This is a genomic window from Lederbergia ruris (genome assembly GCF_018332955.1).
GTDB lineage: Bacteria > Bacillota > Bacilli > Bacillales > Bacillaceae_C > Lederbergia > Lederbergia ruris.
On sequence record NZ_BORB01000005.1, the window covers coordinates 115,344 to 169,376 of the forward strand.

The 54,033-nt window shown below is 37.8% G+C and carries 51 protein-coding genes, 1 riboswitch and 1 other annotated feature (1 of these 53 cut by a window edge); of the genes, 46 read left to right on the plus strand and 5 right to left on the minus strand.

Features of this window, described 5'->3' with window-relative positions; all coding sequences use genetic code 11:
* The 3 genes from KI363_RS04570 to KI363_RS04580 all read left to right on the plus strand — a co-directional run.
* On the plus strand, positions 1-68 hold the final stretch of the coding sequence (locus tag KI363_RS04570) for a DUF421 domain-containing protein (RefSeq protein WP_158321888.1). It extends 763 nt beyond the left edge of the window; 68 of the gene's 831 nt are visible here — the last part of the coding sequence; its start codon lies beyond the left edge, outside the window; the stop codon is at positions 66-68.
* Positions 69-155: 87 nt separating this feature from the next.
* Positions 156-338 (plus strand): cold-shock protein, encoded by a 183-nt coding sequence (locus tag KI363_RS04575; RefSeq protein WP_158321873.1) that lies wholly within the window; start codon positions 156-158, stop codon positions 336-338.
* 165 nt (positions 339-503) lie between these two features.
* Positions 504-2,060: an FAD-dependent oxidoreductase gene (locus KI363_RS04580; RefSeq protein WP_212965624.1), complete on the plus strand. Its 1,557-nt coding sequence runs from the start codon at positions 504-506 to the stop codon at positions 2,058-2,060.
* Positions 2,061-2,114: 54 nt separating this feature from the next.
* Here KI363_RS04580 and msrA read toward each other — a convergent pair whose 3' ends face one another.
* A complete protein-coding gene (gene msrA, locus KI363_RS04585) occupies positions 2,115-2,645 on the minus strand; it encodes a peptide-methionine (S)-S-oxide reductase MsrA (protein WP_212965625.1) in 531 nt (176 codons plus the stop codon).
* A 189-nt stretch (positions 2,646-2,834) separates the two neighbouring features.
* On the opposite strand from msrA, the gene KI363_RS04590 reads away from it, so the two are divergent.
* From KI363_RS04590 to metE, 17 genes are all read left to right on the plus strand, one after another.
* A complete protein-coding gene (locus tag KI363_RS04590; RefSeq protein WP_212965626.1) occupies positions 2,835-4,598 on the plus strand; it encodes an ABC transporter ATP-binding protein in 1,764 nt (587 codons plus the stop codon).
* Complete coding sequence (locus KI363_RS04595) at positions 4,558-6,351, plus strand: ABC transporter ATP-binding protein (protein ID WP_212965627.1); 1,794 nt, start codon at positions 4,558-4,560, stop codon at positions 6,349-6,351. Before KI363_RS04590 ends, KI363_RS04595 begins: the two co-directional genes overlap by 41 nt.
* A gap of 42 nt (positions 6,352-6,393) precedes the next feature.
* Positions 6,394-6,771, plus strand: a complete 378-nt coding sequence (locus KI363_RS04600; protein WP_158321868.1) for a glyoxalase superfamily protein — start codon at positions 6,394-6,396, stop codon at positions 6,769-6,771.
* Between the two features lie 123 nt (positions 6,772-6,894).
* Positions 6,895-7,095: a hypothetical protein gene (locus KI363_RS04605; protein WP_212965628.1), complete on the plus strand. Its 201-nt coding sequence runs from the start codon at positions 6,895-6,897 to the stop codon at positions 7,093-7,095.
* Between the two features lie 314 nt (positions 7,096-7,409).
* Positions 7,410-8,315, plus strand: coding sequence for a homoserine O-acetyltransferase MetA (metA, locus tag KI363_RS04610; RefSeq protein ID WP_158321866.1), 906 nt, complete (start codon positions 7,410-7,412; stop codon positions 8,313-8,315).
* Between the two features lie 175 nt (positions 8,316-8,490).
* The gene (rlmN, locus tag KI363_RS04615) at positions 8,491-9,564 is read left to right on the plus strand and encodes a dual-specificity RNA methyltransferase RlmN (protein ID WP_191967431.1); all 1,074 of its coding nucleotides are present in this window, start codon (positions 8,491-8,493) and stop codon (positions 9,562-9,564) included.
* Positions 9,565-10,048: 484 nt separating this feature from the next.
* A complete protein-coding gene (cysC, locus tag KI363_RS04620; RefSeq protein ID WP_158321864.1) occupies positions 10,049-10,654 on the plus strand; it encodes an adenylyl-sulfate kinase in 606 nt (201 codons plus the stop codon).
* 125 nt (positions 10,655-10,779) lie between these two features.
* A complete protein-coding gene (locus KI363_RS04625) occupies positions 10,780-11,508 on the plus strand; it encodes a phosphoadenylyl-sulfate reductase (protein WP_281414064.1) in 729 nt (242 codons plus the stop codon).
* A gap of 25 nt (positions 11,509-11,533) precedes the next feature.
* Positions 11,534-12,676, plus strand: coding sequence for a sulfate adenylyltransferase (gene sat / locus KI363_RS04630; protein ID WP_158321862.1), 1,143 nt, complete (start codon positions 11,534-11,536; stop codon positions 12,674-12,676).
* A gap of 106 nt (positions 12,677-12,782) precedes the next feature.
* The gene (gene cobA / locus KI363_RS04635; protein WP_158321861.1) at positions 12,783-13,559 is read left to right on the plus strand and encodes a uroporphyrinogen-III C-methyltransferase; all 777 of its coding nucleotides are present in this window, start codon (positions 12,783-12,785) and stop codon (positions 13,557-13,559) included.
* Between the two features lie 16 nt (positions 13,560-13,575).
* Positions 13,576-14,337 (plus strand): sirohydrochlorin chelatase, encoded by a 762-nt coding sequence (locus tag KI363_RS04640; protein WP_306345153.1) that lies wholly within the window; start codon positions 13,576-13,578, stop codon positions 14,335-14,337.
* A gap of 1 nt (position 14,338) precedes the next feature.
* Positions 14,339-14,956, plus strand: a complete 618-nt coding sequence (locus KI363_RS04645) for an NAD(P)-binding protein (RefSeq protein WP_212965629.1) — start codon at positions 14,339-14,341, stop codon at positions 14,954-14,956.
* Positions 14,949-15,095: a YezD family protein gene (locus KI363_RS04650; protein ID WP_158321859.1), complete on the plus strand. Its 147-nt coding sequence runs from the start codon at positions 14,949-14,951 to the stop codon at positions 15,093-15,095. Before KI363_RS04645 ends, KI363_RS04650 begins: the two co-directional genes overlap by 8 nt.
* A gap of 48 nt (positions 15,096-15,143) precedes the next feature.
* Positions 15,144-16,958, plus strand: coding sequence for an assimilatory sulfite reductase (NADPH) flavoprotein subunit (locus KI363_RS04655; RefSeq protein ID WP_212965630.1), 1,815 nt, complete (start codon positions 15,144-15,146; stop codon positions 16,956-16,958).
* Between the two features lie 24 nt (positions 16,959-16,982).
* Positions 16,983-18,707 carry an assimilatory sulfite reductase (NADPH) hemoprotein subunit gene (gene cysI / locus KI363_RS04660; RefSeq protein WP_158321857.1) on the plus strand — a complete coding sequence of 575 codons (1,725 nt, stop codon included), beginning with the start codon at positions 16,983-16,985 and terminating at the stop codon, positions 18,705-18,707.
* 135 nt (positions 18,708-18,842) lie between these two features.
* Positions 18,843-18,950: riboswitch (SAM riboswitch) on the plus strand.
* A 140-nt stretch (positions 18,951-19,090) separates the two neighbouring features.
* A complete protein-coding gene (locus KI363_RS04665; protein WP_212965631.1) occupies positions 19,091-20,926 on the plus strand; it encodes a bifunctional homocysteine S-methyltransferase/methylenetetrahydrofolate reductase in 1,836 nt (611 codons plus the stop codon).
* 239 nt (positions 20,927-21,165) lie between these two features.
* On the plus strand, positions 21,166-23,457 hold the full coding sequence (metE, locus tag KI363_RS04670; protein ID WP_212965632.1) for a 5-methyltetrahydropteroyltriglutamate--homocysteine S-methyltransferase: 2,292 nt from the start codon (positions 21,166-21,168) through the stop codon (positions 23,455-23,457).
* A 91-nt stretch (positions 23,458-23,548) separates the two neighbouring features.
* On the opposite strand, the gene KI363_RS04675 is transcribed toward metE, so the two are convergent.
* Positions 23,549-24,181, minus strand: a complete 633-nt coding sequence (locus KI363_RS04675) for a metal-dependent hydrolase (protein ID WP_158321854.1) — start codon at positions 24,179-24,181, stop codon at positions 23,549-23,551.
* A gap of 213 nt (positions 24,182-24,394) precedes the next feature.
* A complete protein-coding gene (locus KI363_RS04680) occupies positions 24,395-25,495 on the minus strand; it encodes an MGDG synthase family glycosyltransferase (protein WP_158321853.1) in 1,101 nt (366 codons plus the stop codon).
* Positions 25,496-25,569: 74 nt separating this feature from the next.
* On the opposite strand from KI363_RS04680, the gene KI363_RS22345 reads away from it, so the two are divergent.
* The 20 genes from KI363_RS22345 to KI363_RS04775 all read left to right on the plus strand — a co-directional run bounded on the left by KI363_RS22345 (position 25,570) and on the right by KI363_RS04775 (position 45,744).
* Positions 25,570-25,959: a YkoP family protein gene (locus tag KI363_RS22345; RefSeq protein ID WP_373306725.1), complete on the plus strand. Its 390-nt coding sequence runs from the start codon at positions 25,570-25,572 to the stop codon at positions 25,957-25,959.
* Positions 25,960-26,038: 79 nt separating this feature from the next.
* Positions 26,039-26,908, plus strand: a complete 870-nt coding sequence (locus tag KI363_RS04685; protein ID WP_158321852.1) for a metallophosphoesterase — start codon at positions 26,039-26,041, stop codon at positions 26,906-26,908.
* Between the two features lie 98 nt (positions 26,909-27,006).
* Positions 27,007-27,762: an exodeoxyribonuclease III gene (locus KI363_RS04690; RefSeq protein ID WP_212965633.1), complete on the plus strand. Its 756-nt coding sequence runs from the start codon at positions 27,007-27,009 to the stop codon at positions 27,760-27,762.
* Positions 27,762-28,613, plus strand: a complete 852-nt coding sequence (locus KI363_RS04695) for an oxidoreductase (RefSeq protein ID WP_212965634.1) — start codon at positions 27,762-27,764, stop codon at positions 28,611-28,613. Before KI363_RS04690 ends, KI363_RS04695 begins: the two co-directional genes overlap by 1 nt.
* 135 nt (positions 28,614-28,748) lie before the next feature.
* On the plus strand, positions 28,749-29,783 hold the full coding sequence (locus KI363_RS04700; RefSeq protein ID WP_212965635.1) for a hypothetical protein: 1,035 nt from the start codon (positions 28,749-28,751) through the stop codon (positions 29,781-29,783).
* Positions 29,784-30,185: 402 nt separating this feature from the next.
* The gene (locus tag KI363_RS04705) at positions 30,186-30,614 is read left to right on the plus strand and encodes a cell wall hydrolase (RefSeq protein WP_158321848.1); all 429 of its coding nucleotides are present in this window, start codon (positions 30,186-30,188) and stop codon (positions 30,612-30,614) included.
* Between the two features lie 470 nt (positions 30,615-31,084).
* Positions 31,085-31,690, plus strand: coding sequence for a DedA family protein (locus KI363_RS04710; protein ID WP_212965636.1), 606 nt, complete (start codon positions 31,085-31,087; stop codon positions 31,688-31,690).
* A gap of 15 nt (positions 31,691-31,705) precedes the next feature.
* Positions 31,706-31,990 (plus strand): DUF6509 family protein, encoded by a 285-nt coding sequence (locus tag KI363_RS04715; protein ID WP_212965637.1) that lies wholly within the window; start codon positions 31,706-31,708, stop codon positions 31,988-31,990.
* A gap of 354 nt (positions 31,991-32,344) precedes the next feature.
* The gene (proB, locus tag KI363_RS04720; RefSeq protein WP_212965638.1) at positions 32,345-33,436 is read left to right on the plus strand and encodes a glutamate 5-kinase; all 1,092 of its coding nucleotides are present in this window, start codon (positions 32,345-32,347) and stop codon (positions 33,434-33,436) included.
* Between the two features lie 20 nt (positions 33,437-33,456).
* On the plus strand, positions 33,457-34,704 hold the full coding sequence (locus KI363_RS04725) for a glutamate-5-semialdehyde dehydrogenase (RefSeq protein ID WP_158321844.1): 1,248 nt from the start codon (positions 33,457-33,459) through the stop codon (positions 34,702-34,704).
* A 19-nt stretch (positions 34,705-34,723) separates the two neighbouring features.
* On the plus strand, positions 34,724-35,794 hold the full coding sequence (locus KI363_RS04730) for a branched-chain amino acid aminotransferase (RefSeq protein ID WP_212965639.1): 1,071 nt from the start codon (positions 34,724-34,726) through the stop codon (positions 35,792-35,794).
* Positions 35,795-35,944: 150 nt separating this feature from the next.
* The gene (locus tag KI363_RS04735) at positions 35,945-36,796 is read left to right on the plus strand and encodes a dimethylarginine dimethylaminohydrolase family protein (protein WP_158321842.1); all 852 of its coding nucleotides are present in this window, start codon (positions 35,945-35,947) and stop codon (positions 36,794-36,796) included.
* Positions 36,766-37,314, plus strand: coding sequence for a G/U mismatch-specific DNA glycosylase (gene mug / locus KI363_RS04740; protein WP_246516753.1), 549 nt, complete (start codon positions 36,766-36,768; stop codon positions 37,312-37,314). The genes KI363_RS04735 and mug overlap by 31 nt, the downstream gene beginning before the upstream one ends.
* A gap of 63 nt (positions 37,315-37,377) precedes the next feature.
* Positions 37,378-37,586 (plus strand) — a binding site (T-box leader).
* Between the two features lie 48 nt (positions 37,587-37,634).
* A complete protein-coding gene (gene argS / locus KI363_RS04745; protein WP_212965640.1) occupies positions 37,635-39,329 on the plus strand; it encodes an arginine--tRNA ligase in 1,695 nt (564 codons plus the stop codon).
* 175 nt (positions 39,330-39,504) lie between these two features.
* Entirely contained in the window at positions 39,505-40,416 is a 912-nt protein-coding gene (murB, locus tag KI363_RS04750) for a UDP-N-acetylmuramate dehydrogenase (RefSeq protein ID WP_246516760.1), read from the plus strand.
* A 358-nt stretch (positions 40,417-40,774) separates the two neighbouring features.
* Positions 40,775-41,677, plus strand: coding sequence for a hypothetical protein (locus KI363_RS04755; RefSeq protein ID WP_158321839.1), 903 nt, complete (start codon positions 40,775-40,777; stop codon positions 41,675-41,677).
* A gap of 29 nt (positions 41,678-41,706) precedes the next feature.
* Positions 41,707-42,348 carry a DUF4129 domain-containing protein gene (locus KI363_RS04760; RefSeq protein WP_212965641.1) on the plus strand — a complete coding sequence of 214 codons (642 nt, stop codon included), beginning with the start codon at positions 41,707-41,709 and terminating at the stop codon, positions 42,346-42,348.
* Between the two features lie 21 nt (positions 42,349-42,369).
* Positions 42,370-43,509, plus strand: a complete 1,140-nt coding sequence (locus KI363_RS04765; protein ID WP_212965642.1) for a DUF4350 domain-containing protein — start codon at positions 42,370-42,372, stop codon at positions 43,507-43,509.
* Positions 43,506-44,435 carry an AAA family ATPase gene (locus tag KI363_RS04770; RefSeq protein WP_158321836.1) on the plus strand — a complete coding sequence of 310 codons (930 nt, stop codon included), beginning with the start codon at positions 43,506-43,508 and terminating at the stop codon, positions 44,433-44,435. Before KI363_RS04765 ends, KI363_RS04770 begins: the two co-directional genes overlap by 4 nt.
* On the plus strand, positions 44,386-45,744 hold the full coding sequence (locus tag KI363_RS04775; protein WP_212965643.1) for a DUF58 domain-containing protein: 1,359 nt from the start codon (positions 44,386-44,388) through the stop codon (positions 45,742-45,744). The genes KI363_RS04770 and KI363_RS04775 overlap by 50 nt, the downstream gene beginning before the upstream one ends.
* On the opposite strand, the gene KI363_RS04780 is transcribed toward KI363_RS04775, so the two are convergent.
* Complete coding sequence (locus KI363_RS04780) at positions 45,722-46,702, minus strand: stage II sporulation protein M (RefSeq protein ID WP_212965644.1); 981 nt, start codon at positions 46,700-46,702, stop codon at positions 45,722-45,724. The two genes, KI363_RS04775 and KI363_RS04780, sit on opposite strands and share 23 nt — an antisense overlap.
* 111 nt (positions 46,703-46,813) lie before the next feature.
* Here KI363_RS04780 and KI363_RS04785 point away from each other — a divergent pair, with 111 nt between their 5' ends.
* Positions 46,814-47,614, plus strand: a complete 801-nt coding sequence (locus tag KI363_RS04785; protein WP_212965645.1) for an RDD family protein — start codon at positions 46,814-46,816, stop codon at positions 47,612-47,614.
* Positions 47,615-47,865: 251 nt separating this feature from the next.
* The gene (locus KI363_RS04790; protein ID WP_212965646.1) at positions 47,866-49,056 is read left to right on the plus strand and encodes an MFS transporter; all 1,191 of its coding nucleotides are present in this window, start codon (positions 47,866-47,868) and stop codon (positions 49,054-49,056) included.
* A gap of 47 nt (positions 49,057-49,103) precedes the next feature.
* On the opposite strand, the gene KI363_RS04795 is transcribed toward KI363_RS04790, so the two are convergent.
* Positions 49,104-50,009: a DUF4349 domain-containing protein gene (locus tag KI363_RS04795; protein ID WP_212965647.1), complete on the minus strand. Its 906-nt coding sequence runs from the start codon at positions 50,007-50,009 to the stop codon at positions 49,104-49,106.
* 144 nt (positions 50,010-50,153) lie between these two features.
* Between KI363_RS04795 and KI363_RS04800 the strand changes: the two genes are divergently transcribed.
* The 4 genes from KI363_RS04800 to KI363_RS04815 all read left to right on the plus strand — a co-directional run bounded on the left by KI363_RS04800 (position 50,154) and on the right by KI363_RS04815 (position 53,739).
* A complete protein-coding gene (locus tag KI363_RS04800) occupies positions 50,154-50,834 on the plus strand; it encodes a PspA/IM30 family protein (RefSeq protein WP_158321830.1) in 681 nt (226 codons plus the stop codon).
* Positions 50,835-50,899: 65 nt separating this feature from the next.
* Complete coding sequence (locus tag KI363_RS04805) at positions 50,900-51,928, plus strand: TFIIB-type zinc ribbon-containing protein (protein WP_212965648.1); 1,029 nt, start codon at positions 50,900-50,902, stop codon at positions 51,926-51,928.
* Positions 51,925-52,716, plus strand: a complete 792-nt coding sequence (locus KI363_RS04810; protein WP_306345154.1) for a TPM domain-containing protein — start codon at positions 51,925-51,927, stop codon at positions 52,714-52,716. Before KI363_RS04805 ends, KI363_RS04810 begins: the two co-directional genes overlap by 4 nt.
* A 42-nt stretch (positions 52,717-52,758) precedes the next feature.
* On the plus strand, positions 52,759-53,739 hold the full coding sequence (locus KI363_RS04815; protein WP_212965649.1) for an SPFH domain-containing protein: 981 nt from the start codon (positions 52,759-52,761) through the stop codon (positions 53,737-53,739).
* The last annotated feature ends 294 nt before the right edge of the window (positions 53,740-54,033 follow it).

Below are 54,033 nucleotides of genomic sequence, written 5' to 3' on the forward strand. Positions count from 1 at the left end.
AAAATGCGGATAAACTACAATCAATCATAGAGAAGTCAGAATATCTTCTTATCCAAAAATACTCTTAATCCATAGGAGGCCTGATCATGGGGTGATTTGGTTTATTGATCTTAATGGCGTATAATAAAATTATTAATGTGAAAGGGGATCTTGCCATGGCTTACAGAAGGGGACCTAAGGAACCAATCCCGGAGAAAGAAACAGTTGTTTGGTCATGTACGAATGAAGAATGCTCATGTTGGATGAGGGATGCCTTTTCTAATGATGAAAAAACGATTTGCCCTATTTGTAAATCAGTAATGGAAAAAGAAATAAGAGTATTACCTGTTATCAGTTAATGTAAAAAAAGGGGATTGTCTTTCTAAAAAGGACAGTCCTTTTCTCTTTTTTTACCATAATGAAGAGGCTTTTTTTATTTAAGTTTGTAGAATGTCTAATCCTTTTACATAAAATGTGATTTTGGGGGAATATCAATTAGTAGGAAATCGAAGGAGGAATAATTGATGAAGCAAAGTAATAACAGCAATAGAGCATTTCCGACATCTCCAGAATCATGGTGGATTCGTTCCACAGAAGTGCATAAATTCCCAGCCCTTGAGGAGGATTTAAAGGTAGAAACAGCTATAATCGGCGGCGGAATTACAGGAATAACCACAGCTTATTTGTTAGCGAAAGAGGGGCTGCAAGTTGCTTTATTTGAAGCAGATTCCTTATTTAATGGAACAACGGGGCATACGACAGCAAAGATTACGGCTCAACATGGTTTAATTTATAATGAATTGATCCAGCACTTTGGTGAAGATAAAGCAAGATTGTATTATCAAGCTAACCAAAATGCGAAAGAGCATATGGAAGAATGGATAAAGGAACATAATATTGAATGCGATTTTCAAAAGGAAGATGCCTTTATATATACCAATGCGGACGACTATATTGGCAAAATAAAGAAAGAAGCAGCTGCCTATGAAAAACTAGGGATTGAAGGCGGATTAACAGAGCAAATTCCAATCGATTTACCACATAAAAGCGCGATCGTTATGAAAAGTCAGGCTCATTTTCATCCCCTTCATTACTTAGCTAAGATGGTCGAGCAATTGGAAAAGCTTGGTGTACAAATATATGAAAACTCGGTTGCTTCTCAAATGGAGGAGGGGACTCCACCAACCATCCGTTTTAAAAATGGAAAACGAGTTGAAGCAGACTATGTTATTTCCGCTTCTCACTTTCCTTTCCACGATAATCGCGGATATTTTTCGCGCCTTTACCCAGAGCGTTCCTACGTGATTGCAGCAAAACCGGTAAAGCCAGTTATTAAAGGGATGTATATTAATGCTGAACAGCCGACCCGTTCGATTCGCCCCGTTACAATAGAAGGGGAACAAATGTTATTGTTTGGTGGAGACGGCCATAAAGCTGGACAAGGTGGAAAAGAATTAGAACATTATCAGGCATTAGAGAAATTTGCACAGGAGCATTTCAACATTGGGGAAATCGCCTACAGATGGTCCACACAAGACCTCGTCACCCCAGATAAAGTTCCGTATATTGGTGAACTATCTGAAGGGAGTAAGGTTTTTGTTGCAACTGGTTTTCGTAAATGGGGAATGACAAACAGTCATGTTGCAGCACAATTAATCAGGGATTTGATTATTGATAAGAGAAATCCTTATAAAGAATTATATACACCTGCAAGATTTAAGGCGGATCCAGGCATAAAGAAATTTGTCAAAGAAAATTTGAATGTGGCCTCCCACCTAATTGGTGGTAAGCTAGAAACTCCCGATAAAGAAATAAAAGATATAAAAGAAGGGGAAGGAGCAGCGATTTCCATCAAAGGGAAGCGAGCAGGTGCCTATAAAAATGAAAAAGGGCAACTTTTTGTTGTGGATACAACCTGCACACATATGGGCTGTGAAGTGAATTGGAATAGCGGTGACCGAACATGGGATTGTCCATGCCATGGTTCACGCTTCACTTATAAAGGAGAAGTATTAGAAGGACCGGCCGAAACGCCTTTAAAGTTACTCAATGATGATCAAATTGATTACACGACTTCTTAAAAGGCCAGTCCCTTACTGCATGCTGTCAGCACGGTAAGGGACTGTCCATAAATCTTATTTTATTCCCCAATGTTTTTGTATAAATTCGTCTCGACCTGATTTTTCTCTATCTGCTAAATAGTCTGCTTCGTTTTTTTTATAAAAATCTTGGTGGTAGTCTTCGGCGGGATAAAATGTTGCTGCTGGCTTAATCTCGGTGATGATCGGTTTATTGAATTTGCCACTAGTAGCCAATTTCTCTTTTGATTTTTCAGCAGCTATTCTTTGTGACTCGCTATGGTAAAATATGACTGTACGATAGGAATCTCCACGGTCATGAAATTGTCCAGCTGCATCTGTTGGATCAATTTGTTGCCAATAAATTTCAAGTAATTTCTCATACGACATTATTTGTGGATCAAAAGTAATTTGCACAACCTCATAATGACCGGATTTGCCCGTTTTAACATCCTCGTAAGTTGGATTAACGAGTGTTCCTCCTGAATAGCCAGAAACAATACGTTCTACCCCGTCCCACTGATCGAAAGGTTTAACCATGCACCAAAAACATCCACCTGCAAATGTTGCTTTTTCAAATTTTTCCATTGTATAAATCCCTTCAAAATAAAGTTCATTATTTTTATTTAATCATATTTCTTGAAAATCTTCTACCAACATCCCATATTTTATTAAAATTTTGAAAAGTCAGCTTAAGCAGATGACATTTATTTGAATTTAATTTAAGATAGGTAGTGAAAATATATTTAGGTATGCGAATGATCTGGGGGAATCCAAATGGAGAAAGTGATTTCATATTTAAAGCCTTATCGTTGGGCTATGCTCATGGCGTGGGCGCTGATGCTTGTGGAATTAGCTGTAGAACTATGGCATCCCATGTTTATGGCCAATATTATTGATGAAGGGATATTAAAACAAGATCTAAATGCTGTCATGAAATGGGGAGGAATTATGATTGGCATGTCCTTGCTTGGGTTTATTGCGGGGATCACGAATTCCTTTTTTTCCGCTCATGCAAGCCAAGGGGTTGGCTTTGATGTCCGTGCCGCCGTATTTAAAAAGGTGCAATCGTTTTCATTTAATAATTTAGCTCAATTTCAAACATCTTCCCTTATCACCCGTCTCACAAATGATATTACACAAATCCAGAATACATTGTTTATGAGTTTACGGGTTGCCTTGCGAACTCCTTTGCTTATCATAGGTGGGGTCACAATGGCATTTTTTGTTAATATCAAGTTAGCACTTATTTTAATTGTTCCCATTCCTGTTCTTGTGGCCTTACTTTTTTGGATGATGAGAAAAACAGGTAAGTTATTTCGCTTAGTACAAGATAAGTTGGATAGAGTAAATAATGTGATGCAAGAAAATTTAACGTCCATGCGTTTGATCAAAGCGTTTATTAGAAAAGATTTTGAAGAAAAACGTTTTGGTACTGCTAATGAAGATTTAAGAAAGCACACGGTCAAAACATTGAGACTTGTGGAATTGCTTGGACCGCTTCTGTTATTGATTATGAATCTAGCTATTTTATTTATATTATGGTTTGCAGCAGCAGATGTCCATCAAGCAAGAATCAATGTGGGGGAAGTTGTCGCAATCGTCAATTACGGTTTTCGAATTACGATGGCTCTATCGATGTTATCGTGGATCATTATGGCTTTTTCCCGTGGAAAAGCATCTTCGGGGCGGATTAATGAGATCCTTCAGACTTCAGTAGATTTGGAAGATAATGCATCAGCTTTATCTGATAAAAGGATCCGGGCTGGAAAAGTAAAATTCCAGAATGTAAGCTTTAAGTACCCTGGAACAGACAATTTCGTACTTCGTAATATATCTTTCACAGCAAATCCTGGTGAAACCATTGCTGTAATGGGAGCAACAGGAGCAGGAAAATCAGCTCTATTCCAACTAATACCCAGACTTTATGATGTGAATGAAGGATTTATAGAGATTGATGATTTTGATATAAGGAATATGACCTTAACCTCACTTAGAAAACAAATTGGTTTTGTGCCACAAGAATCTATATTATTTACGGGCTCTGTTGAAAGTAATATTGCTTGGGGGAAAGAAGATGCATCGCACGAAGAAATGATAAAAAGTACAAAGGATGCGCAAATACACGAAACGATTCAAAGATTACCTAAAGGATATCAAACGAAAGTGGGACAGAAGGGGGTTAATTTATCCGGGGGACAAAAACAAAGACTTTCCATTGCTAGAGCTCTTGTTCGCACTCCCAAACTATTATTTTTAGATGATAGTACGAGTGCGCTCGATATGAAAACAGAGGCAAAGCTATTGGAAGCATTGGAAAAATACGATTCTACCATTTTCATTATTACACAAAAAATCACAACAGCGATGAAAACGGACCAAATTCTTTTATTAGATGAAGGGGAATTAGTAGCGTGTGGGACCCATGAGGAATTAATGAAGAGTTCCGCCCTTTATCAAAAGATCTATACATCCCAATTTACTAAAGGGGGGTTGGCAGATGTCCAAAAAAAGAAGAATGGGGCAGCCGCTGGAGGTTGAAAAAGCGAAGAATTGGAGAAAAACGTTAATTCGGATTTGGCAATACCTCGATGTGTATCGGGGCCAATTATTTCTTGTATTGTTCACCGTTTTAGCAAGTTCTGGTCTTGGCCTATTAGGACCTTATTTAATTGGCAAAACCATCGATAAATATATTGCCGAAAATAACGGAAATACTTTCATCTTTATACTTGTTATGATTGCTTGCGTCTATTTTTTCTTTTCCCTCACTAGCTTTATGCAAAGCTATTGGATGATTGGAATTGGTCAAAAAACAGTTTTTACGATGAGGAAACAGCTTTTTAATCAATTACACAAACTACCGATTAAGTTTTTTGATAAACGTCAACATGGAGAATTAATGAGCAGATTGACGAATGATATTGACAATGTTAGTCAAACGTTAAATACGTCCGTTATTCAGCTTTCCTCTAGTGTCATGACTCTCGTAGGAACCATTACAGTCATGTTGATCTTAAGTCCTTTACTTACTCTTATTACAATGTTTGTTGTTCCGATCATGTATTTTGGAATGAAATGGATCACTAATCGTACAGGAAGGCTTTTTAAGGAACAGCAGAAGCATCTTGGCGATTTAAATGGATTTATTCAAGAAACCATTGCTGGGCAAACGATCGTGAAAACTTTTTCTCAAGAGGAAAAAATCATAGCTGATTTTACGGAAAAAAATGAACGGTTAAGAGATGCTGGCTATTGGGCTCAAGTATATTCTGGATTTATTCCAAAGCTAATGAATATGCTGAATAATTTAAACTTTGCAGTGATTGCTGGTGCAGGTGGGATCTTGGCTCTTAAAGGCTATGTAAGTATCGGTACGATCGTTGTCTTTACAGAGTACTCTCGTCAGTTCACACGGCCATTGAACGAACTAGCTAATCAATTCAATACATTGCTTTCGGCTGTAGCTGGTGCGGAAAGAGTGTTTGAAATATTAGATGAACAAGAAGAAAAGGACAGCGAATCTAGTCGCAAAATTGATTATATTGAGGGAGAGATAGAATTTACAGATGTGTCCTTCTCTTATGACCAAGAGGGGCAAGAACAAACCATTAAACATATAAGTTTTCGGGTTAAACCGGGTGAAACGCTTGCCCTTGTAGGACCAACAGGAGCGGGGAAAACAACGATTATTAATCTGCTCGCCCGTTTTTATGAAACGAGTAGTGGAGAAATATTGATCGATGGGATGGATATTCAAACAATCCAAAGAAATAATTTACGAAGTCATATGGGATTTGTTTTACAAGATGCCTATCTTTTCCAAGGTACTATCCGGGAAAATATTCGCTATGGAAAACTTGATGCATCCGATAAGGAAGTGGAAGAGGCAGCAAAAATTGCGAATGCCCATTCTTTTATAATGAAATTACCAAACCAATATGATACGCTTCTCAAACAAGATGGTAGTGGCATTAGCCAAGGACAAAGACAACTTTTATCGATTGCAAGAGCGATGCTTTCTAATCCTTCTTTACTTATTTTAGATGAAGCGACAAGTAATATTGATACGATTACAGAAATGAAAATCCAAGAAGCACTTTTTCGGTTGATGGAAGGAAGAACGAGTGTTGTCATTGCACATCGACTGAATACAATCCAAAATGCTGATCAAATTTTAGTTCTAGATCAAGGGAAATTAATTGAAAAAGGAACACATACTTCACTGCTTGAACAACGTGGCTTCTATTATGACTTATTTCATAGTCAGATCCACGAAGGAGTTGGGTCGTAAAAAAAGAGATAGTTCTCGAAAAAGAAGGGTGGATTTACTGAAATGGAAGCAGGAATTTCATTTACAAATGACATAATTCCTATATTAAGAGTTTTTGATGTTCAAAAGCTAAAGGAGTTTTATGTAGACTTTTTAGGTTTCAATGTAGATTGGCAGCACCAATTTGAAGAAAATTCTCCTTTGTACATGCAAGTATCTCAACAGAACTGCATCCTTCATTTGTCTGAACACCATGGGGATGCCTCACCAGGATCTACTATCAGGATAAAGGTACAACAGATCCTTACATTACATCAAAATCTTTTAGCTAAAAACTATAAATATGCACGCCCTGGATTAGAAGAAACACCATGGGGGACAACAGAAATCACCGTCCATGATCCCTTTGGAAATAAACTTATCTTTTATGAAGGAAACTAATCCCTGGAACCAGATCCCTTGTTAGCCGTGCAGGAGTTTGAAGAGGAATGGTAATGCCACCGTATATGCGGTTAGCGAAGGACTTGGACATATTGTTGTATATATTATAATGGGTATAAAAATATGAATGAAGGAGAGCAATATTTACTCTTCTTGTCACCGGAACAGGACGGCTTATACGCGATTCGAGGTGTTACCCAGGGAAAAGTTCCCGTAAAAGATGGGGAAGTTCAAGTCTATCAAGAGAATGATACCGATGATTCAGAAGAGTTTCTAAGTGAAATATTCCAAGAGGCACGGGCGAAATATATCCATGGAAATTAAAAGGGATTCCTTTCACGTGTAGACAAAGCGGATTTCACTTTGTCTACATTTTTTTACTTCTGACAAATCTACGGGCGTTTGAGAATATGGGTTAACGATATTCAAGGTTTACATAAATAACTCTTAAATAAAGAATATAAATATGCTCGGCCTGGATTAATCTACTCCTGAGAATGATGGAAATCACAATCTGGAAATAAAGTCATTTTTCATGAAAAATTTAATCTATGCCATTTCTTCATAGCACTTGCCGAAACAGCTAGTGAACCCTATAATAATCCATATTAGGGTTTTAAATAAGGGGGGAATATAAATTGCCTATAAATATACCAAGGAAAATGCCAGCTAGGGAAATATTAGAGGAAGAAAAAATATTTATTATGGATGAAGACAGAGCCGTTACGCAAGATATCCGTCCATTAAATATTTTAATATTGAATTTGATGCCAGAAAAACAAAAAACCGAAGTTCAGCTATTACGCTTATTAGGAAATACTCCTTTACAAGTCAATGTATCTTTTTTACATATGGCTACGCATCAATCGAAAACGGTGAGCAAAACACATTTAGACGAATTTTATACAACATTCTCTGAAGTGGAAAACAAATATTTCGATGGAATGATTATTACAGGGGCTCCTGTTGAGCATTTGCCTTTTCAAGAAGTGACATATTGGGAAGAGTTAAAAGAGATCATGGAGTGGACCAAAAGTCGCGTTACGTCCACTATGCATATTTGTTGGGGGGCACAAGCAGCCTTATATTACCATTATGGCATCGACAAATACGAATTAAAGGAAAAATGTTCAGGGATTTATGAACATGAATTGCTGTATCCCAAATTAAAATTGGTACGGGGATTTGATGACGTATTTCTAGCGCCACACTCGCGCAATACAAGTGTAAGCCAGTTAGAAATTGAAGAACATCCGGAATTATTACTTGTTTCAAACGGGGAAGCGGGCCCCTTTATGATCATGTCGAAAGACGAGAAAAATATTATGCTAACAGGGCATTTAGAATACGATGCTACAACATTAGCCGAAGAATATGAAAGGGATTTAAATAAAGGAATTTCAATCCAACCACCAGAAAACTATTTCCCAAATAACGATCATACAAAAAAGCCTCTTCACGCATGGCGTTCACATAGCTATTTGCTTTTTTCAAATTGGCTAAACTACTATGTTTATCAGGAAACTCCATATGAATGGAAATGATCATACGGGTGTCTTTCACAGAAGAGACATCCGTATGATCTATATAAAAGGGAATGGGATGGTAGAGGAGTTCATACTAACAAAATAACCATGTTTAAACTTTGTAGAAAGGTTGTTTCCTTTTCTGAACCTTAGTATTATAATAACTACATGTAATTTTTGAAAAGAGGTATTGATAGTGAAACAATCGATTTACGGTTTAACGATCGATCAACTAACGGAATGGTTACTGGAACAAGGACAGAAAAAGTATCGTGCTGAACAAATATGGGATTGGTTATATCGAAAAAGAGTGACGAACTTTTCCGATATGAAAAATATTAATAAAGAATGCTTACAATTATTGGAAGAGCATTTTACCATACAAACGTTGAAGCAATCGGTTAAACAGGAATCTGCAGATGGGACAATTAAGTTTTTGTTTGAGATGCAAGATGGAAATTTAATCGAAACAGTTTTAATGAGTTTTCCTTATGGGCTGTCTGTTTGTGTCACAACACAGGTTGGATGTAATATTGGCTGTAGCTTCTGTGCTAGCGGGTTGCTTCGGAAAAATAGGGATTTAAACAGCGGCGAAATTGTTGAACAAATCATGAAAGTGCAACAGCATCTTGATGAAAAAGGAAACGATGAACGAGTTAGCCATATTGTTGTGATGGGAATTGGAGAACCATTCGATAATTATCATAATCTTATGAGCTTCCTACGCGTGGTCAATCATCCAAAAGGACTAGCCATTGGCGCGAGACATATTACGGTCTCAACAAGTGGTCTCGCCCATAAAATCCGTGACTTCGCTGATGAAAACTTACAGGTGAATTTAGCTTTATCGCTTCATGCGCCAAATGATGAGTTAAGAACGCAAATTATGAAGATCAACAAAGCATTCCCGATTGAAAAATTAATGGCTGCTTTAGACTACTATTTGGAACGAAATAATCGTAGGGTGACAATTGAATATATTTTATTAAAGGATGTAAATGATCATGTCGAAGAAGCTAAGCAACTTGCAAAATTACTTCAAGACAAACGTCATTTAACCTATGTAAATCTTATTCCTTATAATCCAGTCAATGAACATATTCAATATGAAAGAAGCGAGCATAAAGACATTATGGCCTTCTATGATACATTAAAGAAAAATGGCATTCAATGCGGCGTTCGGCATGAGCAAGGGGCTGATATCGACGCGGCTTGTGGTCAGTTAAGAAGTAAACAAATAAAGAAAAACCAAGCCCGTGCAATTTAATTGGTAATACGTTATTGCCATCCATCGCTACTCTCCAAAAGATTGTAAAATCGAATAAGCAGCATAGATTGTGTGTTTAACACGCTCATTACATCAAGCAAGTGGAAATCGTTCACTTGCTTTTTATTTTCTCTATAGCAATAAATGATTGCTCTTACATTTACAGCAACTGGCACATTTACTGTTGAATTTTCATAGCATGTGAATTAAAACAGAAGCGGATAACCCACGTTACATTATTCCCTTATTTATACCATGTTATTTCCATAAAACCAAGTAAAATGATAAGTTTAAAAATAAATTCAAAAAATTATTGACAATCACTCTTTCACCCTGTAATATGAATGACAACTTTAATATTTAAAAATAATTATGCTGATTAGTCAACTAAAGGCATCTTTATAAATTGGTCTCGATCAGTTTGTAAAGATGCCTTTTTTAAAATGACTAATTCTATGAGTACTAGCTTTGGGAGAGTGTAACAATGAATATAATCTGGCATGAATCAGAAGTGTCAAAGGAAAATCGGCAACAATTAAAACATCATAAAAGTGCGATCATTTGGTTTACTGGACTATCAGGAGCAGGCAAATCAACGATTTCATCAGCTTTGGAAAAGGAATTATTTAAAAAGAGCATCCACACTTATCGGTTAGATGGCGATAATATTCGGCATGGATTAAACAAAGATCTAGGATTTAAGCAGGAAGATCGAAAGGAAAATATTAGGAGAATTGGTGAAGTATCGAAATTACTAGTCGATGCTGGATTGCTCACTTTAACGGCTTTTATTTCTCCTTATCGAGCAGATCGTGATCAAGTTCGGGAAATGGTTGAAGCGGATGAAATGATAGAAGTCTATGTAAAAGCAACTTTAGAAACATGTGAAGCAAGGGATCCAAAAGGATTATATCAGAAAGCTCGAAACGGGGAAATTAAAGATTTTACCGGTATAGATGCTCCGTATGAAGAACCAATAAACCCGGAAATTATTCTCGATACGAATCAATTAGATATTACAGAATCAGTTACTCTCATTATGGAATATTTAGAAAACAAAGGATATATAGGATGTGAGAGTGAAAGGTAAAGCTTTGTGATTAATTCACACTTAACCTATAGGAAAAATGATATAGTTGCTACTTGCTGACTATGAAAATAGAGGCAATGATTTCAAATATCACTTTCTATTTAAAATTTAATGGAGGTGAGATTGTGACAAAATTATTGACTTACGAAACGTGGGCAGAGCCAACAGATGAGTTTGTTGTGGACGCTCAATATAAAGGAGCACTCAATGTCTTAAACTGGGCCTATGAGATGTATGATGAACAACTTATTTACTCTTGCAGTTTCGGAATTGAAGGAATTGTTCTAATTGATCTGATTTCAAAGGTTAACCCGACAGCTAAAATTGTATTTTTGGATACGGAGCTCCATTTTCCAGAAACGTATGAGCTAATTAAAACGGTAAAACAAAAGTATCCTGGTCTCCGGATCGAAATGATTAAACCAGACCTATCTGTAGAAGAGCAGGCAGAACAATTTGGAGATGAACTATGGAAAAGACAACCTGATCGTTGTTGTTATATGCGAAAAGTTCTTCCACTAAGGAAAACATTATCAAAATCGACCGCTTGGTTATCTGGACTAAGGAGGGAACAATCACCAACTAGGAAAAATACAAATTTTATCAATAAGGATGAAACTTTCCAATCGATAAAAATTTGTCCGCTTATTCATTGGTCATGGAAAGATATTTGGAATTATGTGAAAGAACATCAATTACAGTATAATCCACTTCATGATCAAGGATATCCAAGTATTGGTTGCTGGCCATGCACAATACAAGGGGATATGGAAACAGGTTCAAGATCAGGGCGTTGGGCGAATCAAGGGAAAACTGAGTGTGGTTTACATCTGGGAAATAATAAGACCATATAAATCTATGTTGCAGGAGGATATCAAAATGAGTTTAAGTCAACCACATGGTGGAAAATTGATCGATCGTTGGGAGCCATCATACGATTTTTCTAACATTGAACAATCAATTGAATTAGATGATACAGCTTTAAGTGATTTGGAGTTAATAGGTGTGGGAGCCTATAGTCCTCTAAGTGGTTTTCTAAATGAGCAGGACTATCATTCTGTCTTAACGGACATGAGGTTATTAACAGGAGAACCATGGTCCATTCCGATTACACTACCAACAACAGAACATAACGCCCAAGACATTCACATCGGTCAGTTCGTAAAGCTTGAGAAAGACAATATTGTTTATGGGGTTATTCAAGTAGCAGATATCTATCAACCAGATAAAGAGAAAGAAGCTGAGCTTGTCTATCAAACCGTTGATCATGAACATCCTGGCGTAAAGAAACTTTTTGAACGAGATGCCATTTATATAGGTGGAGAAATCACGCTTATTAAGCGAAGTGAAAAGGGCATATTCTCCGATTATCTTTATGATCCAGCAGAAACACGTCAGAAATTTCGTGAACTAGGTTGGAACACCGTAGTCGGTTTTCAAACAAGAAATCCTGTTCATCGTGCACATGAATATATTCAGAAGACAGCCTTAGAAATTGTTGATGGGCTCTTTTTACAACCACTTGTTGGGCAAACGAAACAGGATGATATCCCAGCAGATGTTCGTTTGGAAAGTTATCAAGTATTACTAGATCAGTATTATTCAAAAGATCATGTGTTTTTGGGTGTATTTTCTGCAGCCATGAGATATGCAGGACCTCGGGAAGCTGTGTTCCATGCGATGGTAAGGAAAAATTTTGGCTGTACACATTTTATTGTTGGCCGTGATCATGCCGGAGTTGGCAATTATTATGGTACTTATGATGCGCAAAAAATATTTAGTCGTTTTTCAAAAGAGGAATTAGGCATTACTTTATTATTTTTTGAACACAGCTTTTTCTGTAATAAATGTGGAAGCATGGCAACTTCCAAAACATGTCCACATGATGCAAGTTTTCATGAAATCCTTTCTGGAACAAAAGTAAGAGAAAAACTAAGAAATGGAGAATCACTTCCACCCACATTTAGCCGTCCGGAAGTTGTTGATATCTTAATTTCTGGTCTCCGAGAAAAAGTGGGTTAAACAAGTGAATGTAAGAGAAGGTGGATAGCATGTATTTTCATCCCCATCTTATAGTTCAGCTTGACAAAAGGTCTTTCTGAAAAGGGAAAAGGAGGTTCAGTCTATTATGGGGAAGGTTTTTATTGTCGGAGCAGGTCCGGGAGATCTAGACCTGATCACCGTCAAAGGACTCAATTGTATCAAGTGCGCAGATGTTATTTTGTATGATCGCCTAATCAATAAAGAACTTCTTCTGCACGCAAAAAAAGGTGCTGAACTGATTTTTGTAGGTAAAATTCCCGGATTTCATCAAAATAAACAAGAAATAATCAATCAACAACTTGTTGAATATGCAAAAAGAGGGAAAATTGTCACTCGCTTAAAAGGAGGAGATCCTTTTATTTTTGGTCGAGGGGCGGAAGAAGCACAAACTTTGGCTGAACACGGAATCCCATTTGAAATTGTTCCAGGAATCACTTCTGGAATCGCGGCCCCCGCTTATGCAGGAATCCCTGTCACCCATCGTGATTTTAGCTCTAGTTTTGCCATTATCACTGGTCATACAAAGCCAGGTAATGATGATACGATACAATGGAAAAATCTAGCCCTTGGAGTAGATACACTCGTTATTTATATGGGCGTTCGCCAATTACCTAATATTAGTAATCAATTAATCAAGGCTGGGCGCTCTCCTCATACACCAGTAGCGATGATTTATTGGGGTACAACCAATGTACAAAAAACAATAACTGGAACACTTGAGACAATAGAGGATATAGCAGCTAGTGAAAAAATGAAGAATCCAAGTATGATTATTATCGGCGAAGTAGTTCGTTTACGTGAAAATATTCAATGGTTCGAACAAACTCTAGAACCTTATGATCCATTACCAGTCATTGGGTGAAAAGGAGGAGGATTGGATGTCGATGCAAGCTGTCCTCTATATTGGCCACGGCAGTCGTTCAAGAGAAGGGGTAGAGGAAGCTATCCAGTTTATCGACCAATGCCGTAGAAATATAAATTTGAAGATCCAAGAACTTTGTTTCCTAGAACTTGCAAAACCTAGTATAACGGAAGGAATTGAAAGCTGTGTCAAAAAAGGGGCAACCCGTATTGCAGTTGTTCCTATCCTTCTTTTAACAGCTGTTCATGCAAAAAAGGATATCCCATATGAATTGGAACAAGCAAAAAGTAAATACCCTCAAATTGAATTCATTTATGGGTCTCCCATAGGTATTCATCCAAAATTAATAGATTGCCTATTTGATCGATTAACAGAACGAGCAAGTGAGAATTTTGAAGATGCAAAGATCCTCGTGGTTGGGAGAGGAAGCAGCGACCCAGATGTCAAACGCGATCTCACTGAAATTGCACGTCAATTTGAAAAAAAGTACGCATTACCTAAAGTTCATATTTGTTTTCTTTATGGGGCAAGTCCGACTTTTGATGAGGCACTATGGGATCTAATAAAGGGAGAAAAGAAACAAATATATATCCTACCTTATTTATTATTTAGTGGATTATTAATGAATGGGATAAAACGGAAAATCGAAGAAGCAAACGATGGATCGAAACAAATCATTCTATGTGAAACATTAGGACATCATTCAGCTGTACCTAAAATTCTCTCAGAGCGTATCGATGAATTGCTTCACTATAAAGAGAAGCAGTGGGTGATTTAGTATGCCTCCCTATCCGATCATGCTTCAGTTGTCAGGTAAGCAAGCTGTTGTCATTGGCGGTGGTGCTGTTGCCTTGCGGAAAGTGATTCATTTGCTAGAAGCGAATGCTAAAGTAACAGTCGTCAGCCCTGCTCTTGATCCCAAGCTCTATACCTATTATCAAGTAGGGAAAATCCATTGGATTAAGCGGGAATTTCAGCCCTTAGATTTAGCGAATGCCTTTATCGTGATCGCGGCCACTAATCAAAAGGAAGTGAATCAAAGAGTCAGCAAGTGTGTGTCCGAAGGGCAATTACTGAATGTCGTCGATCAACAAGACTTGGGGAATTTCCATGTGCCGGCAAAATTATCAAGAGGAGATTTGACGATTACTGTATCGACAAATGGCACCAGTCCTTATCTTGCTAAAACGATCCGCAATGAGATCGGTAAAATGTATGGCCAGTCAATGGAAGAATATCTTGATTTCCTGTCACGTGCTCGGCAAACAGTAAAAGATCATGTAACAGATATAGAGCAACGAAAAAAGTTATTAAAAGAAATCACACACAAAGATTATCGAAACTCGGCGGAAAAGCAAAAAGATTTTTTAGAGAAAGTGAGTGAATCCAATGAGTAAACAAAAGGAAAATTTTGAAAAGGCGATTGAGGTTGTGAAAGAATATCTCAATACGATGAAGTATGGATCTATAACATTAGTTGTACAAGATCAACATGTGGTTCAAATTGAAAAAAATGAAAAAGTTCGCTTGAAATAATTGGCGGCTGATTAAACATTTGATTTTTAAAGTGTGAGGTGGATGTTTTTGCAACTTCAAGCAATCAATAGTCCTTTTAGTCAAGAGCAAATTGAGGTGCTGAATCAAATTCTCCCGACCTTAACAGAAGGGCAGCAATTATGGTTAAGTGGATATTTAACGGCATATTATGGAAATACGGCGTTAGATATGAAGCCGGGGGCAGCAACTCAGAATCAAACTAACACCAAAGAAGTGACTATCCTTTATGGTTCCCAAACAGGAAATTGTCAAAGATTGGCAGAAGAGCTATCGGAAACATTGGGCAGCCAAGGATATAAAGTCACCCTTTCTTCCATGAACGAATTTAAATCAACCCAGTTAAAAAAGCTCTCCTATTTATTTCTTATTATCAGTACCCATGGGGAAGGGGATCCCCCGGACAATGCCATCGCTTTTTACGAGTATTTATTTAGTCGAAGAGCACCAAAATTAAATGATTTATCCTTTTCAGTCCTTTCGCTTGGAGATAGCTCATACGAGTTTTTCTGTGAAACAGGCAAAAAAATCGATCAACGATTGGAAGAATTAGGTGCGAAAAGAGTAACAGCAAGGGTCGATTGTGATTTAGATTTTGATGACCCAGCAGCTGAGTGGCTAGGTACAGTTGTAAAATATTTAAATGAAACAGGAGAGGGAACATCAGGTTCATCCCAGTCCCTAAGCTCTATATCCGTTTTGCCTAACAGTGGATCAACCTATTCACGTCGGAACCCTTTCAAGGCAGAAGTATTAGAAAATATCAACCTAAATGGCCGGGGATCGAATAAAGAAACACGGCATCTTGAATTATCGATCGAAGGATCTGGTTTTACTTTTAAACCGGGAGATAGCTTAGGGATATTCCCAGAAAATAACCCCGAACTGGTGGGCCTTATTATAAACGAGATGGGATGGGACCAGGATGAACTAGTTCCATTCAACAAACAAGGAGAGACATGTTCTCTTCATGAAGCATTAAAACACCATTATGAATTGACCGTCTTAACGAAACCGTTACTTGAGAAATTATCGCAAATTCATCCTAACGAAAGATTAACTGAACTACTACAATCGGAAAATAAACAGGAGCTTCAAACGTATATGGAAGGGCGAGATCTCGTTGATGTCATTCGCGATTTTGCGCCATGGGATCTGCAAGCTGCCCAATTTATTGCCATTCTAAGAAAATTACCAGCCCGTTTATACTCCATTGCTAGTAGTTACGAAGCCAATCCAGAGGAAGTACATCTTACGATTGGAGCAGTTCGATATGAAGCACATGAGCGAACTCGCCATGGAGTTTGTTCGATCCAGTGTGCGGAACGTGTCCTTCCTGGTGATTATTTGCCTGTCTATGTTCATGAAAACCCTAATTTCCATTTACCTGAAGATCCGAGTGCTCCGATTATCATGATTGGTCCTGGGACAGGGATCGCCCCTTTTAGATCGTTTTTGGAGGAAAGAGAAGCAGTTGAAGCTCCAGGAAAAAGTTGGTTATTCTTTGGAGATCAGCATTACGTGACAGATTTTCTCTATCAAATCGATTGGCAAAGATGGCTAAAAATGGGGGTTCTTACTAGGATGGATATCGCTTTTTCTCGTGATACGGAAGAAAAAGTCTATGTGCAGCATCGCATGCTGGAAAAAAAGCAAGAACTATATAAATGGCTAAGAGAAGGAGCTTATCTATATATTTGTGGAGACGAGAAACATATGGCTCACGATGTTCATACGACACTTCTGATGATTTTAGAGGAGGAAGGTGGGATGACTTCTGAAGAAGCAAATGAATATCTCACCCAATTGCTAAGGGAAAAACGATATCAGCGAGATGTATATTAAAAATCTGAAGGGAGAGAGGATCACTTGACTAAGAAGCATTTCCCATCTACACAAGATGGACCACCTAGTGATGTGGAACGGATAAAAATCGAAAGTAATTATTTACGAGGATCACTTGCTGAAACGCTAAAAGATGAGATGAGTGCAGGAATTCCTGATGATGATAATCGTTTAATGAAATTTCATGGAAGTTACTTACAAGATGACCGAGATCTTCGAATTGAACGACAGAAACAAAAATTAGAGCCAGCTTATCAATTTATGGTTCGAGTTAGGGCTGCTGGAGGAGTCGTATCAGCCCAACAATGGCTTGTAATGGATGAATTAGCAAATAAATATGCCAATGGCAGTCTGAAACTAACGACAAGACAATCCTTTCAAATGCATGGGATCTTAAAGTGGAATATGAAAAAGGCTTTTAAAGAAATTAATGAAGCGTTATTAGAAACTCTTGCCGCTTGTGGAGATGTCAATCGAAATGTCATGTGTAGTCCAAATCCATATGCCTCAGAAGTTCATATGAAAGTATACGAATGGGCAAAAAAATTAAGTCAATATCTTTCACCGCAAACAAAGGCTTATCATGAAATATGGCTGGATAATGAAAAAGTCGTCGATACTTCAAAGGATTCTGATGAAGTTGAACCGATATATGGTCCTACGTATTTACCACGAAAGTTTAAAATTGGCATTGCTGTTCCGCCATCTAATGATGTTGACGTCTACTCGCAAGACCTTGGATTTATTGCTATTGTAGAGAACAAGCAACTTCAAGGTTTTAATGTGAGTGTTGGTGGAGGAATGGGCTCCACCCACGGGGATAAAGAAACTTATCCGCAAATAGGGAGAATAATTGGCTTCTGTAAGCCAGATCAAGTGATTGATGTAGCAGAAAAAATTGTCACCATTCAGCGAGATTACGGGAATCGATCTGTTCGGAAAAATGCACGGTTCAAATACACAATTGATAAACGAGGAATCCCTTGGCTTTTAGAGGAGCTGCATTCACGACTTGGCTGGGAGTTGCAACCAGCAAGATTCTTTCAGTTTGATCATAACCGGGATCGTTATGGCTGGGTAAAAGGACTGAATGACCAATGGCATTTTACTTTCTTTATCCAAAATGGAAGAATTAAAGACTGGGAACATTATAAACTAATGACAGGCTTAAGGGAAATAGCGAAAGTTCATCCAGGAGATTTTCGTTTGACTCCTAATCAAAACTTAATCATTGGAAATATACCAGAAACTTTAAAACCACAAATAGAAGCATTGATTCAACAATATGGTTTGACCGACGGCGAGCAATATACCGGTTTACGCAGAAACTCAATGGCTTGTGTTGCTTTTCCAACCTGCGGCCTTGCAATGGCCGAATCAGAACGTTATTTACCTTCCTTACTTGATAAAATTGATTTGATATTAGATGAGGCAGGTCTTCGCGAGGAAGAAATCGTCATTCGCATGTCCGGCTGCCCTAACGGTTGTTCGAGGCCAGCATTAGCGGAAATTGGCTTTGTAGGAAAAGCCCCCGGAAAATATAATGTTTATTTAGGCGGCGGTTTTACCGGAGATCGTTTAAATAAACTTTATCGTGAAAATATTGGAGAGAAAGAAATATTAAGCGAATTAGAGCCGATTATCCATCATTTTGCGAAAGAACGAAAAGAACAGGAACGATTTGGCGACTTCGTCATTCGTTCAGGATATGTAAAAGAGGTTCATTCAGGCTTGGATTTTCATGATTAATAAATAGCTAAATAAAAATTTTAAAAATAAATTAAATTCCCTCTTGTTTTTTAACCTAATTAAGCCTATAATATTAGTATAGTTAATTTTTAATCCTTAACGAATTGTGAAACAAAAAATTGAATAATGATTTCATTCTTATCAAGAGAGGTCGAGGGAATGGCCCGTAGACGCCTCAGCAACCACCATTTTTATGGAAAGGTGCTAAATCCAGCAAGTTGGAGACAACTTGAAAGATAAGAAGAATCCTTTTCATTAAAAGGGCCTTCTTCTTGTCGGAGTAGGCTCTTTTTGTATGGAGAATAGCCCAAGAAGATGTGGCTATGCGATAAAAGAGCCTCACTCCAAAAAATTTTAAATAATAGTTTGAGGAGGGTCGTTTATTGGGATTATTAGAACGTCTCAAAACGGATATTTTAATTGGGGATGGCGCCGCAGGGACTCTTTTATATTCGTATGGCATTGATCGTTGTTTTGATCAATTAAACCTTACACATCCTGATGAAGTATTGCGGATACATAATGCCTATGTTGAAGCTGGAGCTGATGTGATTCAAACGAATACATATGGCGCCAATTATTTGAAACTATCGAGATATGGATTGGAAGAGGAAGTGAGCAAAATTAACAGAGCTGCCGTCCGTCTTGCGAAAAAGGCAGCAGGGGAAGTGGCCTTTGTACTAGGAACAATTGGCGGCATTCATGGGGCAGGTCTTCACGCTAGTGTAACAGAGGAAATAAAACGCGGTTTTCGAGAACAGTTATATGCATTGCTACTCGAAGGAGTAGATGGACTTATTTTAGAGACGTATTATGATTTAGAAGAATTAACGACCGTCTTAAAAATGGCTCGTGATGAGACGAATTTACCGATCATAGCCAATGTCACGATGCATGAACCTGGCGTGCTTCAGAATGGTACACCACTTGAAGAAGCTTTAAAACAGCTCGATACTTTAGGGGCTGATGTCGTTGGCATCAATTGCCGTCTCGGTCCTTATCATATGGTGCGAGCCTTAGAGTCTGTTCCACTTTCGAAGACAGCTTTTTTAGCGGCCTATCCAAATGCAAGTTTGCCAGAATATGAAGATGGTAAATTTACGTACAAAACCGAGCCGAATTACTTCATAGAATTTGTTCGACGTTTCCGCGATCAGGGAGTGCGTTTAATCGGAGGCTGTTGTGGAACAACCCCAGAGCATATCCAAGCATTGGTAAAAGGACGCCAATATCTAGTACCGATTGAAGAGAAGCAGATCATCAAACAAAAGCCGATTTTTATTAGAGAGCGACATCTTGAAAAGGAGCCATCTCTTTTCGAGAAAATTCAGGTCGATCGCTCTATTATTGTAGAATTAGATACACCTAAACACCTGGATACAGATCCCTTTTTCAAGGGAGCACAAGCCTTAAAAGAAGCTGGAGTAGATGGATTAACTTTAGCAGATAACTCCCTTGCTTCACCAAGAATATGTAATGCGACAATGGCATCTCTTGTTAAAAAGAAGGTTGGATTAAGCTCACTGGTTCATATTACTTGTCGGGATCGAAATTTAATCGGATTACAATCACATCTCATGGGTCTGCATACGGCTGGAATTCGTGATATATTGGCTATCACAGGTGATCCGACTAAAATTGGAGATTTCCCTGGCGCAACATCTGTCTATGATGCAACATCTTTTGAATTGATCAAACTGATCAAACAATTTAATGAGGGGATTTCCTTTTCCGGGAAGTCTTTAAAGCAGAGAACCCAATTCCATGTTGCGGCGGCGTTTAATCCGAATGTTCGTAATCTTGGGAAATCAGTTGAGCGCATGGAGAAAAAAGTAAAGTATGGAGCCGATTATTTTTTAACCCAACCGATATTTTCTAAGGAAAAAATCTTGGAAGTTGGAGAGGCAACCAAACAGATAACTGCTCCGATTTATGTCGGCATTATGCCGCTCGTATCAGCAAGAAATGCAGAATTTTTGCACAACGAAGTCCCAGGCATCAAACTTCCGGATGATATAAGAGAAAGAATGGCCAAAACAGAAGGGGATCCTATGCAAGCTAAGCAAGAAGGACTCGCTATTGCCAAAGAATTAATCGACGTCGCATTTGATTATTTTAAAGGTTTCTACTTAATTACACCCTTTATCCAATATGAATTATCGGTTGAATTATCGACTTATATTCAAGAAAAAAGAACAAAGGCGCAAGCGCCCGTTTAGCGACGTACAAACTTTTTAGGGGCCTGACGAGATAAAGGAAACACAGTGAGCCTGAAAGGCGAGCTGATGTTGACTTATCGTAGGAAGGCACCGAAAGTTTGCTAGTCGCTGGGCGTTGGAGCTGGATGTCAACCGCGACATAAGCAACTTATCCACAAGCTAGGATTTTATAAATTCCTAAGCAACGAAAAGCAATCAAAAGAAACAAATACTACAATGAAAAACGGGAGGAATATCACATGACACAAGTAACTTCATCTAATATTGGTTATCCAAGAATCGGGGAACAGCGTGAATGGAAAAAGGCATTAGAAAAGTATTGGAATGGGAGTCTTTCTCAACAAGAATTATTAGCGACCACGAAAGAAGTCCGTTTGAATGGTTTGAGAAAACAGAAGGAATTGGGGATCGATTTAATTCCCGTAGGAGATTTTTCCCTTTATGATCATGTGTTGGATACAGCGCTTATGTTCGGGATTGTTCCAGAACGTTTTCAAAATAATGGTTTATCCGCCTCTTCATTAGACACATACTTTGCGATTGCTAGAGGAACAAAGGAAGCATATGCTTCTGAAATGACAAAATGGTTTAATACGAATTATCACTATATCGTACCTGAATTTGATCATGCGAAACCGATATTAGTAGAAAATCGTCCACTCACTTTTTATAGAGAAGCAAAAGAGGAATTAGGGATTGAAGGGAAACCTGTCATACTAGGACCAATCTCCTTTTTGAAACTTGGAAAAGGATATAAAGAAACTGAATTCACATCCCTATTAGAAAAGTTTCTTCCACTATATATTCAAATTTTAAAAGAGTTAGAATCGGACGGGGTAGAATGGGTGCAAATAGATGAACCGATTTTAGTGACAGAACTTTCAGGTGAAGAGATCCCTATCATCAAACAAACCTATCAAACGATTGCAGAGGCAGTGCCAAGCCTAAAGCTTGTATTACAAACATATTTTGAGTCGATCCATCATTATGAAGAGTTGATTCATCTCCCTGTTGCAGGTTTTGGACTTGATTTTGTCCACGGGGATGCATTGGAAGTCATACGCCAATTTGGTTTTCCGCAGGATAAAGTGTTATTTGCTGGTATCATTGATGGAAGGAATGTTTGGCGAAAAGATTTAGAACAAACATGGGGCATATTAGAAATCATTCAGCAAATTGTCGAACAAGACCGGATCATAATTCAGCCATCATGCTCGTTGCTACATGTTCCTATAACGAAAGAGCTAGAACACACATTAGATCCTATTATTAAGGCTGGTTTGTCGTTTGCAGATGAAAAATTAAAAGAAATTGCCATACTGGCAGACGGATTAACATTCGGAAAAACTAAAATCAGTAAAGAAGTAAACGAAAGTACAGAAGCAATTCAAAGATTAAATCAGTCTAATTATCGTCGGAAATCGGAGAATGGTGTTGACTTGCAAGAAGTTCAAGCGGAACGGCAATCTCCATTCTCACAAAGAATTTTGGAACAACAGGAAGCACTACAACTTCCTTTATTACCAACAACTACAATCGGCAGCTTACCACAAACAGCCGAGGTTCGGAAACAAAGATTACGCTGGAGAAAAGGCGACTTATCTACTCAAGAGTACGAGCAATTTATTAACAAAGAAATAAAAAAATGGATTGAGATTCAAGAAGAGATTGGTCTTGATGTTTTGGTACATGGGGAATTTGAACGTACAGACATGGTAGAATATTTTGGCGAAAAGTTAAATGGTTTTCAAGTGACAAAATATGGTTGGGTGCAGTCCTATGGATCACGTTGTGTCAAACCTCCATTAATTTTCGGAGATGTTTCCTTCGATCATCCAATGACTGTCAAAGAAAGCGTCTATGCACAATCATTGACAGATAAGCATGTAAAAGGAATGCTAACAGGTCCTGTTACGATTTTGAATTGGTCATTTGTGCGTGATGATATTTCTGAATTTGATGTGCTAAATCAGATTGCTATTGCCCTGCGTAAGGAAATTGAGGAACTGGAAGCGAATAATATTACAATCATTCAGGTGGATGAACCAGCCTTGCGTGAGGGACTCCCATTAAAGAGAATAAATTGGGAAGCTTACCTAAACCACGCTGTTCATGCTTTTAAACTAGCGACAACAACAGTGAAGAACAGTACGCAAATTCATACCCATATGTGCTACTCTAGTTTTGGCGATATCTATGATGCTATCAATCGCCTAGACGCAGACGTGATTTCGATTGAAACATCAAGGAGCCACGGGGAATTGATTTCGACATTTGAAGAAAATACGTATAATAAGGAAATTGGCTTGGGAGTTTACGATATTCATAGTCCACGTGTACCTGCTAAAGAAGAATTAAAAGAAAATATTTATCGAGCACTCGCCACTATTCCAGTGAAACAATTTTGGATTAACCCTGACTGTGGGTTAAAAACAAGAAAAGAAGAAGAAACGATTGCCGCTCTAAAAGTCATGGTTGAGGTTGCACAGGAAATAAGAGAGGAACAGCTTCAAACAGTAAAAAATAACTAAATTGGAAAAAAACTTCACTTAAATTAAAACCCGAGAATGTCATTTCATTCTTGGGTTTTATTTTTGCGGGATTTTACAAAGATTAAAGGTCTTATAACTCTATTTTCGAAAAAGGCAAAAGCAGTTTCACACCTCGTCGATTTTTCGGAAGCCACTTCATATCTAAAAGAAGATGACTGGCATAAGCTCCTGCACAAACAAACATCAATCCATCCACCAAGATTTCCTTTTCCATATAATAGCCAAGAATTGAAAAATAGCAAAGACCTAAAAGTGAATGGGTCAGGGAACGATGGGATAAAAATGAGGCAACCCCTATGTAGATCCCCAACATCATCATCCATATACTTTCATGATAAAGGCTCAGAACTCCAACAAGTGCACCTGTTATGATTAACATCCTTTTTTGTTTAATTATTTGAGAGGGAAGGATAAGCAGGGCACTCCCCAATAATATCCCTTGCCATTTAGACCAATATGTTTGTGGACCAATGGAACTGGACAAAATAAAATATAAACCTATTATACTTAGAACAGTGATGACCCATTTTTTATTAAGGGAAATTTTTTTAGCTAAAACGCCTTTTACATCTAAATCAGGCACTAGTCCGACAAAGCCTCCCAATAAGGTAAAAGAAGCCGTTGTAACCCAATCTACATTTGTATATTGAGCAACCCCAAAACCGGTCAGACAACCTGCGATAAAATGTGTTTTTCCATCCATTTCTTAGATCCTTTCCATTGATGTCTTCCTAATTATAGCAAAAACGATCACTTGTTTGTTAGAAAGAATGTTTAAAAAGTAGGAGCAAATGGATGAGCAAAGGATAAACGGTTAAGCTTTGGATCAAAGGCTAAATACGCGCCGTCCTGGCGCAACGCCTTTGTGCCTGCGTCTGGCGGCCTCTGATAATGAGTTCCTTTTTCGCAAAATTTCTTAAGGGGTGAGAAGTTGCTGAATTAATCTAGAGGAGTCCACTTTTTCAATTTGTTCAAGATATGCTTTAATATGCTTTTGGTTTTTAGCAACTTCGTTTTGTAAAATGTTTACGATTTGTGCCTCCACATCCAAAGTATGCCAATTCTCCAAATGGAAAATTAATCCTTCCGTCTTCAAAAATTGTAAGTTCATCTCTTCTTGTCCAGGCAATGCATCATAAACGAAAATAGGTAGATTTTTATTTAAACTCTCACTAATTGTTACACCACCTGGTTTTGTGATAATCCCATCTGCCTCATCATACAATCGATTCATTTCTGCTTTTGTAGAAATAAAGGGCAAGGGTTGGATCAGTGGATGTGCTAATCGTTCAATGGATTGAAAAAGCTTTTCGTTTTTGCCACATAAAACTTTATAAAGAATGGAACCATTAGGTTGCAAGCGATCCAGCAGCTGATGCAGGGAGCCAGCCCCCATATTTCCTCCGCTTAATAAAAGAGTTTGCCTTATTTTACTCCTTTTTTTCATACTTTCCGCTTGGAATAAAGGATGGATTGGGATTCCCGTAACAAAGATTTGCTCTGACTTTACTCCCCTTTGTAATAGCTCTTTTTTGATTTGCATACTTGGTACGAAATGAAAATCAATTTGTTTAATCCCCCATAGATCATTCACAAAATAATCAGTGTAAACATTCATCACTTTACCTGACCAAATATTTCTTTCTTTCAAACGTGCAAGTAAGTAGGAGGGAAGGGCGTGAGTACAAATAACTAAATCCGGTCTTGTTTCTTCTATTAATTCCTCCAGCTTTTTCATAAAAAGCCATTCATACGTATAATAATGCTTATGAATGGTTCTTCCTCTCACTGCCACATGCCGATAAATTTGGCTATATATGGAAGGAAATGTATGAATCCATTGTATATAAAAAGCTGAAATTAGTTGTTCAATCTTCCCGTAGCTATAGGATAAAATATCCACCTTATCACAATGAAAAATTCCGGGGTCTTGCTCCAATTGAACCTTAATACTGTCTGCGACATGATGATGGCCTGAAGGTATTTGCAAAAAAGGCAAAAATAAAATACGAGCCATGAACAAATCAACTCCTTCAAGCCATAGTTTGTCAAAATAAATTTATTTCATTCCAAGTCCTAAAATTTCCATTCATAAAAAATGATGTACTTGTAAAAATTCATTTGCACAATGTTCAATTGCTGAAGCAAATCCAAAGATATGATAGTGAGGTGAAAAAAGCGTTCATGATTTATAAAAGCGTAGAGGAATCATTGCCATTTATTACTCACTATATTCTTAAGCATCATCAGAATGAAAATATTAAAGGGTTAATTGGCATTACCACACTTTATAAAGGGTGTAAAAAGCTAGGATTTGAAGCACATTCCATTAAGAATCCATTTTATAAATGTTTCAAACGACTAGCTCTTTTTCCTATTTATTTTCTGTCCTCAAAAAACTCAATAAAAAAAGAAATTCCAACTCCCATGTATTTATTCATGTCGAAAGAGATATTAAAAAATAAGTACGGACACGATTAATCCGGAGACTTCCATAAATTACAGGTAAAAATACCCCTTTCGTCGCTGTATAATTAGTGAAGGAAAGGGGTAATAAATCATGTTAATCATTATTGCCATTACTGTTATGCTATTAAGTTATTTTGTATATAGAGGCTATAAAAATACACAGTCTGTTGTCATTAATCATATAGAAATCGATAAAAATCTTAATGGGACGAAAGCAACTCCTCTACGAATCTTGCATATTTCTGATATGCATCTTGAAAAAATTTCTATATCACCGGAGCATTTGTACAAGCACCTAAAAATGCAACCAATCGATCTTATTGCATTGACTGGTGATTTCCTAGATCGAAAACGAACCATCTCTAAGCTCATTCCGTATTTGAATGAATTAAATAAATTACAGCCCCGTTACGGTGCATATGCTGTTTTTGGTAATCATGATTATGTATTGCGCCAACCATTTTTCAACCAATTAAAAGACTTGTTGAATGAATACGGTTTTAAAACACTCCAAAATGAATATGATACAATTGAAATAAACGGTAGGCCATTTAATATTATTGGTATTGATGATTTTGGCACGAATCACAGCGATTTAGCTAAATCTTATGATGGATTGGAAAGAGGATATAATATTGTTCTTACACACGATCCGAACATCGTTTTAACGATGCAAGACTATCCATTTGATTATCTGTTAGCTGGGCATTTTCATGGTGGGCAAATACATTGGCCCAAGCCGTACCATTTGCGAAAGATGGGGGAATTAGTTCGCATGAATATGGTAAAAGGATTACATGAGTACAACGGTCGACCGTTTTATATAAGTGAAGGGCTTGGTCAAACGGGTGTCAACATTCGTGTAGGTAGCCGCCCAGAAATGACCATCCACCATCTGCAATTGAGTCAAGAGATAAAAGAGAAGGATATGATTGATTACTCCGTGACAGAAGCCAGATAAATTTTTCGATGATGATTAGAATGATTCTCTACTGGAACTCCGCTATAATAATGTATATATTCCTCCCTAGTTACCTCAAGTATAAAGGAGTTAAATAGATGTTAAAACTTGTTTCATGGAATGTGAACGGAATTAGAGCTTGTGTCCGCAAAGGATTTTTAGATTATTTTTATGAAGTAGATGCCGATATTTTTTGCCTGCAAGAAACGAAATGTCATAAAGAGCAAATTGAATTAAAGTTAGACGGATATGAGCAGTATTGGAATGATGCCAAGAGAAAAGGGTATTCCGGAACGGCTGTGTTCACGAAGAAAAAACCGCTCTCTGTTCAATATGGCTTAGGCGAAGCCAATGAGGAGCCAGAAGGTAGAGTTATTACATTAGAATTTGATGAATTTTATTTAGTTAACGTATATACACCAAATGCGCAAAGAGATTTGGCAAGATTAAGTTTCCGTCTCGACTGGGAAGATGAATTATTTGCCCATCTCCAAAATCTCGATGCGATCAAACCTGTTATCTATTGTGGCGATTTGAACGTCGCCCATCGCGATATTGATTTAAAAAATGCAAAATCCAATCAAGGGAATTCTGGCGTGACTGTAGAAGAGCGGGCGAAAATGACTCATTTGCTTGATCACGGCTTTATTGATACGTACCGCTATTTTTATCCGGACCGAGAAGGGGCTTTTACCTGGTGGTCTTATATGAACAAAGTGCGAGAAAGAAATATTGGCTGGAGAATAGATTATTTTCTTACATCTGAGAGATGGAAGGAAAGACTCATAGATTCGTATATTCATAGTCATATTTTAGGCAGTGATCATTGTCCTATTATATTGGAGATGGAATAATGGATAAGAAAACTGTGCTGATTACAGGGGCATCAAGTGGTTTTGGATTATTCACAACACTCGAGCTAGCTAGAAGAAATTTTCATGTCATTGCGACAATGAGAAATCTCGAGAACAAAGATATCATAATAAAATTATGTAAACAAGAAGGTGTAAATGGATCGATTGAATATTTTTCATTAGATGTAACAGATTCTACTTCTATTCAGGAACTTACATCCCAGCTTTCTCATTTACCTTCCATCGACATTCTCATTAATAATGCGGGATTTGCTTTGGGAGGATTTGCTGAGGAAATCTGTTTACATGAATACAGAGAACAATTTGAAACAAATTTTTTTGGTACCATTGCCGTTACACAAGCTATTCTCCCTTTTATGCGACATCAGGGAGGAGGTAAAATTATTAATTTGAGTAGCATTTCAGGAAAAATCGCATTTCCGGGATTATCTCCTTATGTTGCTTCCAAACATGCTTTGGAAGGATGGACAGAGAGTTTGAGATTAGAAGTAAGGCCATTCGGCATTGATGTTGCCCTTATTGAGCCCGGGTCTTTCCAAACAAATATCTGGACAAAAGGGAAAAAAATCGCCCGGAAATCGATGCTCTCTGATTCCCCTTATGCGATGATGATGACTGCCATTGAACGTGAAATGGAAAAAGGCAGGGAAAACTACGGTAATCCAAGGTCCGTCGCACTACTGATTGCAGATCTTTGTTCTAAAAGAAATTTAAACAAGCTCCGTTATCCCATTGGCAAAGGTGTGAAGATGCTCATCCTTCTTAAACAAATCATACCTTGGAAATTATGGGAAAAAATCGTCGTGAACAAACTGGATGTTCGCCCATAGGGGGGGGTGTTGGAAAATACTGAAAATAATTGCTATATTAATACATAGCGAAACTTTTATATGGGTTTTTCTCGCTTCTATGTCTTAGGGTTTCTATAGCCTGTTTAATTGATTGAGTGAAGGGGGAAGATTGTTGTGGAAATAAAATTTACCAAAAGAGAAGAATGGTTTTCTTTTTACGATGGAAAAGGAGATCAAATTGAGCGAAAAACAGAGGTTCGCTTTGATCCATTAACTGGAGAAACATCACGAATTATCTTTAATCCAGGGCTAACATTAACACCACCTGATTACGAGGAAGCCGCCAAAATGACAGGTGGGCAAAATTGTCCCTTTTGTCCTGAAAACATCTTAACGATGACACCCGTCTTTCCAAAAAACATTGCGAAGGGGGGACGGATTGTTCAAGGGGAGGCTATTCTGTTTCCGAACTTGTTTCCTTATAGCAAGCACAATGGAGTTGTCGTGTTCTCTAGTCAACACTATGTCAAGTTAGCAGAATTCACCGCTGGGATGATCAAAAATGCTTTTATGGCTGCTCAACTCTATATTCAAAAGGTTGTTGAAACAGATACTCGGATGAAGTATGCCTCCATAAATTGGAATTATTTACCCCACTCAGGTGGCAGTATTCTTCATCCCCATTTACATGTAATTGGCTCGGAATCAGCAACGAACTATCAACGTCAGCTTGAAGATGCTACCCATTTATTTGAACAGGAAAATGATCGGGACTATTGGGAAGTGCTTTGTGAAGTAGAGAAGAAGGCAGGCGAAAGATGGATAGGAGAAACAGGAGAGATTGCTTGGATGCATTCCTATGCTCCAAAAGGACATAACGATTTTTTAACTGTCTTCCGTAACAGAAAATCGCTTTGGGATATTACAGAGAAGGATTGGGGTTATTTTGCACGAGGATTGCAAGTAATTTTTAAAGTTTTAGAGGAGCAAGGATTTTCGAGCTTCAATCTCCTCTTCGAGTTATCGCTCGATCCAAAAAGGAAGCAATCTCCACACGCCCGAATCATTCCTCGCTTTACAATTGGTGGACTAGATATAAGCGATATCAATTACTTTCAAGCTCTACATCAAGAACCATTAAGTTATCATTCCCCTGAAGATATCGCAAACAAAGCACGCAGCTATTTTAACCAGGAAAAAATTCTCTAGGTACGTGTTCAAAAAGGAGGATAAAAAGGACCTGTCGGCTAAAGGCGCTGACGTCCTGTCAGCTACGCCGACACTAGCACATCCTGTGCGGCGAAAGTTCGAGGCGGCGCAGTTTCGAGCACAAGGAAAGCTTCCCTGAATCCGCATCGCACGCGGAAAAGTGGTTTTCTTTTCCAAGGAGCGGACTTGTACAGGATGTACTGACTTCTACGTTGCCCACAGGACGTGGGCGGTTTTAGTAGAAGATCATTCCCCTGATACATGAGCAGTGAAGAAACAAGCCAACGAAGAAATTCGCAGTGTCATTTTTACCGGACTTTTTGAACATTCTCTTTAGGCAAAAGCAACAATTGCGATCACATCCAATATGATATGGATATAGAACTTTTTGGAGGTGTCGGAATGGCCGTTGTAAAAGCGCGTGCGGCAGATATTGATCTATTGGCAAGATTATTGAGAGCGGAAGGTGAAGGAGAAGGAGTACAGGGAATGTTGATGATTGGCAATGTGGGAATCAATCGCATTCGAGCCAATTGCTCCGATTTTACTGGCTTACGTACAATCCCTGATATGGTATATCAACCCCATGCCTTCGAAGCCGTCACACATGGTTATTTTTATCAGCGGGCAAGAGAAAGTGAACGCAGACTAGCAAGACGATCGATCAATGGGGAAAGACTTTGGCCGGCAAAATTTAGTTTGTGGTATTTTAGACCAGAAGGCAATTGTCCAGCAACTTGGTACGATCAACCAATAGTCGGTCGTTATAAATTGCATTGTTTTTATGAACCGACTGGAGAAGAATGTGAAAACGTGTATAAAACATTTTGAATCCTGATCAAGCATCTAATAAGATGCTTGTTTTTTTGCATTTATAAACTATACCGAAATAATATTTTAAAAAAACCTTCCCGAAGTTAGATCTGATAACGTGCTTTAAAACGAACAATCCCTAGTACCAGGTACTAAAACTCATTCTCGCTCTTAGTACCAGGTGTAAATCAACGTCCAGCACACTTCGAATTTTGTCGAAAAGATTCTGGTCGATGCTGTAATGAAATATGATATGAGGCAGGCTAATAAATTGGGGTGAATGCCATTGCTTATTATGTCATAGCAAACTTTCTGTTATCGTTAAGCTTTTATTTTATTGAAATTACAACCCTATGATCTTTTGCCGTACCAACGGCTTATGAATAGGGCAACTTTACACATTCATACATATAAATTCCCGGTGATAAATGATTCAGATTGCTGTAAAATAAAATAGACAAGTTTTTTCAAAGTATAGGAGTGTTTGAATGGATACTTGGATTATCGATATTATGGAAAATTACGGTTATATCGGGATTCTCTTTTTAATTATGATTGAAAATATTTTCCCACCAATTCCTTCTGAGGTCATTCTCACTTTCGGTGGATTTATGACGACCAATTCCGAGTTAACAATCATGGGTGTCGTCTGGTTTGCTACATTAGGGTCTGTACTTGGAGCTGTCATATTGTACGGGATAGGTTATTTAGTGAATGCTGATCAGATCGAAAAAATTGTTGGACGTTGGGGGCATCTTCTCCGTTTAAAGAGCGAAGATATCCAAAGGGCAGAGAAATGGTTTCAGACACATGGAGCGTGGACCGTTTTTTTCTGCCGCTTTATTCCTTTAATCCGTAGTTTAATTTCGATTCCAGCCGGGATGGCCCGCATGCATTTTTTGCCATTTTTTCTGTTATCACTTTTAGGAACATTTCTGTGGAATATACTTTTAGTTAGTATTGGAGCAGCAGTCGGTGAATCTTGGACAAAAATTGTGGAGATAATGGACGTATACTCAAATTTCGTATATATTGGATTAGCTATATTATTAATAATTGGGATCGGCCTATTTTTTAAGAAGAGACAGACATGAGAGAAGGAATAAACGATGAATATAACCGGATATACAGTCGAGGAATTACATGATCCAACCGGGATCCTTGATGGAATTCGCTATGAATTCTTTCTTCAAATTGAAGTACCGGAAGATGATGAATTATTTACTGAAAATGGCTTAGTACTTAGGGTGATTTTTGCCGATGTGGATCAGACGCAAAGCATTCTACACTATGAATTTATGGAAAAAACTTCAAATGCAATTTTAGACTTTGCTCTTGAAGAGGATGAAGAGAAACTGGTCTTTGAATTTTGTCGGAAACACTATCAGCAATAAAAAGCAGAAAAAGGGAAAGAGGTCTTGTTTTTAAGTCTCTTTCCCCTTGACTTTTTAGGATAAATTCGTCATAATATTAGAAAATTGACGAACGAAGAAAAAGGATTAGTATGCGGTGTTTGGAGTGCAAGAGAGTGAAATTGATATGCTGGAAAATTTCATCACAACCGACCCGCTGAACCTGCCTTTAGAGTCTCATGCAAAACATGAGCGCAAACCTTGCGTTATAGGAAAAGTGGGATGCAATGAAGACATCCAATTATGGTGGTACCGCGGAAGATAAAGCTCTTTCGTCCTTAATTTTTAAGGATGAGTGAGCTTTTTTTATATTATTTCATACACCAGGTGATTAAAATGAAAAAGCAACGTATTGTAGTGAAAATTGGGAGTAGTTCCCTAACAAATGACAAGGGAGAAATCGATCTGGAAAAATTTTCCGACCATATTCATGCCATTGCTACATTGCGAGAAGCAAAGCATGAAGTAATCCTTGTGTCTTCTGGGGCTGTCGCTGCTGGGTTTGCTTGTTTGGGCTATCCGAGTCGCCCTGTTACTTTGAAAGGTAAGCAAGCGGCGGCGGCTGTTGGACAAAGTCGCTTAATCCAATTATATATTGAGAAGTTTAAAGAATTTGATATTATTCCAGCACAAATCTTATTAACGAGATCAGATTTTACGGATAGAGAGAGGTATCGAAATGCCTTTGCGACGCTGACTGAACTACTGGAAAGAGGCATTTTACCCATCATTAATGAAAACGACACAGTTTCAGTTGAGGAATTGACCTTTGGAGATAACGATATGTTATCTGCCCTTGTCAGTGGTTTTCTCCACGTCGATCAACTAATGATCCTAACAGATATTAATGGAATCTATACAGCCAATCCTCGCATACACCCAGATGCCAAAAGATTGGATTACCTAGAGCAAATTCCTGATGAGCTAATAGCATCTGCAGATGAAATTGGATCAAAGGTTGGAACTGGAGGTATGCATTCTAAGCTTCTAGCAGCAAAAACAGCGCATTCTTTAGGCGTCCCTGTTTTTATCGGACAAGGAAACGGAGCTAATAAATTGATGACGATTTTACAAGGTGAGGGAGATGGAACCTATATTTCTAATCCATCCATTCCTTCCATTAATACCAATCGTCAATGGATTGCCCTCCATTCGGCATTATCAGGCCGAATTTATGTGGATCAAGGCGCAGAAGATGCGATCCTTCATAATGGAAAAAGCCTTTTACCTGCAGGGGTGTTTAAAGTGCAAGGTACATTCCAAAAGGGAGATGTAGTGGAAGTTTTCGGAAATCATGGTTTATTAGGAAAAGGAGAAGTAAGTTACTCATCAGATGATTTAAAAAGAACGATTGAAAAGCGGCAAGTTGAGAAGGAAATAAAACCAACCATGGAAGTGATCCATCGCGATCGCTGGGTACAAATTTAAATGGGAAGGGGTATAGATGTATGAGTGAAGTAAGAGCGAAAGGTTTAGCAGCAAAGCAAGCAAGCTATGCTTTAGTCAATGTGACAACAGCGGAAAAAAATCAAGCTTTAAAGCTGATTGCTGATGAGTTAAAAGCATCACAACAAGAAATACTTTCTGCTAATGAAAAAGATTTGCAGTTTGGAAAGGAAAATGGAATCTCTCCTGCCATATTGGATCGAATCATGCTAAATGAAGATCGTATTCAAGCAATGGCGCAGGCGATTGAACTCTTAATCAATCTTAAGGATCCAATTGGAGAGACAATAGAAGAAATAGAGAAAGAGAATGGATTGCATATATATAAGAAACGTGTACCAGTCGGGGTGATCGGCATGATCTATGAAGCGAGACCAAACGTCACGATTGACGCGGCGACCTTGGCTTTAAAAACAGGGAATGCAGTTGTTCTAAGAGGGAGTTCCTCTGCAAAACATTCAAACACAGCGATTGTAAAAGTCATTCATACCGCATTGAAAAAAAGTCGATTACCTCATGAGTCGGTCCAATTATTGGAAGATACAAGCCGCGAAACAGCGAAAGAATTATTTCGCTTAAATGAATATTTAGATGTCCTTATACCAAGGGGTGGAAAACAATTAATTGAAACCGTCATGCGAGAATCAACCGTTCCGGTGATTGAGACAGGTGCAGGGAACTGTCATGTTTTTATTGACGAGTCGGCCGAATGGGAAATGGCAAAGGATGTTGCTTTAAATGCGAAAATCCAACGGCCTTCTGTATGTAATACAATCGAAACTTTACTAATTCATGAAAAATGGTTTGAAAAATACGGAAAAGAACTTGTTCAAGAATTTCAAGATAAGAATGTGGAAATTTACGGAGATGAAATGATTAGAAAGAAGTGTCATAATATTCTTGTGGCAACAGAAGAGGATTGGGCAACAGAATATTTAGGTTTAACCATTAGTATGAAAATCGTCTCCACTGTTCAAGAAGCGATTCAGCATATCAATCATTACGGAACCCAACATTCAGAGTCCATTATAACAAGAAATGATCAACATGCTGCCCAATTTTTAAATAGTGTCGATGCCGCGGCTGTCTATCATAATGCTTCTACACGATTTACGGATGGATTCGAGTTTGGGTACGGGGCGGAAATAGGAATTAGCACGCAAAAATTGCATGCACGAGGCCCCATGGGATTAGAAGCCCTTACTTCAAGTAAGTTCTTCATTTATGGGAGTGGACAAATACGAAATTAATCGAGAAGGAGAACGCCATATGCAAGAAATTAAAGTACAATTAAGCAAAAATAAAAAAGAAAAACCAATTGATGAACAACTGCCTTTCGGTCGTTATTTTACTGATCATATGTTTGTAATGGACTATTCGGAAGAAAAAGGCTGGTTTGACCCTAGAATTATCCCCTATCAACCGATTGTATTAGATCCTGCCGCCATTATTTTCCATTATGGTCAAACCGTTTTCGAAGGCCTGAAAGCATATGTCACGAAAGATCAGGATGTATTACTGTTTAGGCCGGATGAAAATATGAAACGCATGAATCGCTCCAATCAGCGGCTATGTATACCGGAAATTGATGAAGATTTAGCTTTAGAGGCATTAAAAAAGTTAATTTCCATTGACCGTGATTGGATCCCTACGAAGGAAGGGACTTCCCTTTATATTCGTCCATTTGTTTTTGCAACTGAGCCGTATTTAGGTGTCGCACCATCGACAACCTACCAATTTGTGATTATTTTATCTCCAGTCGGTGCTTATTACAAAGAGGGAATGAATCCCGTTAAAATTGCGGTGGAAAGCGAATATGTGCGTGCAGTGAAGGGCGGAACGGGAGGTGCCAAAACAGCGGGTAACTATGCAAGTGCTTTGAAAGCGCAAGAGGTGGCTGAAAAAGAAGGCTATTCACAAGTCCTATGGTTAGATGGGAAAGAACACAAATATATTGAGGAAGTAGGCAGTATGAATGTGTTCTTTAAAATCGACGGAGAAATTATCACGCCAGCAGTAAATGGGAGCATTTTGCAAGGGATTACGAGAAAATCTGTCATAGAATTACTAAAGTACTGGGAAATGCCGGTAGTAGAAAGAAAAATTTCTATGGAGGAAGTTTATCAAGCCTATAAAGAAGGTAAACTAGAAGAAGCCTTTGGTACTGGTACAGCAGCAGTCATTTCACCTATTGGAGAGCTTTTCTGGAATGATCTTAAACTCACCATTCATAATGGAAAAACCGGAGAATTATCAAAAAAGCTTTATGATACTTTAACAGGCATCCAAACTGGAAAAGTAGCAGATCCATTAAACTGGGTGATGAAAGTAGAAGAATAGTTTTAAAAAAGTAACTAGTCAAAAGGCTGATTAGTTACTTTTTTGCATTGTAGCAAGGTGTTGCAATATTACTCATCATTGTCATTTTAGTTGCCAACCACCTCTAATCTTTGTTTAAATCAAATTATTAGAACAACAAGGAGATAAACGATGATATTTAAAGATAAACGAGAGAATGTATTTTGCAACAATGAATATGGGCTTTTAGCAAAGGTGATTTTATGCGAACCGAAATATATGGCGATCCGCGAAATTATTAACGAAACCCAAAAGCATTATGATGACCAGCAAATCGATCATCATCTTGCTGTAAAGCAACATCATCAATTTATAAAATCATTACGTGAATGTGGAGTAGAGGTTTTAACCATACCACCTAAAAAAGAATATCCCGAACAAGTTTTTACAAGGGATATTGGTTTTACCATTGGCCACCAAGTTTGTGTGTCGCAAATGGCGAAAGGTGTACGCCAAGGCGAAGAAATAGAATTAAAGGATAGGTTATCTCTCCACCAACTGCCTTATTTGGACATCCAAGAAGGGGTGATTGAAGGCGGCGATGTCATGGTCGACGGTACAACTGTTTATATAGGTGTCAGCAGCCGTACAAACATACGAGCCATTCACTATTTAGAAAAAGCTCTTCCTGAATATCACATCGTTCCCATTCCGTTTCAAGATAAGTATTTACATCTTGATTGTGTCTTTAATATTTTATCTGCGGAGGAAGCCTTGGTTTTTCCTCGGGCGTTTGATGAAGATACGCTTGCAATATTAAAGGGAAAATTTAACCTTATTGAGGTCACGGAAGATGAACAATTCACACTTGGAACAAATGTACTATCGATCGGAAACAAAAGACTTTTTAGTTTACCTGTTAATCAAAAAGTCAATCAACAATTAAGAAATAAAGGGTATACCGTTATGGAAATTGATTTATCCGAGATTATTAAATCAGGAGGATCTTTTCGGTGCTGCACCTTACCGATTTTAAGGAGGTAAAGAAACATAATGTCACAAAACCCGTTCCAGATCATCTGAAAAAAGGGTTAAAACTGCTGTTTGTTGGTTTTAACCCGAGTATTCGTTCGAGTGAAACCGGTCATCATTATGCGAATCCAACGAATAAATTTTGGAAGGTTTTATTTGAAGCAGGACTTACGGAGCGGCGATATTTTCCAAATGAGGGGGACGCCCTTTTTGAACAAGGATATGGCTTTACGAATATAGTTCCTAGGCCAACGAGAAATGCGGCTGAAATTACAAAGGAAGAATATCGGCAAGGTAAAGAAGTATTAGAAGAAAAAATCCGTTTTTATCGACCGAAAATAGTCTGCTTCGTAGGCAAAGGGGTTTATCTACAATTTTCCGGTAAAAGAAAAGCAGAATGGGGGCGCCAACCTGATCAAACCATTCACGGAGTCATTGATTTTGTGGCTCCATCAACGAGTGGTCTTGTGCGAATGAGCCTTGAAGAAATGACGGAAATTTATAGTCAATTACGGGATCTGATTGTTTGATAAGCATTCTAAAAAGAGGTTGCTTTTTCGTAAGCAATCGATTATAATGACGAAAATCAATCGAGAAATCCTTTGACGAAGAGAGTAATGATCAACACGACTTAAGCGAGTTAGGGTTGGTGTGAGCCTAGCAGTCTGTTTGTTCACGAAACGCACTTCTGAGGAGCAGCCTGAAAGTACAGTAGGGTTTAGCCGGAGAATTTCCGTTAAAGCATAAAAGCAGGTTCAATATGAACAATAAGAGTGGTACCGCGATTCATCTCGTCTCTCATTTTAGAGGCGAGATTTTTTTATTTTAAAAATGGAAGGGTGAAGTGGTGATGCTACATGTTATTAAACAGTATGCGAAAAGAATTACAGGGGAAGTTGATGATGCTTTATCGTATGAAGATATAGAAAAACTAATAGAAATTCCCAAGCATGAAAAACAAGGTGATTTGGCTTTTCCGTGTTTTGTACTCGCCAAAAAATGGCGGAAACCTCCACAAGAAATAGCAAAAGGATTATCTGAGAAATTAACGGATTCCTTGTTTAGTAAAATTGTAGCTGTAGGTCCTTATGTGAATGCTTTCCTCCATAAGGAAACGGTTGTGAAGTATGTTTTAGAACAAATTATTCAAAATGGAAAAAATTATGGCTCATGGAGCTTCGGGAATGGCAAAAATGTGGTGGTTGATTTTTCCTCTCCTAATATTGCTAAGCCATTTTCGATGGGGCACTTAAGATCAACCGTAATAGGAAATTCGTTAGCTCATATTGCCGAAAAGTGTGGCTATAAAACGATCCGTATTAACCATCTCGGTGATTGGGGGACGCAGTTCGGAAAATTAATGGTAGCTTATAAGTTATGGGGAAATGAGCAGCAGGTGAAACAGAATCCGATCAAGGAATTATTAGCATTATACGTCAGATTTCATGCAGAGGCTGAGAAGGATGCACGGTTGGAAGAGGAGGCAAGAATGTGGTTTAAGAAATTAGAGGATGGGGATGAGGAAGCATATCAACTGTGGTTATGGTTTCGTGAAGAATCCCTTCAGGAATTTACTAAAATTTATGATTTATTAAGTGTCCGTTTTGATTCTTACCATGGGGAAGCCTTCTACAATGATAAAATGAACGAAACGGTAAAAAAGCTGATCGACCTTAAGTTACTTGAACAGTCAGATGGTGCCCAAATTGTCAATCTAAAAGAATTCAATCTACCACCTTGCTTAATCCAGAAATCAGATGGTGCCACTTTATATGCAACAAGGGATTTAACGGCTGCGATTTATCGTTATCATCATTACCATTTCGACAAGGCTTTTTATGTAGTGGGTCAAGAACAAAGTCTGCATTTTCAACAAGTAATCCATGTCTTAGAAAAAATGAATTACCCTTGGGCAAAAAACATCTCTCATATCCCATTTGGGTTTATTTTAAAGGATGGGAAAAAAATGTCCACGAGAAAAGGCAAAGTTGTATTATTGGAAAAAGTGATTGAAGAAGCGATTCAACTCGCCCAAAAGAATATTGAAGAAAAAAACCCGAATTTAACGATGAAAGAAGAAGTAGCTAAAATGGTAGGCGTTGGGGCGATTATTTTTCATGATTTAAAACACGAAAAACAAAATAATATTGAGTTTTCTCTTGGGGATATGTTAAAGTTCGAAGGGAATACAGGCCCTTATGTGCAATATACACATGCAAGAGCATGTTCAATCTTGAGAAAAGCAGGTCAATTGGATCTCACAAAGGATTTAACGGGAAAAATAGAAGAAGAAAGCTGGATGATTGTCAAACAACTTATGCTATTTCCTTCAGTCATCGAAAAGAGTTTTCAGCAACATGAACCATCCGAAATTTCAAAATATCTAATCCAACTCTCCCAAGATTTTAATAAATATTATGCCCATATTAAAATCTTGCATAACGATCATTGTCTAACAACCCGATTGGCCCTTGTCAAGGCCACGACGATCGTGCTAGAAGAAGGACTTAGATTATTAGGAATACAGGCACCTAAACAAATGTAATGCCTAGATAAAACGCAGATTTTGAACGGAATGGAGATGAATGAATATATTAATTATGGTTAGCCCATTATTTTTATACTGCATTCATCTCGCTTTTTTTAGTATAATGTTTTTTGAACCGTTGCGAGCGGAGTTTAGATTTTCGCAAATAATTTATAAGAGGCAGAATAATATGATGGAAATTGTGAACATAATGAAAGATTTACAAAAAAAATTACCACATGTTGAGTTTTTACAATCGGAACCATTATCAAGACATACCTTTATTAAAACGGGCGGTAATAGTGATATTTTTGCGATACCTAGTGAAATTGAAGAATTACAAGTGATTGTCCAATATGCGGCTCAACATGAAATCCCTTTGACGATTCTGGGAAAAGGGACAAATGTGATTATAAGAGATTCAGGAATTCGTGGCATTGTCATAAGTCTAGAGAAGTTTAACAAAATTAGCGTCAAGGACGAAGAGATTTATTGTGGTAGTGGCGCAAGCATTATTGATGTGTCAAGAGCAGCTCTCGATTCTCAATTATCTGGTCTTGAGTTTGCGTGTGGGATTCCAGGAACAGTTGGGGGAGCTTTGATTATGAATGCTGGTGCCTATGGTGGAGAAATTTCAGAAGTACTGACCCATTCCACCGTAATTACTCCTTCAGGTGAAATCTTAACACTAGGACGAGATCAATTTGATTTTGCCTATAGAAATAGTGTGTTCGCTAAGAAAAAATATATTATCGTTGACGCGAAATTCAAATTAGTAAAAGGAAATCCAACAGCCATTAAAGCAAAAATGGATGAAAATACATTTTTACGTGAATCTAAACAACCATTAGAATATCCTTCATGTGGAAGTGTATTTAAACGTCCACCTAATCATTATGCAGGAAAATTAATTCAAGACAGCGGCTTACAAGGAACTAGAATTGGTGGAGCTGAAGTGTCTACGAAACATGCAGGCTTTATTGTCAATGTTGATCATGCAACGTCATCCGATTATATTCAGCTTATTCGGCATGTACAAAAAACAGTGAAAGATAAATTTGGAGTAGATCTAGAAACGGAAGTTAAAATTATCGGTGATGAGTAATTATTTTTAAGTAGAACATAACCCAGCATTGAGAAGGATTACGAAGAATTTATTATATAAGGCTAAATTCGCGATAACAATCGCCACGCCTTTATCACCTGCGTCCTGCAGGCCAACTGAAGACTGTTGTTGGTTATTACACCAGCAACATCTTTTTTTATCACCATATTTACTAAGCATACGTCATATAATAAATCATTCAAATGAGGTTAGTCCTAGATAACTGCAAATATATGGAACTAAAAATGCCTAAACAGGAATTTTATCCTAAAATGAGAAACGATTCCCTTCTTATCTGCGATTAATGATAAAATAGGCCTTATGATTATTTCATTTCGTGTAACGGGGAGGATATTCATTGGATACAAAATTTAACAGCCCAAAGGGATTTGGAAGGATTTTAGATCATTCATTTAGTTTAGGAAAAAATAACTTTGCACCATTTTTCACCGTTTTCTTAATCTTTATGGGACCTATTTTTTTAGTGCAAGCCTTTATTAAATTGTTGTCTGGTGCTGCCTTTTTTAAAGGGAGTGGAGAAGGGGAGTTTTGGTTCGAACAAACCATTATGAGTTTTGAGGATACTCCTGCTAATGTCATAGCTGATCTTGGTATTAGTCTTGTCAGTTTCCTAGGTATATTTTTATACCCACTTGCATTAGGATCGATTATGTTGATGATCAATCATATCCGCAAAAACGAAACATTCACATTGGGGCAAGTGATGAAGGAGGTTTTCCCACGCTACGGCTATTTACTAGCAAGCAGTTTCTTGTTTGGGTTGATTTCTTTTGGATCTTTCTTTGTTCCGATGTTTTTCATTGGCATCGTCGGAGTAATTGGTGGACTCATTCATCCTGTCATAGGTGTAATTCTTGCCATTCTAATGGTGCTGGGAACGATGATTGGGGTAGGCTATTTCTTGACAAGATGGAGTTTTTATTTTGGTCCCGTCATTCTTGGGGAAGAACCTCTAGGTTTCTCCAAATCTTGGAAAATGACAAAAAGTCGCGCATGGGTACTATTGGGATTGTATCTAGTTTTTTTCCTTATTATTTCCAGTATTATTTATTCAGTTGAATTTTCATTAATGATATTACTTGGGAATAGTGTGTTTGTTACTTTAGTTTCCGGGGTTGTCACTTTATTTACAAGTATGATTTTTGCTGTTGGATATTCTGTTATGTATTATGATTTAAAATTGCGATTTGAAGCAGAAGATTTAAAAGATTTAATTAGTGAATATAATGTTCGTCCATAACGGACCTGAATAGGTTAGGTGATGGAAATATGTTGGATCCAGATAAAGCGAGACAAGATCTAGAAAAAATATTGAATACCAAAGAATATCAAGTGTACAACAAAGAATCGCAAAATACATTGCAAATTTGGTGGTCTAAGGCAAAACACTGGTTGATGGAACAGCTTGAAAAGCTGTTCCCTTCTATGAAAATGGTGGACACATCAGCGAGCATATTGCTTATAGTTCTTATTGTGGTCGTCATTCTACTACTAGCATTAGCCGTAATATTGATCATCCGTTATGGTGTAAGAAAAACAAAGTTTAGAAATCAACCACCATTACAGAAATTGTCTGAAATGGAATGGTCTTATCAAAGTCACATAGCTGAAGTAAAAAGACTAGAAGAAATGAAGGAATATACGAAGGCTACACGCCATCTATTCCTGGCTCTACTCCTATATTTTAATCAATGTGGTTGGCTTGAAGCAAAAGTGTGGAAAACCAATTGGGAATATTATGCAGAATTAAAAAGGACTCATCCAGCATGGGCGCAAAAGTTTTACACTTTAGCTCGTTTCTTCGATAAAGTGACGTATGGTGAACAGCAAATCGAAGCAGCAGAATACGAAAATTATAAGAAAGACATCATAGCAGGATTAGAAGAAAAACATCACTCTTCAGAAGGATAAGAGAAAGGGGGAAAATACGAATTGCAGCCACAATCCAGTCATAAACGAATATGGATATGGATGACTGTTTTGCTCATTATTTTTATCATCCTAAGCTATCTCTTTTATACACCTAATCAAAAAGAATATCCTAACTTCGTTTCCCAGTCACCTTCTCCAACTGGAGTGAAGGCATTTTATACATATTTAGATCAAGAGTTTGATTCGGTCAAAAGATTTCATTATTCTTCAGAACAACTACCAATGACAGATCACAATCAATTACTCATCATCATTGAACCATTTATTATGCCGGATAGTAAGGAGATGCAAGAATATCAAGCCTATATGGAAGCAGGGAATACAATTCTGTTAATCTCGGAGACTCCTGATGATTTTTTTGGACTTACGACTGAGCCAACAAGTGTGAACAATTTAGATGAAGTCGAAACTGTTGTGGATCAAAACGGTCGGGAGCTTCAGGCACTCCTTACTAGTCCCTTGCGACTAATAACCAAAGAGGGTGATCAAATTCTCCTTCACGATGAAGAAGGACCATTAGGCCTAAAGCACTCCTATGGCAATGGACAACTGTATGTCGTGAATTCACCGAAATGGCTAGCTAATAAAGAAATACTGACTGCTGACCATATTCCGATCATCACTTCATTGTTAAACGATATTGCGCCGAGCGAAATATTATTTGATGAGTACTTACATGGAAGCCAATCTCCGCTCACAACTGTAAATACCTATCCTAAATGGTTTATTTTGTTCATGATTCAAGCTGCATTCCTTACTTTATTATGGTTATGGAATACAGGTAAAAGATTTGGCCCGATCTTCATTCCGAGAGAAGAATCTGTTCGTTTTAGTGATGAAAGACTCAAAGCACTATCATCTTGGTATTTAAAAGGGAAATTATACCACGACAGTTTGCACACACAGGCGGAGTATGTCAGAACATTAATGAAAGAACGTTGGGGAATTTCTTCTACAAAAGATTGGCCAGATATTTTAGATGACCTGTTACGTAGGGATATAAACATACCTGATACAGACCTCGCAACGTTTATAAAAAAATTAACAAACGCATTAACAAAAAAGGATATGAGTAAGCAAGAATATGTATATTGGTCAAAGAATATTGATCGCTTAAGGAAAGAGGTGGAGGAAGGATGAAACCAGAATTAGCATCCTTACTAGAAAAATACGAAGAAAAAATATTAGGGCAAACAACCAATTTACGACTATTACTATCTGCCATACTTACAGATGGCCACGTACTTTTGGAAGGTGTTCCAGGAACAGGAAAAACGAAAACAGTTCGAACATTAGCGGAACTGCTAAATGGTCGTTTTAATCGAATTCAATTTACACCAGACTTATTGCCAAGTGATATAACAGGAAGCAGTATTTACAATATGCAAGAAGGGCAATTTGAGACAATCCGTGGTCCCATTTTTACCAATATTCTCCTTGCAGATGAGATCAATCGAACACCGGCGAAAACACAAGCCGCTTTATTAGAAGCGATGGAGGAAAAGCAAGTAACCATTCAAGGAGAAACGTATTCATTGCCAGAGGTGTTTTTCGTAGTGGCGACACAGAATCCAATTGAATTTGAAGGAACCTATCCTTTACCTGAAGCCCAACAAGATCGTTTCTTATTTAAGCTTTATATTGAGTTCCCTTCCTTTGAGGAAGAAAAAGCTGTCCTTCAACAAATGATTGAACCTACACCATTAAAAACAGCAGTGGACGCCGTCATGCAACTAGATTCCTTTTTGGAGATTAGAAAAGAAATTGAACAGGTTACATTGGGAGACGGTGTGCTCGATTATATTATGAAAATTGTCCGCAAAACAAGAGAGGTTGAATCCATTCGTTTTGGAGCAAGTACGAGAGCGGCTATTTCCATAGGAAAAGCAAGCAAGGCATGGGCTTATTTGGAGGGTAGGGATTATGTTACTCCCGATGATGTAAAAATGGTAGCAAAGCCATCTTTACGGCATCGAGTACAGTTATCTCCACAGATAGAATTGGAGGGAGCGTCCATTGATCAAGTCATCCAAGAGCTGGTGGGGTCGGTTCCTGTTCCAAGATAAAGGGATTTTACCATCGAAACGATTACTTTTTGTCTATGGAATATTAAGTGTTGTGTTATTATTATTTAGTTTTTGGGGGATTTCTTGGACATTTGTCTTTGGGATCAATACACTTATCCTTTTATTTAGTTTTATCGATCTCTTTTTTACACCTAAACGGAAGCAAATTCAATTTCAGCGTATCATCCAAGAAGAATTAGAGCGAGGATTACCATACGAGATGATGATTGAAATAAAGAACAGCTCGAATTATGCTTTTACATACTCCTTTGTTGACGGCTTACCCTTATCCTTTCAACGTCCTTTCCCTGTACGAGGAAAGGTTGAAAGGGGAAGTGTTAGCCAGGTTGCATACGAAACGAAAGCAAGTGTGAGAGGAAAATATGAGCTGAAACATTTATATTTCCGCTATCGGAGTACCTGGGGATTATGGGAAAAGCAAATGCTCGTCGATTTAGAAAAGACTATAAAAGTGATACCTGATTTAACTGAGACAAGAGCTTTTTTAGAAGATGCACAAAAGTTTTTATTATACGATGGCGAAAAAATTAGAAAGTATCAAAGTGGGATGGGGGATTTTGCACAGATCCGAAATTACGTTGTAGGCGATGATCCACGGAAAATCAATTGGCGACAAACAGCTAAACTTAATGAGTTGATGACAAATGAATATGAGCCAGAACATGGGAAATATATTACGATTTTGCTTGATTGTGGCAGGATTATGGGAGCCGAGTTGGAGACGGGGAATAAGCTGGAAAAAACACTGGAAGCATCTTTAACTGTAGCAGCGGCCGCTTTAAAAAAGGGCGATTATGTTTCTGTCCTTGCGTTTTCAAAGAGTGTAAAAAAATACATCCCACCAGCAAAAGGAATGGACCATCTCCAAACAATCCTTCATGCCATTTACGATCTGCATGTCGATGCTTTTGAATCGAACTACGGAACTGTGTTCTCTTTCTTAGATACGATGCAGAAAAAACGTAGTCTCATTCTATTATTTAGCGATATTCGCACGTTTTTACATGAAGAATCAGCTTTAATGTATCTAAAGCGACTCCGCAGACGCCATTTATTTTTTATGATCGGAATAGAAGATCAACAATTAGTAGAAAAGGCGAGAATGCAGCCAACATACGCCGATTTGGCAATGGAAAAAAGTATTGCGCAACAGGAAATTCTTTTTATTCAAAGGGAAAAAAACAAATGGGAAAGTCAAGGCCTCCAAATGATGGAGGCCCAAGGGGAATACCTAGCAACAGCGGCCGTTTCCCACTATATCGATATTATGAATCGACACCTTTTATAGCATGGCGGCGATTTAATAATTGTTTGCCGATCACAACATATAGAATTAAGCCAATGATCGTAAGGAAAGCGACAAAATACTTGGCTTCCAAAGAAATCGCAGCTGGGGTGATAAATCCCTCTATCACTCCGGCGATAATAAATAAAGGAATCGTCCCAATGATTAATTGTATAGAGCGAATTGCTTGCTTTTTTAATTGAAAGCCTCTAGAAAATTGGCCTGGTACAAAAAGCTTAAAGCCCATTAATAAACCGGCTCCTCCAGCAATGAAAATGGCGGTTAATTCGATCATGCCATGGGGAACAATATAGGCCCAGAAATCGTAGGACTTTCCATGTGCCCAAAAAAGACCCGCAAGTGCGCCAACAATAATACCGTTATAGACCATTACATAGACTGTTAATATACCTAAAGTAATCCCACCTGCAAAAGCGAGAAAAGCCACTTGAATATTATTTGTCATAATGGCAGCTGACATGGTCGGTGAATCAACCATTCCGTCATTGCTCCCTAATTGGGTAGGGTCAACCGATTGTGCGATATCATTAGGCAGAATTGTATAGAGATGAAGCGGATCAGATATAACGGTGAAAAAGCTTCCTAGCATCCCTAATACAAATAAACCCATGGCTACGAGTATCGCTTTCCATTGTTCTAATAATAGGCCTATAAAAGTAGTTGTGAAAAAGTGGCGAAACTGCCCCATACTTGTCGTTTGATCTTTATATAATACATTATGGGCTCTAGAGACTAACTCATTCAGATAGCCTGTTAACTTTTCATTAGGAAAATTTGTTTGACTATAGGAGAGATTCTGTGAAGCTTTTTGATATAATCGGTAAAATTGCTTCATTGATTTTGCTGTCACATTTCTTTTGCTTTTGCCAATCATTCTGGATAAATCCTCAAGTTGTTTCCAGTCTTCACGATGTTGCTGAGTAAACTGTTTGATATTCATTATTTTTTCACCTGCCAATTCCTTAGTAAATCGAATCAATGCTTATAATTATAATAATGTTTTAGATAAATAGAAACACTTTAACAAAAATAAGTCTTTGGGGGGATACCATTGGATAAAGAAAAAGTAGGAGTGAAGACTCCCGAATATATTTCCCTGCAATTTCAGCTAGCAGGATTAGGTTCTAGAACGGTTGCTTTCATTATTGATAACGTGATTTTATCGATTGCTATGGTGATCATTTTACTCGTGAGCTTTCTTTTAGTATTTGCCGTTTCAGAAATTCCATTTATGGAAGACGCGATATCTTATCTATTTGTCTTCATGATAATTGGATTGTTTCTCCTCAACTACGGTTATTTTGTGATCCTTGAATTCTTTTGGGGTGGTAAAACAATCGGAAAGAAGATCATGGGAATTAGAGTCATTCAAGAAAATGGCCAAAGCATTACCTTTCTAGCGAGTTTCATTCGTAATCTATTGTTAATCATTGATTCGTTACCTTATTATTTAGTTGGGCTGTTAATGATTTTCTTCCATCCGAAAAAGAAACGATTAGGGGATTTGTTAGCGGGAACGATTGTGGTTTATGATGAAAATGCTCCATCTAAAAAGAAGCAATCGAGCATTGAAAGAGAAATTCATGATAGAGGTCTAACAAAAGAAAGTCTGTCCTTAGATACTTGGAATTTAAAATCCATTGACATGCAGGATTGGAATTTAATCCGAACGTATGCGAATCGCTTTAAACAATTAGATGTAAAGGATCGTATAGAATTGACAGATCAAGTAGCACAAATCATCTTTCCTAAATTAGGATTAGAATGGGAACATAAAGATAGTCAAGAATCGGAAAATATGCTCCTAATCGTTTACTTACATTTAAAAGACGAATGGGAATATGAAATATAGTTTTTCTGAGCGGAAAGGATGTCTGAGATTAGAAGACATTCTTTTCTTTTATACACTCAGGCGCTGTATGTCTAGACATGCAGCAGTAGATTATGCTACATTGTATAAGTTGTTTCGTGAAACTAAATATTTGCTTGAAAGTGTCTATTTGATGCATTTTAGTAGTTTTCTTTAAAAGTCATTACTTTGCTACATTAGAATGTGGGCTATTCTTAAAATACATTTTTGTTTGAGTTAGGAGAGAAATTGAAATGGATTCACAAGGGAAAATTCAAGGGGCTAATACTAGAGAAAAAATTTGGACGAGAGATTTTGTTTTAATTTGCATCGCCAATTTTTTCGTTTTTCTTGGGTTTCAGATGACATTGCCTACTCTGCCAATCTTTGTTAAAGAATTAGGGGGCAGTGATCAAATGATTGGGATCATTGTCGGGATCTTTACTTTTTCTGCACTTTTATTCCGACCATATGCTGGTCATGCTTTGGAATCCAAAGGTCGGCGTTTCGTTTACATGCTTGGATTATGTGTATTTGTTCTATCTGTTGGATCCTATGCTTTCATTGCTAGTATCGCATTATTGCTCATCATGCGGATTGTTCAAGGAGTAGGGTGGGGTTTCTCTACTACAGCAAGTGGAACGATTGCGACAGATTTAATCCCCCCAACGCGCAGGGGAGAGGGAATGGGGTATTTTGGCTTGTCAGGTAATCTGGCACTCGCTTTCGGTCCTTCTCTTGGTCTAACTCTTGTCGGGAAAATCTCTTTTTCTTCACTATTCTTAATTTGTGGTAGCTTAGGATTAGCAGCACTATTGCTTTCTTCACAAATTCACTATAAGAAGGTAGAAGAATCACCAAATAAGGCAGCAGTCCCTAAGTTTGACATATTTGAAAAGTCGGCGATTAAACCGTCTCTATTGTTATTTTTTATCACTGTCACATTTGGCGGGATTGCTTCATTTCTACCATTATATGCGGCCGAGAAAAATATTGCAGGTATTGAAATGTATTTTCTAGTTTACGCATTATTCCTAATGTTATCTCGAACATTTGCCGGAAAAATTTATGACAAAAAAGGGCATCTCTATGTTTTTCTACCTGGAACCATTTTAGTTTTTATCGCTATGATTCTCTTGTCTTGGCTTCCAAACATTACAGTTATGCTAATTGCAGCAGGGCTATATGGACTTGGCTTTGGTAGTGTTCAACCAGCCTTACAGGCATGGGCCGTCGATGCATCTCCCGATAATCGTAAGGGAATGGCTAATGCCACTTTCTTTTCCTTCTTTGATCTAGGTGTCGGATTAGGGGCCATGACATTTGGTCAATTAGCTTTTCTTTATGGTTATAACGTCATCTACATCACTTCTGCTGGCTCAGTTATGTTATCCATCTTTTTATATATTTATCTTTTAATCAGAACGAAGAAAATGGCCCATTAAATAAAAGCTTCACCTGAATAATAGGATTCCATTCAGGTGAAGCTCTTTTATTCTTTCTTTTTTCGCCTTCTAATGAAATAAAACAGGACTAGGCCCATCATTAATACAATAATGAAAATAGGAAGGTTTCCAATCAAGAAGACGGCTAATCCGGAACCTGCGGAAAGCAAAAAATTGGTGCTCGCTGCCAGTTGTTTTTTTGTTTTTCCCCATGTGTTTAAAGGTTTTTCGGCAATTTTTTGGATAGAATCTTCCTGCATATAAATGGTAATCGTTGAATAATCCGTTTGATTTTTCAAAAATTTCATCTTACCTGTAATCGTTTCAATTTCTTCTTGGATATTGGCTAGATCATTCGATATTTGTAATAGATCCTCAGTTTTTTTAGCATCCTCTAAAAAACTTAATAATCTTTTCTCAACCACTCGTTTTGATTGTAATCTAGCTTCTAAATCAACATATTGTTCTGTAACATCCTCACCGGAAATGGTTCTTTCAAGAACTTCGATCACTTCCTCTTCCGTTTCACGAAGAAATGTTTGAAAATCCTTATCAGGAATGCGAATCACAAGCTGACCTGCTTTTTCTGTCTCGCTTTCTCGGTACATATTCGACTCAACAATATAGCCTGCGTATTGCGCCACTTTCTTTTCAATCGAAGCTTGAGCTTGATCAAGATCTTGTACAAGAACCTGTAACTGAACTTGATGAATCACCATTCGCTCTGTTGTAGCTTTTCTTTCTGCTTCTTCAGAGTCGTTTTCTACTGACTGATCTTTACTTGAATTTTCCGTTGCACCAATCGAAGCATCACTTGAACTTTCTGTCTTGGCTATTGAAACATCATTTTTTGAAAAGCCGGCGGTATCACTGCTTTCTTTTGACTGATTTGTACTACAAGCGGCTAACAATAATGGGATGAGAAGGAAGGAGACAAAAAGCAATTTTTTCATAAGATAAAACCCCCTTTACCATCATTGGACGTAGCTAACAGGGAAATGTTACAATTATTTTATCTTGATTTTTTTAAAAAAATGAATCTTTTTGAAGGACAAAACAGTATATATACTACACTAAAAAAATAGGAGGACCCTTTTATGAGTATTTTATCTAGATTTAAAGACATTATGGCAAGTAATATTAACGCCCTTTTAGACAAGGCAGAAAACCCTGAAAAAATGATTGATCAATACATGAGAAATTTACAGAGTGATTTAGGGAAGGTAAAGGCTGAAACAGCATCTGTCATGGCAGAAGAACAAAGATCTAAACGCGCATTAGATGAATGCGTAAAAGAAATTGAAAAAATGCAAACCTATGCTGTAAAAGCGCTAGAGGCTGATAATGAAGCAGACGCAAGAAAATTTTTAGAAAAAAAGGCAACTCTAACATCACAGCAAGCAGAGTTACAATCAGCTTATAGCTTGGCTTCTTCCAATGCGCTTCGGATGAGAGAAATGCATGATAAACTTGTCTCTGATATTGGAGAATTAGAAGCGCGCCGTACGATGATTAAAGGGAAAATGGCTGTTGCTAAAACTCAAGAAAGATTAAACAAAATCGGTTCATCGATCACAGGGGCGAATGACTCTGTTTCCGCTTTTGGTAGAATGGAAGAAAAGGTAAACAAAGCCTTAGATGAAGCGAATGCCATGGCTGAACTAAATGCCAACCCAAAAGATAATATTGATGATTTAATGACAAAATATGATACAGATACTGGGGTAGACGATGAGCTAGCTGCCTTGAAAGCAAAAATGAAAAACAAGGAAGACTAAACTCCGAAAGCTGTAGCTTAAGCTACAGCTTTCCTAATGAAGAGGGAACAGCGAGGTGAACATGAATGGTCATTCAATATAAATGCCCCAATTGTGGCGATGATATGGTTTTCGACAGTGATACTGGAACCCTTTCTTGTCCCAGCTGTGGCAGAAAAGATAATATAGAAGATTTTTCGGATGAACATATTTTAACAACTTTTTCAGAAGATGAGGCGAAAGAATACCATTGTAAAAACTGTGGTGCCGTCATTCTCACTGATGCAGATACCACGGCGACAACCTGCAGTTTCTGTGGAGCTGGGGTTGTATTGGCAGATCGATTATCAGGTGTATTGGCTCCAAAGATGGTCATTCCTTTCAAAATTAGTAAAGAAGAAGCGATGAAGGCATTTCGGACTTGGTGTAAAAACGGACGCTTAACACCAAAGGGGTTCATGACAGCAGACCGTATTAAGGCCATCACAGGGATGTACGTCCCGTTCTGGTTATATGATTTAAACAGTAAGGTTCATGTAGAAGCAACGTGTACAAGAGTAAGGGAATATACGCGTGGCAATTATATTTATACAGAGACAAAATATTATGATGTGATGCGCAGGATTAATTTAGATTATATAAAGGTTCCCGCAGATGCTTCTGAAAAAATGCCAGATCAAATCATGGATAAATTGGAGCCGTTTCATTATGAAGATTTAAAAGATTTTAAGACTCCATATCTAGCAGGTTATATTGCAGAAAAATATAATTATAATGATGATGAGTTGCTCCCACGAGTAAAAGATAGAATAAAAGGATTTATCGATTCCTATATTTCCTCTACAATGGGTGGATATTCTTCTGTAAGTTATCGAACAAAAGATATTCATACTAAAAAGCAACAAAGTGCCTACGTACTTTTTCCTATTTGGATGGTTTATTATGATTATGACAAATCGGAGCATACCTTTGCGATGAATGGGCAAACGGGAAAGATTGTTGGGAAACCGCCACTTAGTTATGGCAAGATAGCAGGTTGGTTTAGTGGAATTGCTGGAGGAAGCTTTATCACCTTGAAACTGATTTCCTTGCTGTTAGGGGGCGGCCTTTGGTGAAAAGAACAGGTATTTTAATCACACTTTTTACGCTGTTTTCTTTATCTATTCTCCTTTTTACTAGTCCCGTTATGGCGGCTTCTCCAACGAAACAAAGAATCTATGATGATGCAGAGTTGTTGACCGAGCAAGAAACCGAACAGTTAGAAGTCCTTGCGGAAGAATATAGTGTCAAAAGAGAAACAGATTTTATTATTTTAACGACCAATGATACAGAAGGAAAATATGTTGTAAAATATATGCAGGATTTCTATGATGAAAAGGGTCCTGGCTATGATAAAAAACATGGAAACACCGCTATTTTAACAGTTGATATGCAACATAGAGAAATTTATTTAGCTGGATTTTATAAAGCAGAGAAATTATTAAATGATGATCGACTTGATTTAATTCGCGATAAAATTACTCCGGCTATGAAGAATGAAGACTATTTTACAGCTTTTCAAACATTCATTTTAACCGCTGATGAATATATGGGGATCCGCTTTGGTCTGAGCCCAGATAATCTCCTGTTCCAATTATGGTTTCAGGCAGCTGTCTCGATTGGATTAGGGGTACTCATTGTCGGGGGAATGGCTTATAATTCCGGCGGAAGAGTCACTATTAATAATAAAACGTACGAGGATTCTAGTACCTCACGCGTAGTAAACAGAAGAGATCAATATATTAGAACGACCACAACAAAGCGAAGAAAGCCTCAAAGTAATAGTGGCGGCGGCTCTTCTGGTGGTGGCGGTGGAAGAACCAGTGGCGGCCACTCACATAGTGGGAGTAGAGGCAGTTTTTAGAGTTTAGCAAAGGCCAGTGAATGATACAAGGGAGGATGCATAATGAGTTTTTTTAAAAATCAATTTGCCAATGTAATCGAATGGGAAGAATTCCGAGATGATATGATCTTTTGGAAATGGAATAATCGTGAAATTAAAAAAGGCAGTCGACTGATTATTCGTCCTGGGCAAGATGCAGTCTTTTTTAATAATGGAAGATTGGAAGGAATTTTTGAAGAAGAAGGCGACTATAATATTGAGTCACAAATTATTCCCTTTCTCTCAACGTTAAAAGGCTTTAAATTTGGCTTCAATAGTGGGCTGCGAGTAGAGGTCTTATTTGTCAATACGAAGGAATTTACGGTTAGATGGGGAACGAAGAATGCGATTAATATTCCTACTCCGCAATTACCAGGTGGCTTACCCGTTCGGGCAAATGGAACCTTTCAATTCAAAGTGAATGATTATATTGCGCTCATGGATAAGATTGCTGGAGTGAAAGATCGCTATTTAGTAGAAGATGTGAAAATCCGGATTACTGCCATCCTTGACCAGCTTTTGATGAAATGGATTACGCGTGAGGGAAAGGATATGTTTAATCTGCAAGCCAATGCTTTCGAGATTGCCAAAGGTATCCAAGAAGATTTGGATATGCAGATTTTAGATAGTGGAATGACGATCACAGGCTTTAATATTATGAGCTTCAATTATCCGAAGGAAATTCAAGATATGATTACCAAAAATGCCTCTCATGGAATGATTGGCGATATAAGTCGTTATCAACAAGTTTCCATGACAGACGGAATTTCTTCCGGCAAAGTAAAGGGAGGAGGCACGGCCTCTGACATGGCTGGCATGATGATGGGCATGGGAATGGCAAAGGAAATGATGAAAAATATGGACCAAAAGGAAGAACCGTCAAATCCAACTCCGACAAACTCTGATGCCAAAGATGGAACAATTCCTATTTACTGTCCGAATTGTGGAACAAAAACGAACGGTGGCAATTTTTGTTCCAACTGTGGTCAAAAATTAGTGAAGTGAAGGGGAATGCTGACAAAAATATTATATTAAGTCATGTATCAAAAAATAAATCAAAGCCAATAAATGTGTCAATACTAAATAAGATTACTTTAATGCCCCTAAAGTCATAGAGAGAGCTTAATTCGATTAAATGATTAAAACTGTCAATAGGAGTGGTGTCAAATGGTTGGATCTACGTCAATATTTAGGACACATAAAAGTTAATTTTTTTCATTGTGCTTCGAAACTTATTTAAATGTGTATTTGAAGGCTTGACATGGAGCCTCTGTGTGCGTGGTGATTTGCGAAAGACGA

Excerpts from the sequence above, each read along its gene's own strand:
- KI363_RS04575 (WP_158321873.1), top strand. The coding sequence starts at position 156 with ATGGCTTACAGAAGGGGACCTAAGGAACCAATCCCGGAGAAAGAAACA.
- KI363_RS04580 (WP_212965624.1), top strand. The coding sequence starts at position 504 with ATGAAGCAAAGTAATAACAGCAATAGAGCATTTCCGACATCTCCAGAA.
- msrA (WP_212965625.1), bottom strand. The coding sequence starts at position 2,645 with ATGGAAAAATTTGAAAAAGCAACATTTGCAGGTGGATGTTTTTGGTGC.
- KI363_RS04590 (WP_212965626.1), top strand. The coding sequence starts at position 2,835 with ATGGAGAAAGTGATTTCATATTTAAAGCCTTATCGTTGGGCTATGCTC.
- KI363_RS04595 (WP_212965627.1), top strand. The coding sequence starts at position 4,558 with ATGTCCAAAAAAAGAAGAATGGGGCAGCCGCTGGAGGTTGAAAAAGCG.
- KI363_RS04600 (WP_158321868.1), top strand. The coding sequence starts at position 6,394 with ATGGAAGCAGGAATTTCATTTACAAATGACATAATTCCTATATTAAGA.
- KI363_RS04605 (WP_212965628.1), top strand. The coding sequence starts at position 6,895 with ATGAATGAAGGAGAGCAATATTTACTCTTCTTGTCACCGGAACAGGAC.
- cysC (WP_158321864.1), top strand. The coding sequence starts at position 10,049 with ATGAATATAATCTGGCATGAATCAGAAGTGTCAAAGGAAAATCGGCAA.
- sat (WP_158321862.1), top strand. The coding sequence starts at position 11,534 with ATGAGTTTAAGTCAACCACATGGTGGAAAATTGATCGATCGTTGGGAG.
- cobA (WP_158321861.1), top strand. The coding sequence starts at position 12,783 with ATGGGGAAGGTTTTTATTGTCGGAGCAGGTCCGGGAGATCTAGACCTG.
- KI363_RS04640 (WP_306345153.1), top strand. The coding sequence starts at position 13,576 with ATGTCGATGCAAGCTGTCCTCTATATTGGCCACGGCAGTCGTTCAAGA.
- KI363_RS04645 (WP_212965629.1), top strand. The coding sequence starts at position 14,339 with ATGCCTCCCTATCCGATCATGCTTCAGTTGTCAGGTAAGCAAGCTGTT.
- KI363_RS04650 (WP_158321859.1), top strand. The coding sequence starts at position 14,949 with ATGAGTAAACAAAAGGAAAATTTTGAAAAGGCGATTGAGGTTGTGAAA.
- metE (WP_212965632.1), top strand. The coding sequence starts at position 21,166 with ATGACACAAGTAACTTCATCTAATATTGGTTATCCAAGAATCGGGGAA.
- KI363_RS04675 (WP_158321854.1), bottom strand. The coding sequence starts at position 24,181 with ATGGATGGAAAAACACATTTTATCGCAGGTTGTCTGACCGGTTTTGGG.
- KI363_RS04680 (WP_158321853.1), bottom strand. The coding sequence starts at position 25,495 with ATGGCTCGTATTTTATTTTTGCCTTTTTTGCAAATACCTTCAGGCCAT.
- KI363_RS04685 (WP_158321852.1), top strand. The coding sequence starts at position 26,039 with ATGTTAATCATTATTGCCATTACTGTTATGCTATTAAGTTATTTTGTA.
- KI363_RS04690 (WP_212965633.1), top strand. The coding sequence starts at position 27,007 with ATGTTAAAACTTGTTTCATGGAATGTGAACGGAATTAGAGCTTGTGTC.
- KI363_RS04695 (WP_212965634.1), top strand. The coding sequence starts at position 27,762 with ATGGATAAGAAAACTGTGCTGATTACAGGGGCATCAAGTGGTTTTGGA.
- KI363_RS04705 (WP_158321848.1), top strand. The coding sequence starts at position 30,186 with ATGGCCGTTGTAAAAGCGCGTGCGGCAGATATTGATCTATTGGCAAGA.
- KI363_RS04710 (WP_212965636.1), top strand. The coding sequence starts at position 31,085 with ATGGATACTTGGATTATCGATATTATGGAAAATTACGGTTATATCGGG.
- KI363_RS04715 (WP_212965637.1), top strand. The coding sequence starts at position 31,706 with ATGAATATAACCGGATATACAGTCGAGGAATTACATGATCCAACCGGG.
- proB (WP_212965638.1), top strand. The coding sequence starts at position 32,345 with ATGAAAAAGCAACGTATTGTAGTGAAAATTGGGAGTAGTTCCCTAACA.
- KI363_RS04725 (WP_158321844.1), top strand. The coding sequence starts at position 33,457 with ATGAGTGAAGTAAGAGCGAAAGGTTTAGCAGCAAAGCAAGCAAGCTAT.
- KI363_RS04730 (WP_212965639.1), top strand. The coding sequence starts at position 34,724 with ATGCAAGAAATTAAAGTACAATTAAGCAAAAATAAAAAAGAAAAACCA.
- KI363_RS04735 (WP_158321842.1), top strand. The coding sequence starts at position 35,945 with ATGATATTTAAAGATAAACGAGAGAATGTATTTTGCAACAATGAATAT.
- argS (WP_212965640.1), top strand. The coding sequence starts at position 37,635 with ATGCTACATGTTATTAAACAGTATGCGAAAAGAATTACAGGGGAAGTT.
- murB (WP_246516760.1), top strand. The coding sequence starts at position 39,505 with ATGGAAATTGTGAACATAATGAAAGATTTACAAAAAAAATTACCACAT.
- KI363_RS04760 (WP_212965641.1), top strand. The coding sequence starts at position 41,707 with ATGTTGGATCCAGATAAAGCGAGACAAGATCTAGAAAAAATATTGAAT.
- KI363_RS04770 (WP_158321836.1), top strand. The coding sequence starts at position 43,506 with ATGAAACCAGAATTAGCATCCTTACTAGAAAAATACGAAGAAAAAATA.
- KI363_RS04780 (WP_212965644.1), bottom strand. The coding sequence starts at position 46,702 with ATGAATATCAAACAGTTTACTCAGCAACATCGTGAAGACTGGAAACAA.
- KI363_RS04790 (WP_212965646.1), top strand. The coding sequence starts at position 47,866 with ATGGATTCACAAGGGAAAATTCAAGGGGCTAATACTAGAGAAAAAATT.
- KI363_RS04795 (WP_212965647.1), bottom strand. The coding sequence starts at position 50,009 with ATGAAAAAATTGCTTTTTGTCTCCTTCCTTCTCATCCCATTATTGTTA.
- KI363_RS04800 (WP_158321830.1), top strand. The coding sequence starts at position 50,154 with ATGAGTATTTTATCTAGATTTAAAGACATTATGGCAAGTAATATTAAC.
- KI363_RS04805 (WP_212965648.1), top strand. The coding sequence starts at position 50,900 with ATGGTCATTCAATATAAATGCCCCAATTGTGGCGATGATATGGTTTTC.
- KI363_RS04815 (WP_212965649.1), top strand. The coding sequence starts at position 52,759 with ATGAGTTTTTTTAAAAATCAATTTGCCAATGTAATCGAATGGGAAGAA.